General features: G+C 46.5%; 64 protein-coding genes (1 of these 64 only partly in view). 43 read left to right on the forward strand and 21 right to left on the reverse strand.

Annotated features, from left to right (window positions below):
- Window positions 1-23 precede the first annotated feature (23 nt).
- From ACE3MQ_RS08880 to ACE3MQ_RS08975, 20 genes are all read left to right on the forward strand, one after another.
- On the forward strand, window positions 24-800 hold the full coding sequence (locus tag ACE3MQ_RS08880; RefSeq protein WP_379392246.1) for a SpoIIIAH-like family protein: 777 nt from the start codon (window positions 24-26) through the stop codon (window positions 798-800).
- 167 nt (window positions 801-967) lie between these two features.
- Window positions 968-1,465: an acetyl-CoA carboxylase biotin carboxyl carrier protein gene (gene accB / locus ACE3MQ_RS08885; protein WP_379392247.1), complete on the forward strand. Its 498-nt coding sequence runs from the start codon at window positions 968-970 to the stop codon at window positions 1,463-1,465.
- A 64-nt stretch (window positions 1,466-1,529) separates the two neighbouring features.
- Complete coding sequence (gene accC / locus ACE3MQ_RS08890) at window positions 1,530-2,873, forward strand: acetyl-CoA carboxylase biotin carboxylase subunit (protein ID WP_379392248.1); 1,344 nt, start codon at window positions 1,530-1,532, stop codon at window positions 2,871-2,873.
- Between the two features lie 113 nt (window positions 2,874-2,986).
- Window positions 2,987-3,394 carry an Asp23/Gls24 family envelope stress response protein gene (locus ACE3MQ_RS08895; RefSeq protein WP_379392249.1) on the forward strand — a complete coding sequence of 136 codons (408 nt, stop codon included), beginning with the start codon at window positions 2,987-2,989 and terminating at the stop codon, window positions 3,392-3,394.
- Window positions 3,395-3,463: 69 nt separating this feature from the next.
- Entirely contained in the window at window positions 3,464-4,003 is a 540-nt protein-coding gene (gene amaP / locus ACE3MQ_RS08900) for an alkaline shock response membrane anchor protein AmaP (RefSeq protein ID WP_379392250.1), read from the forward strand.
- 14 nt (window positions 4,004-4,017) lie between these two features.
- Window positions 4,018-4,251: a DUF2273 domain-containing protein gene (locus ACE3MQ_RS08905; protein WP_379392251.1), complete on the forward strand. Its 234-nt coding sequence runs from the start codon at window positions 4,018-4,020 to the stop codon at window positions 4,249-4,251.
- 188 nt (window positions 4,252-4,439) lie between these two features.
- Window positions 4,440-4,889 carry a transcription antitermination factor NusB gene (nusB, locus tag ACE3MQ_RS08910; protein ID WP_379392252.1) on the forward strand — a complete coding sequence of 150 codons (450 nt, stop codon included), beginning with the start codon at window positions 4,440-4,442 and terminating at the stop codon, window positions 4,887-4,889.
- 30 nt (window positions 4,890-4,919) lie between these two features.
- Window positions 4,920-5,777, forward strand: a complete 858-nt coding sequence (gene folD, locus ACE3MQ_RS08915; protein WP_379392253.1) for a bifunctional methylenetetrahydrofolate dehydrogenase/methenyltetrahydrofolate cyclohydrolase FolD — start codon at window positions 4,920-4,922, stop codon at window positions 5,775-5,777.
- 30 nt (window positions 5,778-5,807) lie between these two features.
- The gene (gene xseA, locus ACE3MQ_RS08920; protein ID WP_379392254.1) at window positions 5,808-7,169 is read left to right on the forward strand and encodes an exodeoxyribonuclease VII large subunit; all 1,362 of its coding nucleotides are present in this window, start codon (window positions 5,808-5,810) and stop codon (window positions 7,167-7,169) included.
- Window positions 7,159-7,443, forward strand: coding sequence for an exodeoxyribonuclease VII small subunit (xseB, locus tag ACE3MQ_RS08925; RefSeq protein ID WP_379392255.1), 285 nt, complete (start codon window positions 7,159-7,161; stop codon window positions 7,441-7,443). The genes xseA and xseB overlap by 11 nt, the downstream gene beginning before the upstream one ends.
- Entirely contained in the window at window positions 7,436-8,338 is a 903-nt protein-coding gene (locus ACE3MQ_RS08930; RefSeq protein ID WP_379392256.1) for a polyprenyl synthetase family protein, read from the forward strand. Before xseB ends, ACE3MQ_RS08930 begins: the two co-directional genes overlap by 8 nt.
- Before the next feature lie 120 nt (window positions 8,339-8,458).
- Window positions 8,459-10,360, forward strand: a complete 1,902-nt coding sequence (gene dxs, locus ACE3MQ_RS08935; protein ID WP_379392257.1) for a 1-deoxy-D-xylulose-5-phosphate synthase — start codon at window positions 8,459-8,461, stop codon at window positions 10,358-10,360.
- A 23-nt stretch (window positions 10,361-10,383) separates the two neighbouring features.
- Window positions 10,384-11,244 carry a TlyA family RNA methyltransferase gene (locus tag ACE3MQ_RS08940; protein WP_379392258.1) on the forward strand — a complete coding sequence of 287 codons (861 nt, stop codon included), beginning with the start codon at window positions 10,384-10,386 and terminating at the stop codon, window positions 11,242-11,244.
- 188 nt (window positions 11,245-11,432) lie between these two features.
- Window positions 11,433-11,939: a protein kinase family protein gene (locus ACE3MQ_RS08945; RefSeq protein WP_379392259.1), complete on the forward strand. Its 507-nt coding sequence runs from the start codon at window positions 11,433-11,435 to the stop codon at window positions 11,937-11,939.
- Window positions 11,936-12,385: a transcriptional regulator AhrC/ArgR gene (ahrC, locus tag ACE3MQ_RS08950; protein WP_379392260.1), complete on the forward strand. Its 450-nt coding sequence runs from the start codon at window positions 11,936-11,938 to the stop codon at window positions 12,383-12,385. The genes ACE3MQ_RS08945 and ahrC overlap by 4 nt, the downstream gene beginning before the upstream one ends.
- 52 nt (window positions 12,386-12,437) lie before the next feature.
- Window positions 12,438-14,162: a DNA repair protein RecN gene (recN, locus tag ACE3MQ_RS08955; RefSeq protein WP_379392261.1), complete on the forward strand. Its 1,725-nt coding sequence runs from the start codon at window positions 12,438-12,440 to the stop codon at window positions 14,160-14,162.
- Window positions 14,163-14,276: 114 nt separating this feature from the next.
- Complete coding sequence (gene spoIVB / locus ACE3MQ_RS08960) at window positions 14,277-15,605, forward strand: SpoIVB peptidase (protein WP_379392262.1); 1,329 nt, start codon at window positions 14,277-14,279, stop codon at window positions 15,603-15,605.
- A gap of 439 nt (window positions 15,606-16,044) precedes the next feature.
- On the forward strand, window positions 16,045-16,851 hold the full coding sequence (gene spo0A / locus ACE3MQ_RS08965; protein ID WP_379392263.1) for a sporulation transcription factor Spo0A: 807 nt from the start codon (window positions 16,045-16,047) through the stop codon (window positions 16,849-16,851).
- A 523-nt stretch (window positions 16,852-17,374) separates the two neighbouring features.
- Window positions 17,375-17,683: an ArsR/SmtB family transcription factor gene (locus tag ACE3MQ_RS08970; RefSeq protein ID WP_379392264.1), complete on the forward strand. Its 309-nt coding sequence runs from the start codon at window positions 17,375-17,377 to the stop codon at window positions 17,681-17,683.
- 134 nt (window positions 17,684-17,817) lie between these two features.
- Window positions 17,818-18,441, forward strand: coding sequence for a methyltransferase family protein (locus tag ACE3MQ_RS08975; protein WP_379392265.1), 624 nt, complete (start codon window positions 17,818-17,820; stop codon window positions 18,439-18,441).
- Between the two features lie 7 nt (window positions 18,442-18,448).
- Here the strand turns inward: ACE3MQ_RS08975 and ACE3MQ_RS08980 are convergent, their stop codons facing one another.
- Entirely contained in the window at window positions 18,449-19,099 is a 651-nt protein-coding gene (locus ACE3MQ_RS08980; protein WP_379392266.1) for an FMN-dependent NADH-azoreductase, read from the reverse strand.
- A gap of 163 nt (window positions 19,100-19,262) precedes the next feature.
- Between ACE3MQ_RS08980 and ACE3MQ_RS08985 the strand changes: the two genes are divergently transcribed.
- A complete protein-coding gene (locus ACE3MQ_RS08985; protein WP_379392267.1) occupies window positions 19,263-19,472 on the forward strand; it encodes a hypothetical protein in 210 nt (69 codons plus the stop codon).
- Between the two features lie 95 nt (window positions 19,473-19,567).
- Here the strand turns inward: ACE3MQ_RS08985 and ACE3MQ_RS08990 are convergent, their stop codons facing one another.
- Window positions 19,568-19,855: a DUF2627 domain-containing protein gene (locus tag ACE3MQ_RS08990; protein ID WP_379392268.1), complete on the reverse strand. Its 288-nt coding sequence runs from the start codon at window positions 19,853-19,855 to the stop codon at window positions 19,568-19,570.
- Window positions 19,856-20,037: 182 nt separating this feature from the next.
- On the opposite strand from ACE3MQ_RS08990, the gene lpdA reads away from it, so the two are divergent.
- The 5 genes from lpdA to lipB all read left to right on the forward strand — a co-directional run bounded on the left by lpdA (window position 20,038) and on the right by lipB (window position 25,774).
- Window positions 20,038-21,459: a dihydrolipoyl dehydrogenase gene (lpdA, locus tag ACE3MQ_RS08995; protein ID WP_379392269.1), complete on the forward strand. Its 1,422-nt coding sequence runs from the start codon at window positions 20,038-20,040 to the stop codon at window positions 21,457-21,459.
- A gap of 171 nt (window positions 21,460-21,630) precedes the next feature.
- Window positions 21,631-22,656, forward strand: a complete 1,026-nt coding sequence (locus tag ACE3MQ_RS09000) for a thiamine pyrophosphate-dependent dehydrogenase E1 component subunit alpha (protein ID WP_379392270.1) — start codon at window positions 21,631-21,633, stop codon at window positions 22,654-22,656.
- 2 nt (window positions 22,657-22,658) lie between these two features.
- The gene (locus ACE3MQ_RS09005) at window positions 22,659-23,645 is read left to right on the forward strand and encodes an alpha-ketoacid dehydrogenase subunit beta (RefSeq protein ID WP_379392271.1); all 987 of its coding nucleotides are present in this window, start codon (window positions 22,659-22,661) and stop codon (window positions 23,643-23,645) included.
- A gap of 17 nt (window positions 23,646-23,662) precedes the next feature.
- A complete protein-coding gene (locus tag ACE3MQ_RS09010) occupies window positions 23,663-25,042 on the forward strand; it encodes a dihydrolipoamide acetyltransferase family protein (RefSeq protein WP_379392272.1) in 1,380 nt (459 codons plus the stop codon).
- A 33-nt stretch (window positions 25,043-25,075) separates the two neighbouring features.
- The gene (gene lipB, locus ACE3MQ_RS09015; protein WP_379392473.1) at window positions 25,076-25,774 is read left to right on the forward strand and encodes a lipoyl(octanoyl) transferase LipB; all 699 of its coding nucleotides are present in this window, start codon (window positions 25,076-25,078) and stop codon (window positions 25,772-25,774) included.
- 6 nt (window positions 25,775-25,780) lie between these two features.
- Here lipB and prli42 read toward each other — a convergent pair whose 3' ends face one another.
- Entirely contained in the window at window positions 25,781-25,882 is a 102-nt protein-coding gene (gene prli42, locus ACE3MQ_RS09020; protein WP_379392273.1) for a stressosome-associated protein Prli42, read from the reverse strand.
- A gap of 77 nt (window positions 25,883-25,959) precedes the next feature.
- Here prli42 and ACE3MQ_RS09025 point away from each other — a divergent pair, with 77 nt between their 5' ends.
- Window positions 25,960-27,087, forward strand: a complete 1,128-nt coding sequence (locus ACE3MQ_RS09025; protein WP_379392274.1) for a M20/M25/M40 family metallo-hydrolase — start codon at window positions 25,960-25,962, stop codon at window positions 27,085-27,087.
- A gap of 84 nt (window positions 27,088-27,171) precedes the next feature.
- Here the strand turns inward: ACE3MQ_RS09025 and ACE3MQ_RS09030 are convergent, their stop codons facing one another.
- Together ACE3MQ_RS09030 and mciZ are read right to left on the reverse strand one after the other, a co-directional pair.
- Window positions 27,172-28,149, reverse strand: coding sequence for a hypothetical protein (locus ACE3MQ_RS09030; protein ID WP_379392275.1), 978 nt, complete (start codon window positions 28,147-28,149; stop codon window positions 27,172-27,174).
- Window positions 28,136-28,306, reverse strand: a complete 171-nt coding sequence (mciZ, locus tag ACE3MQ_RS09035) for a Z-ring formation inhibitor MciZ (protein ID WP_379392276.1) — start codon at window positions 28,304-28,306, stop codon at window positions 28,136-28,138. Before mciZ ends, ACE3MQ_RS09030 begins: the two co-directional genes overlap by 14 nt.
- Window positions 28,307-28,400: 94 nt before the next feature.
- Between mciZ and ACE3MQ_RS09040 the strand changes: the two genes are divergently transcribed.
- The 16 genes from ACE3MQ_RS09040 (at window position 28,401) to ACE3MQ_RS09115 (ending at window position 41,788) form a co-directional block, all read left to right on the forward strand.
- Window positions 28,401-28,970 (forward strand): NUDIX domain-containing protein, encoded by a 570-nt coding sequence (locus tag ACE3MQ_RS09040; RefSeq protein WP_379392277.1) that lies wholly within the window; start codon window positions 28,401-28,403, stop codon window positions 28,968-28,970.
- Window positions 28,967-30,259, forward strand: coding sequence for an endonuclease Q family protein (locus ACE3MQ_RS09045; protein ID WP_379392278.1), 1,293 nt, complete (start codon window positions 28,967-28,969; stop codon window positions 30,257-30,259). Before ACE3MQ_RS09040 ends, ACE3MQ_RS09045 begins: the two co-directional genes overlap by 4 nt.
- A gap of 101 nt (window positions 30,260-30,360) precedes the next feature.
- A complete protein-coding gene (gene spoIIM, locus ACE3MQ_RS09050) occupies window positions 30,361-31,002 on the forward strand; it encodes a stage II sporulation protein M (protein ID WP_379392279.1) in 642 nt (213 codons plus the stop codon).
- 98 nt (window positions 31,003-31,100) lie between these two features.
- On the forward strand, window positions 31,101-31,577 hold the full coding sequence (gene fur, locus ACE3MQ_RS09055) for a ferric iron uptake transcriptional regulator (RefSeq protein ID WP_379392280.1): 477 nt from the start codon (window positions 31,101-31,103) through the stop codon (window positions 31,575-31,577).
- 162 nt (window positions 31,578-31,739) lie between these two features.
- Window positions 31,740-31,976 carry a DUF4227 family protein gene (locus tag ACE3MQ_RS09060; RefSeq protein WP_379392281.1) on the forward strand — a complete coding sequence of 79 codons (237 nt, stop codon included), beginning with the start codon at window positions 31,740-31,742 and terminating at the stop codon, window positions 31,974-31,976.
- 24 nt (window positions 31,977-32,000) lie between these two features.
- Window positions 32,001-32,915, forward strand: a complete 915-nt coding sequence (gene xerD, locus ACE3MQ_RS09065; protein ID WP_379392282.1) for a site-specific tyrosine recombinase XerD — start codon at window positions 32,001-32,003, stop codon at window positions 32,913-32,915.
- Between the two features lie 48 nt (window positions 32,916-32,963).
- On the forward strand, window positions 32,964-33,791 hold the full coding sequence (locus tag ACE3MQ_RS09070) for a purine-nucleoside phosphorylase (protein WP_379392283.1): 828 nt from the start codon (window positions 32,964-32,966) through the stop codon (window positions 33,789-33,791).
- A 160-nt stretch (window positions 33,792-33,951) separates the two neighbouring features.
- A complete protein-coding gene (locus ACE3MQ_RS09075; protein WP_379392284.1) occupies window positions 33,952-35,139 on the forward strand; it encodes a D-alanyl-D-alanine carboxypeptidase family protein in 1,188 nt (395 codons plus the stop codon).
- Between the two features lie 89 nt (window positions 35,140-35,228).
- The gene (gene spoIIAA / locus ACE3MQ_RS09080) at window positions 35,229-35,582 is read left to right on the forward strand and encodes an anti-sigma F factor antagonist (RefSeq protein WP_379392285.1); all 354 of its coding nucleotides are present in this window, start codon (window positions 35,229-35,231) and stop codon (window positions 35,580-35,582) included.
- Window positions 35,579-36,031: an anti-sigma F factor gene (spoIIAB, locus tag ACE3MQ_RS09085; protein WP_379392286.1), complete on the forward strand. Its 453-nt coding sequence runs from the start codon at window positions 35,579-35,581 to the stop codon at window positions 36,029-36,031. The genes spoIIAA and spoIIAB overlap by 4 nt, the downstream gene beginning before the upstream one ends.
- Before the next feature lie 11 nt (window positions 36,032-36,042).
- Window positions 36,043-36,798, forward strand: a complete 756-nt coding sequence (gene sigF / locus ACE3MQ_RS09090) for an RNA polymerase sporulation sigma factor SigF (RefSeq protein ID WP_379392287.1) — start codon at window positions 36,043-36,045, stop codon at window positions 36,796-36,798.
- Between the two features lie 196 nt (window positions 36,799-36,994).
- Window positions 36,995-37,636: a stage V sporulation protein AA gene (locus ACE3MQ_RS09095; protein ID WP_379392288.1), complete on the forward strand. Its 642-nt coding sequence runs from the start codon at window positions 36,995-36,997 to the stop codon at window positions 37,634-37,636.
- On the forward strand, window positions 37,633-38,061 hold the full coding sequence (locus ACE3MQ_RS09100; protein WP_379392289.1) for a stage V sporulation protein AB: 429 nt from the start codon (window positions 37,633-37,635) through the stop codon (window positions 38,059-38,061). Before ACE3MQ_RS09095 ends, ACE3MQ_RS09100 begins: the two co-directional genes overlap by 4 nt.
- 37 nt (window positions 38,062-38,098) lie before the next feature.
- Window positions 38,099-39,739 carry a spore germination protein gene (locus ACE3MQ_RS09105; RefSeq protein WP_379392290.1) on the forward strand — a complete coding sequence of 547 codons (1,641 nt, stop codon included), beginning with the start codon at window positions 38,099-38,101 and terminating at the stop codon, window positions 39,737-39,739.
- A gap of 109 nt (window positions 39,740-39,848) precedes the next feature.
- Window positions 39,849-41,180: a diaminopimelate decarboxylase gene (lysA, locus tag ACE3MQ_RS09110; RefSeq protein ID WP_379392291.1), complete on the forward strand. Its 1,332-nt coding sequence runs from the start codon at window positions 39,849-39,851 to the stop codon at window positions 41,178-41,180.
- Between the two features lie 170 nt (window positions 41,181-41,350).
- Window positions 41,351-41,788, forward strand: a complete 438-nt coding sequence (locus tag ACE3MQ_RS09115) for a peptidylprolyl isomerase (RefSeq protein ID WP_379392292.1) — start codon at window positions 41,351-41,353, stop codon at window positions 41,786-41,788.
- A 368-nt stretch (window positions 41,789-42,156) separates the two neighbouring features.
- On the opposite strand, the gene tlp is transcribed toward ACE3MQ_RS09115, so the two are convergent.
- The 16 genes from tlp to ACE3MQ_RS09195 all read right to left on the reverse strand — a co-directional run.
- Entirely contained in the window at window positions 42,157-42,378 is a 222-nt protein-coding gene (gene tlp, locus ACE3MQ_RS09120) for a small acid-soluble spore protein Tlp (protein ID WP_379392293.1), read from the reverse strand.
- 148 nt (window positions 42,379-42,526) lie between these two features.
- Window positions 42,527-43,399 (reverse strand): peptidoglycan recognition protein family protein, encoded by an 873-nt coding sequence (locus ACE3MQ_RS09125; RefSeq protein ID WP_379392294.1) that lies wholly within the window; start codon window positions 43,397-43,399, stop codon window positions 42,527-42,529.
- 36 nt (window positions 43,400-43,435) lie between these two features.
- Complete coding sequence (locus ACE3MQ_RS09130) at window positions 43,436-43,900, reverse strand: phage holin family protein (RefSeq protein ID WP_379392295.1); 465 nt, start codon at window positions 43,898-43,900, stop codon at window positions 43,436-43,438.
- Window positions 43,901-43,968: 68 nt separating this feature from the next.
- Window positions 43,969-45,789 (reverse strand): DNRLRE domain-containing protein, encoded by a 1,821-nt coding sequence (locus ACE3MQ_RS09135; protein WP_379392296.1) that lies wholly within the window; start codon window positions 45,787-45,789, stop codon window positions 43,969-43,971.
- 33 nt (window positions 45,790-45,822) lie between these two features.
- Window positions 45,823-47,856, reverse strand: a complete 2,034-nt coding sequence (locus ACE3MQ_RS09140) for a discoidin domain-containing protein (protein ID WP_379392297.1) — start codon at window positions 47,854-47,856, stop codon at window positions 45,823-45,825.
- Between the two features lie 50 nt (window positions 47,857-47,906).
- Window positions 47,907-48,617, reverse strand: coding sequence for a hypothetical protein (locus ACE3MQ_RS09145; RefSeq protein ID WP_379392298.1), 711 nt, complete (start codon window positions 48,615-48,617; stop codon window positions 47,907-47,909).
- Between the two features lie 152 nt (window positions 48,618-48,769).
- Window positions 48,770-49,693 (reverse strand): LamG domain-containing protein, encoded by a 924-nt coding sequence (locus ACE3MQ_RS09150; RefSeq protein WP_379392299.1) that lies wholly within the window; start codon window positions 49,691-49,693, stop codon window positions 48,770-48,772.
- A 66-nt stretch (window positions 49,694-49,759) separates the two neighbouring features.
- Complete coding sequence (locus ACE3MQ_RS09155; protein WP_379392300.1) at window positions 49,760-51,994, reverse strand: hypothetical protein; 2,235 nt, start codon at window positions 51,992-51,994, stop codon at window positions 49,760-49,762.
- Window positions 51,995-51,997: 3 nt separating this feature from the next.
- The gene (locus ACE3MQ_RS09160) at window positions 51,998-52,681 is read right to left on the reverse strand and encodes a hypothetical protein (RefSeq protein WP_379392301.1); all 684 of its coding nucleotides are present in this window, start codon (window positions 52,679-52,681) and stop codon (window positions 51,998-52,000) included.
- A 4-nt stretch (window positions 52,682-52,685) separates the two neighbouring features.
- Window positions 52,686-53,258, reverse strand: a complete 573-nt coding sequence (locus ACE3MQ_RS09165; protein ID WP_379392302.1) for a hypothetical protein — start codon at window positions 53,256-53,258, stop codon at window positions 52,686-52,688.
- Window positions 53,259-53,272: 14 nt separating this feature from the next.
- Window positions 53,273-53,626: a hypothetical protein gene (locus tag ACE3MQ_RS09170; protein ID WP_379392303.1), complete on the reverse strand. Its 354-nt coding sequence runs from the start codon at window positions 53,624-53,626 to the stop codon at window positions 53,273-53,275.
- 26 nt (window positions 53,627-53,652) lie between these two features.
- Complete coding sequence (locus tag ACE3MQ_RS09175; RefSeq protein WP_379392304.1) at window positions 53,653-54,267, reverse strand: hypothetical protein; 615 nt, start codon at window positions 54,265-54,267, stop codon at window positions 53,653-53,655.
- Window positions 54,268-54,361: 94 nt separating this feature from the next.
- Window positions 54,362-54,904 carry a hypothetical protein gene (locus ACE3MQ_RS09180; RefSeq protein ID WP_379392305.1) on the reverse strand — a complete coding sequence of 181 codons (543 nt, stop codon included), beginning with the start codon at window positions 54,902-54,904 and terminating at the stop codon, window positions 54,362-54,364.
- Window positions 54,905-54,924: 20 nt separating this feature from the next.
- Window positions 54,925-56,079: a hypothetical protein gene (locus tag ACE3MQ_RS09185; protein WP_379392306.1), complete on the reverse strand. Its 1,155-nt coding sequence runs from the start codon at window positions 56,077-56,079 to the stop codon at window positions 54,925-54,927.
- Between the two features lie 19 nt (window positions 56,080-56,098).
- Window positions 56,099-56,734 carry a hypothetical protein gene (locus ACE3MQ_RS09190; RefSeq protein ID WP_379392307.1) on the reverse strand — a complete coding sequence of 212 codons (636 nt, stop codon included), beginning with the start codon at window positions 56,732-56,734 and terminating at the stop codon, window positions 56,099-56,101.
- Between the two features lie 10 nt (window positions 56,735-56,744).
- Window positions 56,745-57,282, reverse strand: the 3' portion of a protein-coding gene (locus ACE3MQ_RS09195) for a hypothetical protein (RefSeq protein ID WP_379392308.1). The gene runs 101 nt beyond the window's last position; 538 of the gene's 639 nt are visible here — the last part of the coding sequence; its start codon lies beyond the right edge, outside the window — the gene reads right to left on this strand; its stop codon occupies window positions 56,745-56,747.

Here is a 57,282-nt window from a genome sequence, read left to right on the forward strand (position 1 = left end):
AATGATTCTAGGAGGAATATGTAATGAAATCGAAAAGACAGACAATTTGGCTCGTCTCCATGCTCAGCTTAATGGTTGTTCTCTCCGCTTATTATTTGTTTACTGAGGATTCTGCAACGAATAAGCCGAAAACAGCCGACGGGAAACAGGTTACGACGATGGAGCAAACCACATCTCAAACCGTGCTTGAAGGCAGCGCTTTATCCGATGACGATATTATCGTTTCCGAGGTTACGGTCGAGGATGAGGCTGTGCAGGACATGTTAATTTCCGAAGAGCAGGCTGACCCGAATGATAAAGGGGCAGACGTCACTAAGAACGAGCCGGCAAAGAATGAGGAAGCTGCCGAAAACGCAAAGAAAAACGATCAGCCGGAGGCGACAGATCATGCTTCAGAGAGTGTGAAGGATGAAGACGTGCTGAAAAAGCTGGAAACAGAGGGAACCTTAACGAGAGATTCCTTGACAGCGTATCAGATGGATCGAGCCGAGCAAAACACTAAAAAGCAGGAGCAGCTCCTCCAAACGATGAGTGATGATAAGAAAACCTTGGATGAAGCAGCTATGGCGCAGCAGCAGCTTGATGCTTTGGAAGAAAAGGAAGCTAAAATTACTGATATCGAAGAGCGTTTGCAGCAGCAGTATGCCAATGCCGTAGTAACGGAAGATAATGACAGCTACAGGGTAGTTGTCATCAGCGAGAAGCTGCAGGTAGAAGAAGCCGTGGACATCGTCGATTTGGTGATCAAGGAGCTTGGCGTGTCCCAGGATAAGGTAAAAGTTCAGTATGTATCTCAATAATATTTCGGGGTTCCAGTCCCATTAAGTTTATTCATTTTTAGAATGAAGCTGGAGAGTCCAAGAGGATCTTGGACTCTTTCCATTTTGATCGATTGTGATATAATACATAAAGTTATGATGCGAAAAGGCCCGAGCTTTGCGAAAAAGCTGAAGGAGTGAAGGAAATTATGTTCAAATTGAATGAAATCAAAGAGCTTATCGAACTATTGGACAAGACCTCTGTTCATGAGCTTGAAATCGAAAACGAAGGTACTAGATTATGTATTCGTAAGCCAGGCAAAAGCGAGCTTGTGCACGTTCAGCCAATGATTGCATCGAGTGCGCCTCAGACTTTGGCGCCGCTGCAAGCCGCACCGGTTGCTGCGGACAATAATCAAGCCGACGCTGCCGGACAGAGTGCAGAAAACGCAGCTGCCGACGCTAACCTACATAAGATTGTGTCCCCGATGGTTGGAATATTCTATAGAGCTTCTTCCCCGGATGCAAACCCTTATGTCAATGTAGGGGACAAGGTAGGCATGAAGACGACCGTCTGTATTATCGAAGCAATGAAGCTGATGAACGAGCTGGAGGCAGAAGTCAAGGGCGAGATTGTGGATATTCTCGTAGAGAACGGGCAGCTCGTAGAATACGGACAGCCTCTCTTTTTGGTGAAGCCGGAATAAGCTACGGTTGAAAGAGGCCTTGGTTAAAGGTCTTATCTAGCTTTCCAAGGAGGATGGGAGATCAGTGAAATTTCAGAAAATATTGATTGCGAACCGCGGTGAAATTGCTGTACGAATTATTCGTGCCTGCCGAGAGCTCGGCATTTCGACCGTGGCCGTATATTCGGAAGCGGACAAGGACTCGCTTCATGTCCGTCTTGCGGATGAAGCCTATTGCATTGGACCGACATTGTCCAAAGACAGCTATTTGAATTTTACCAATTTGATGAGCATAGCGACGCTTACAGAGTGCGACGCAATTCATCCGGGATACGGCTTCCTGGCCGAAAATGCCGATTTCGCAGAAATATGCGATTCCTGCAATATTACCTTTATCGGTCCTTCTCCGGAAGCCATTACGAAAATGGGCGATAAGTCTGTAGCCAAGCAAACGATGAAGAGCGCCAACGTACCTGTAATACCAGGCTCTGACGGCTTGGTTGAAGATTTGGATGAAGCGGTTATAATCGCTCGCGACATCGGTTATCCCGTCATTATTAAGGCTACTGCGGGCGGCGGCGGCAAGGGGATTCGCCTTGCAGAGGACGAGTCCTCGCTTATTCAGCAAATTACGATGGCACAGCAAGAAGCGCAGAAGGCTTTTGGCAATGCCGGCGTTTATTTAGAGAAATATTTGACGGGCATGAAGCACGTTGAAATTCAGATTATCGCAGACAAGCATGGCAATGTCGTTCACCTAGGGGAACGGGACTGCTCCGTTCAGCGCAGACGCCAGAAACTGGTGGAAGAGGCCCCATGCCCTGTGCTTTCTCCAGAGAAGCGTCAGGAAATGGGCGAAGCGGCAGTGCGTGCCGCCCTGGCAGTTAATTATTCCGGAGCGGGGACGTTAGAGTTTCTGCTAGGCCCTGACGGCCAATTTTATTTCATGGAGATGAATACGCGCATTCAGGTAGAGCATCCTGTTACCGAAATGATTACCGGGATCGATCTGATTCAGGAAATGATCTCCGTTGCCGAGGGCAATCCGCTCTCATTCAAGCAGGAGGATGTCATCCTTACCGGCTGGTCTATCGAGTGCCGGATCAATGCCGAGGATCCGTCGCGCAATTTCATGCCATCTCCGGGCAAGATCGGCTTCTATCTCGCTCCGGGCGGACCGGGTGTCCGCGTGGACAGCGCAGCTTATCCGGGATATATGATATCTCCGCACTATGATTCCATGATTGCCAAGCTGATCGTTTGGGCTGCCACTCGTGAGGAAGCGATTGCAAAAATGAAGCGCGCCTTGGCCGAGTTCGCGATTGAGGGTATTCATACGACCATCCCGTTTCATCAGAAGCTGCTGGATCATCCCGTGTTTATTCGAGGCGATTTCGACATTAAATTTTTGGAAGAAAATGAGATTTAGATTTCGCAGACAGTTTGTCATAATGATCCTGAAATGATATAGTATTTATAATAAGTGGCCAGCCTCTTTGTCATGAGGTTTTGTCAAACTTATTGAGAGGTGGATGAATAGTAATGAGTACATTACCTACTGAATTTGAACGTACGGATATTGGTGAAATCCAAATTGCTCCCGAGGTTATTGAGGTAATCGCCGGCCTTGCTACAGTTGAAGTAAAGGGAGTTGCAGGCATGAGCGGCGGCTTCGCCGGCGGCATCGTTGAGCTGCTTGGGAGGAAGAATCTGTCCAAGGGCGTTAAGGTTGAAGTCGGCCAGCGGGAGGCAGCTGTTGACGTATCCGTAATCGTGGAATACGGCAATCGTTTGCCGGAGGTAGCTACGGAAATCCAACGCAACGTGAAGCGTTCTATCGAAACGATGACCGGACTGACCGTGGTAGAGGTTAACGTACATATTCACGACGTCATTTTTAAGGCAGCGGAGAGAAGTGAAGAGACGGAACTGAACCATAGGGTGAAATAATGATCCAGCTTAAAACCCCCGACGATCACCGTCAGGGGGTTACTATAATTTAAGGAGGCTCTATCCGTCGTGCCAAAAATTTTGGACAGACTTCTGCTGTTTATTTACAGCTTAAGTATCGGAATACTATCCGTGATCGCCATCCTCCTGGTGACGAATGCCGTGCCTGTCAATCTGAAGCAATTCAATCAGAACTCGTGGATTATCGCTGCCATCATCGTGGCTGGCGTGCTGTTTCTGCTCAGTATTCGCTTTTTCTACATTTCGATCAAGCGAGATCGCGGTTCGCTTCCATCCATCGATCAGCGAACGGATTACGGTGATATCCAGATCTCGGTGGAGACGATTGAGAATTTATCCTACAAGGCAGCGTCCCGGGTGCGAGGCATTCGCGACGTGAAGACCCGTATCCGCATTATGGACTCGGGCCTAGAGATCATGGTTCGCGCTTTGGTCGACGGTGAGACTTCCATTCCGGAGCTGACGGAGGAAGTGCAGAAGCAGGTACATGATCATGTAGAGGATATCACGGGCATCCCCGTATCTTATGTTTCGGTGTATATTGCTAACCTTGTACAGTCTCCTGCCATCAAAAGCCGGGTTGAATAGGGGTGAAGCTCCCGATGAATTGGAAGCAATTATGGGAGGGTTATAAGGGACGCTTGCTGGGAACGGCGGCAGCGGTATTATTCATTCCCATTTATCTGTTTTTCGGATTTTGGAACATGTTATTTTGTGCGCTTCTCTTATATGTCGGTTATACGATCGGCAAATATAAGGATCTTGACCAAGGCCCGCTCATTCCGTGGAGAGAGCTGATGGACTGGTTGAATGCGCGCTGGCGCCCTTTTAAATGATTCCTGTGATATGCTGTCCTCCGGAAAAAGAGCTATTTTTTCTTCTTGCCCATTTTTGTGGAGAGAGCATGTCACGGGTTTTTTTTGTTTGAAATTTTGACTGGGTGTAATAGAACTCGAGCATTTTGGTTCATCATTTAGAGTAGGGAAGTATAATCGTTGTCTTATGGAGGTTAAGGAGGAAGCAGATGAAACGGAGACTGGCACGAGAAATTGCGATACAGAGCCTGTACCAAATGGAAATGAACGAGGTTGACGCGGAGGAAGCCGTATCGATGCTCATGGCGGAGGCGGCCGGCGAGAACGAAAGCGAAGTCGAAGTAACCGAAGTCAACAAGACGACATCCTTCGTATTGGAGCTCGTACGTGGCACATGGGAGCATAAAGCGGCAATTGACGAAATGCTGGCCGATTACTTGAAAAACTGGCAGGTTAGCCGTTTGTCCAAGGTGGACAGGCAGGTGCTGAGATTAGCGGTATACGAAATGGTATTCCGGAATGATGTGCCTGGCAAAGTAGCCGTAAACGAAGCGATTGAGCTGGCCAAGCATTTTGGCGTGGAGGAGTCCGGGAAATTCGTCAACGGAGTACTCGGAAAAATGATTCATGATTTGGAGAAATTGAAAACCCAAAAATAAGTTCAAAATAATAATCAAGGGGAGAAGTCAATGTCAGCATCAATCATTAATGGAAAACAGGTATCTGAAGAAATTAGAGCCAGTCTTCGCCAAGAAGTGGAGCAGCTCGCCGGCAAGGGCTTTACCCCGGGCTTGGCCGTTGTCCTCGTGGGAGAGGACCCGGCTTCCCAAGTTTATGTGCGTAATAAGGAGAAGGCCTGCCATGATCTGGGTTACTATTCCGAGGTTCACCGCTTGCCTGCTGCCACAACGCAAGAAGAGCTGCTTGCGCTCGTGGATAAGCTGAATCGGCAAAGCAATATTCATGGCATTCTCGTGCAGCTTCCGCTGCCAGGCCATATCGAGGAGAAAGCGGTCATCGATGCGATTGCGGTGGAGAAGGACGTGGACGGCTTCCACCCGGTCAATGTCGGCAATCTGGTCATCGGCGATGACAGCCTGCTTCCTTGTACGCCTGCCGGCGTCATCGAGTTAATCAAGCGCACCGGCATTGAAATGTCCGGGAAGCATGCCGTGGTCATTGGCCGGAGCAATATCGTCGGCAAGCCGGTATCCCTGCTGCTGCAGCGCGAGAATGCGACAGTAACGATGTGCCATTCCCGCACGGCGAATATGAAGGAACTGACGAAGCAAGCCGATATTCTTGTGGTCGCGATTGGCCGCGCAAACTTTGTGGATGCCTCTTATGTAAAGCCGGGGGCGGTTGTGATTGATGTAGGGATGAATCGCCTAGATAACGGCAAGCTCGCGGGAGATGTTGATTTCGAAAGCGTGAAGGAAGTTTCCGGTCCGATTACGCCGGTTCCTGGCGGTGTTGGCCCGATGACGATTACGATGCTGATGCAAAATACGCTGATCGCAGCCAAACGGCTTCAGGGCCTGGCCTAAGCCGAAACGAAAAAGGGGGAATGAAGCCCCATGGAACAGAAAATATATACAATCAAGGAATTGAATCGTTATATTCGCATGAAGATGGAGTCGGATACGCTGCTTTCAGAGGTATGGATTCGCGGAGAGATATCCAACTTTACGCATCATTCCAGCGGACATATGTATTTTACGCTGAAGGATAAGGACAGCCGGATTAAGAGTATTATGTTCGCATCGCACAATCAGCGGCTGCCGTTTATTCCAAAGGAGGGTACCCGTGTCATTGCCCGGGGCAATGTGTCTGTGTACGAGCGGGATGGGCAGTATCAGTTCTATGCGACACAAATGCAGCCCGATGGAATTGGCAGCCTTTACTTGGCCTTTGAACAGCTGAAGCAGAAGCTGGAAGCCGAAGGGCTGTTCGCGCCCCAGCGGAAGCGGCCGCTGCCTGCGTTTCCGCGCGTGATCGGCGTCATTACGTCCCCGACCGGTGCAGCCGTCCGGGACATTCTGACGACGCTCGCAAGGCGCTATCCGCAGGCGGAGGTCGTGCTGCACCCGGTATTGGTGCAGGGCAAAGGCGCTGCGCCGTCCATCGTCAAGGCGATCCGGACGATGAACGCGCTCGGCGAGGCCGACGTGCTGATCGTCGGCCGCGGCGGCGGCTCGCTCGAGGAGCTGTGGGCGTTCAACGAAGAGGCGGTCGCGCGCAGCATCTACGACTCGGCGATCCCCGTCATCTCGGCCGTCGGCCACGAGACGGACTTTACGATCGCCGATTTCGTCGCTGACCTGCGGGCCGCCACGCCCACTGCCGCCGCCGAGCTCGCCGTGCCGCACGCCGCCGAGCTGCGCGAGCAGCTGCGCCAGCGCGAAAGAGTGCTGCAGCAGGGCTTGCAGCACCAGCTCCGCCAGGCGCAGGAGCGCTTGCGCCGCCTGGCGGCATCGCCGGCGCTGCGGCAGCCGCGGCGCAGCCTGCTCCAGCACGCGGAGCGGCTGGACATGCTGCAGGCGCGGCTTGTGCGGCGCATGCGGGCGCAGGCGGAGCTGACGGGCGGGGCGCATGCCCGCCTGCATCAGCGCCTGCTGCGCTACCATCCGCAGGATACGCTGGCGCTGACGAAGCGGCGCCACGAGGATGCGGAGCGGCTGCTTCGCTCGGCGATGAACGGCATATTGAAGGAGAAAAGTCAGAAGCTGTCCTATGGCATAAGGCAGCTGGATGCCCTCAGCCCATTGAAGGTAATGGCTAGAGGCTACAGTCTTGTATATGACGAGAAGGGGCGACGCTTAGTCAAGTCGCTGAATGACGTAGAGCCTGGAGACTTGGTCAGGGTCAAGCTGGCCGATGGTGAGCTGGATTGCCAAGTTTGGGGCATGAGGGGAGAAGGTGACGATCATGGAGACTGAGAAGCAGAATCTAAAGGAGCTTGCGGAACGGAATTACAGCTTTGAGGAAGCGATGAACGAGCTGGAGAATATCGTGTCCCAACTGGAGCATGGAGACGTGCCGTTGGAGAAGGCGATTGATTTGTTCCAGAAAGGCATGCAATTATCGCAATTATGCGGCAGCAAATTATCTCAGGTTGAACGAAAAATTGAAATGATCATGGAAGCCGATGGAGAAATCGTGAAGAAGCCCTTCGATCCACTGATCGAAGAGAGTGGTGATTCGGTTGGATAAGCAGGAGATCACGCCATATATCGAGGAAATATCGGCTCTTGTAACCTCTCAGCTGCAGCAGACGGTTCCGGCTACCTGGGATATTCCTGCGCATTTGAGAGAGGCCATGAGCTATTCTCTTATGGCTGGCGGCAAGCGCCTTCGGCCGCTGCTGGTCATCGCTGCGGCAGAGGCGCTTCAGGGCCGCCGCGAGGCGGCGCTGCCCGTCGCCTGTGCCGTAGAGATGGTACATACATATTCTCTGATTCATGATGACCTCCCGGCCATGGATGATGACGATTATCGTCGCGGCAAGCCTACGAATCACAAAGTATTCGGGGAAGCCATGGCGATATTAGCGGGCGATGCACTGCTGACCCATGCGTTTTACAGTGTTGTCCAAGCCAGCAGACATCATGGTGTTCCTGCAGAAGCTGCCTTGGCTATTGTAGAGGAGCTGTCGCTGTTTGCTGGACCTTCCGGCATGGTTGGCGGACAGGTCGCCGATATGGAAGGAGAGCAGGGTCTCACCAATCTTGACCAGCTTCGTTACATCCATGAGCATAAGACGGGGGATTTGATCGTCTTTTGCCTTAAGGCCGGCGGGCGCATAGCTTCGGCAACAACAGAGCAGCTCCAGGCCTTGGAGACTTTTGGACGGGCTATTGGGCTCGCTTTTCAAATTCAGGATGATATTCTTGACCTCGTTGGAGACGAAAGCAAGCTGGGCAAAAAAACGCAAAGCGATGTCAAGCAGCAGAAGGTTACGTATCCTTACTTCATCGGTTTGGAAGAGTCGCGGGCTGAAGTAGACCGTTTGACCAAGCAGGCGAAGGAAGCGGTTTCAGGTGGTGTGATTCCTCAGCCGGAGTGTCTAATAGGAATCGCAAATTATTTAATGAACCGGGATCGTTAAAAAACGATGGAGAAGCCGCGTAAAACAAGGATAACTTCGACAAAAGCTATTCATATGCTATAATTAGTGTCATTATATTAGCAACATGAGAAATCCAATGAAGGAAGCGGGGAATTCGCTTTGCTGCTCTCTCAAATTAATGAGCCCAACGATCTGAAACAATATTCAATCGAACAATTGACGCCACTAGCTGCTGAGATCCGTCAGTTTCTTATTGAGAAGCTGTCCGCAACAGGAGGACATCTTGCGTCCAATTTGGGTGTGGTGGAGCTGACAATCGCGCTGCATTATTGCTATAACAGTCCGAGGGACAAATTTATTTTTGACGTCGGTCATCAAGCGTATGTCCATAAAATATTAACCGGGCGCATGGATCGGTTTGATACATTGCGTAAGCATAATGGCTTGTGCGGATTTGTGAAGCGCTGCGAAAGCGAGCATGATGTATGGGAAGCTGGTCACAGCAGTACATCGCTCTCGGCAGCTATGGGCATGGCCTTGGCCAGGGATTTAAAGGGCGAGGACAATAAAGTTGTCGCCATTATCGGCGATGGTGCCTTGACGGGCGGCATGGCTTTTGAAGCCTTGAATCATATCGGCCATGAACAGAAGGATTTAATGGTTATTCTGAATGACAATGAAATGTCGATTGCGCCTAACGTAGGTGCGATGCATAATTATTTGACGAAAATCAGATCCGATAAAAATTATTTGCGCGCCAAAGATGAAGTAGAGCAATTGCTCAAGAAAATTCCGGCCATCGGCGGCAAGCTGGCCAAAACGGCGGAGCGGCTGAAGGATAGCTTGAAATATATGATGGTATCCGGCGTCCTTTTTGAGGAGCTAGGTTTTACGTACCTTGGCCCGGTTGACGGCCATGACCTCGGAGGATTAATCGAAGCGTTTACTCAGGCTAACAATGTGAGCGGCCCAGTGCTGGTTCATGTGCTGACGACAAAAGGAAAAGGCTATACGCCTGCGGAAGAGGATTCTCACAAGTGGCACGGGATTACGCCGTATAAAATCGAGTCTGGCCAGGTGCTTAAAGCGGTAGGCAATCCAATGTATACCGAGGTATTCGGCAAGACGTTAATCGAACTGGCGGAGCAGGATGAACGTATTGTTGCGGTAACCCCGGCCATGCCTGGAGGTTCCGGGCTGGTAAAGTTCGGTGAACGTTTCCCGGATCGGATGATCGATGTAGGCATTGCTGAACAGCATGCGGCTACGATGTGCGCGGCGCTGGCGATGGAGGGAATGAAGCCGGTTTTTGCGGTGTATTCCACATTTATGCAGCGAGCATACGATCAGATCGTCCATGATATATGCCGCCATAACGCGAACGTTATGTTCGCTATTGACCGTGCCGGCTTTGTAGGCGCGGACGGAGAGACGCATCAAGGGGTTTATGACATCGCCTTTATGCGCCACATTCCTAATATCGTGCTTATGATGCCGAAGGATGAGAATGAGCTGCGCCATATGATGAAGACGGCGCTTGAATATAATGATGGCCCGATCGCCTATCGTTACCCTAGAGTCAACGTTCCCGGCGTTCCGCTTGATGAACAGCTTGTGCCTATACCGATCGGAAGCTGGGAGAAGATTCGTGAGGGGGATCAAGTGGCCATTCTCGCTGCAGGCCCTATGGTTCAGGTTGCCGAAGAAGCGGCGGAGACGCTAAAGCGGGAAGGCGTTAATGTGGCAGTGGTAAACGCCCGCTTCCTTAAACCGTTAGATCATAAAATGCTGGTTAGCCTGGCGGGAACGAAACTGATTGTACTTGAAGAAGCTTCGCAGGCCGGCAGCTTGGGAAGCGCGGTGCTGGAGTTCTACACCGAGCAGGGATTGGCCGGCGTAGATGTGTCCTTAATGGGCATTCCTGATCGGTTCATCGAGCATGGCAGCATTAAAGAGCAGCTCCAGGAGGTTGGATTGACTGCAGAAAATGTTGTCCAGCACATTCAACAGTATCGGGCAGAGCATCAGTTTACATTTGGCAAAAAAGTCAAACCATCATAACGAGACGAAGTCAGGAGAATGTTATGGCTGTTTCGAAGGAACGCATAGATGTCCTGCTGGTCGAGCAAGGATATTTCGACAGCAGGGAAAAGGCCAAAACCGCGATCATGGCGGGACTCGTATTCGGGAATCAGGAGCGGATCGAGAAGGCAGGAACCAAAGTACCGAGAGACACAAAACTGACAGTCAAAGGGGCTCTCCACCCGTATGTAAGCCGGGGCGGATTGAAGCTGGAGAAAGCCTTGAAGCAGTTCCAGATCGACATGAAGGAAAGGGTTATGCTCGATATCGGCTCTTCTACCGGCGGATTTACAGATTGCGCTCTTCAGCATGGCGCGAGCTATGTATATGCGATCGATGTGGGCTATAACCAGTTGGATTGGTCGCTGCGAAACGATGAACGCGTTAATGTGAAAGAGCGAACCAATTTTAGATACATGACGCCTGAAGATTTGGACGGCCCAAGCCCCGACTTTGCCAGCATCGACGTATCATTTATATCGCTGCGCATTATTTTGCCGCCACTCGTTGCCCTGCTGAACAAGCCCGCGGATATCGTTGCCTTGATCAAGCCGCAATTCGAAGCGGGACGTGAAAAGGTCGGGAAATCCGGGGTCGTACGCGATGCCAAGGTTCATCAGGAGGTATTGGAGACTGTGCTTGGTTTTGCGAGGGAGCTGGGATACATTTTGCAGGGACTCACTTTCTCCCCGATTACGGGCGGGGAAGGCAATATCGAGTTTTTGGCGCACTTAAGGCTCTTATTTCCAGAAGAAGAGGAAATGGGCCCTGATACAGAAGCATTGCAGCATATTCGCGAAACATCACTGCGCGTTGTGCAGGAAGCGAAGGATACATTTACGACAAAAAGCCCATCCTATTGATGGGTTTTTTGTTGGTTTCTATCTATAGATTTTTTCTTATGCATTTATTCATTAAGATCTTGCATATAGAACGGATGTTCGCTTATAATGGTTCCATACGAATAAATATGTAACGATACTTAACAATATCCACTTTGAAACAGGAGGTTATTCGAAAAACGTCGAATTATTCATCTGAGGTGATTTCGATGAGTGAATATACCGATGGTTTTCTCATGGTGGTCATTACGGGAATTGTGCTATTGCTGCTGTATCGGGGATTTAAAATATGGCTGCGCAAACCTTTCACCCTAGGCTCAGGCGTCGGCTTTGAGTTTAATGAGAACATTCAAGGGCATCCTGCCGTTGATTTGCTGGAGTCAGCAGGCTATGAGATTGTCAGCGATAAGCTGAAGGTTCCGCTAGCCTTTCGAGTGGATGCTCAAGTGCTTCACAGCCGGTTATACATCGATTATGTCGCGAAGAAGCATGGAGAATACTATTTGGTGAGGAGAACCAGGGAACGTCAGCCTATGGAATGGACAGGCGCCGGACTCCGCAGGGATATCCTCCCGTACTTGCTTTTGTATCCTGATTGTGCAGGGGTACTTTATATCGATACCGAGCTGGGGATCATCAAAGAAATCACCTTAAGCACGGATTTGGATGATGCCGAAGAGGCATCGCATATTACGGATATATGGAGGACAAGATGAAGGGTCAACGGCATATTAAGATCAGGGAAATTATTTCCGGCTATGAGATTGAAACTCAGGATGAGCTGGTCGAAGCGCTGCGTCAAGCAGGATTCCAGGTGACTCAGGCCACGGTATCTCGCGATATTAAGGAGCTTATGCTAATCAAGGTGCCCACGGACGATGGGAAGTATAAATATTCAATGCCTACGGCACAGCGTTATAATCCGGTGCAGAAGCTGCAGCGGGCGCTTGTGGACAGCTTCGTGCATATCGACCACACCGGCAATTTGGTTGTGATGAAATGCTTGCCGGGAACAGCTAATTCGGTGGCGGTTTTGCTCGATAATATGGAATGGCCCGATTTACTCGGTACGATTTGCGGTGATGATACGATTTTGCTGATTTGCCGCAATGAAGAGTACAGCCATTACGTCATCGATCAAATTATGGCGTTTATTTCATAGTTTTATTGACTTCGTTGTCGTTCGTTACTATTGGCGAAGGGAGTGCCGTTATTTGCTGGTTCATTTATCCATTCGTAATTTAGCCGTTGTTGAAGCGGTTGATGTCACGTTTGACCGGGGATTTCATGTATTGACCGGTGAGACTGGGGCAGGTAAATCGATTATTATTGATGCGCTTGGACTTATATCCGGGGGCCGGGGCTCGGCTGATTTGATCCGCTACGGCTGCGACAAGGCGGAGATGGAAGCGGCTTTTGATCTAAGCGATCATCATCCCGTATGGGCCATTCTGACTAAGCTGGGCATTAGCGCGGATTCTGGAGAAACGCTAATTATTCGGCGCGAAATCAGCGCCCAAGGCAAGAGTTCAGCCCGGATTAATGGTCAAATGGTCAACCTGTCCATGCTTCGTGAGGTGGGTGAGGGCTTGATCAATCTACATGGTCAGCATGAGCATCAGACGCTGCTTCATCCGGAGCGGCATTTGAAGCTGCTCGATGCCTTCGGCTCCGAGGAGCTTGCAGCTGTTAAGGCTAAGTATCAGGAAGCCTTCTCGGCATTTCAACGGGTCGATAGAGAGTGGAGAGAATTGCAAAGCACAAGTCAGCAGGCACTTCAAATGCTTGATTTATATCGTTTTCAGCTGGAAGAGATCGCGGCAGCCGCCCTAAAGCCCGGCGAGGATGAATTACTTTCGGAAGAAAAGGTCAAGCTATCCCATAGTGAGAAAATGATGGACTCCGTATCCGGTGCTTATGACTTGCTCTATGGACCTCAAGGACTAGAAGCAATTGCAAAGGCGGTATCTCGGCTGGAGGATGTGTCCAGTTATGATCCGAAGGGGATTGCGCCTTTGTTAGAGCAGCTGCAATCGGCCTATTATTTGCTCGAGGATGCCTCTTTTGGACTTCGCGATTATCGGGATAACATTGAGTTTAATCCGAATCGGCTGGAGGAGGTTGAAGATCGTTTGGATCTAATCTCCACATTGCGGCGTAAATATGGGGACGATGTGAAAGGCATTCTTCAATATTATGAGCAAATTTCTCGCGATACGGAGACGCTTGAGAATAAGGATGAACGATTAGAGAAGCTGTCTGAACAGAGGGAAGAGCTGCTTCAAGCAGCGCTGAAGGAAGCGGCAGCGCTAAGTACGGTACGTCAGCAGAAGGCTGCCCAGCTTGCGCAGCAAATCGAAGGCGAGCTTAAGGATTTGCAAATGGGCCGAACCTCGATTGAAGTTAAGCTGGAACGAACATTCGATGCGCAAGGCGTGGAGTGGGGGGGCAGTCGGGTACGTCTTAGTAAACATGGGATGGATAACGCGGAATTCCTGATTTCACCCAACCCTGGGGAACCGCTTCGCTCCTTGAGCAAAATTGCCTCCGGCGGGGAATTGTCCCGGATCATGCTCGCTTTGAAGAGCATATTTGCTCGTCATGACGAGGTTCCTGTGTTGATTTTCGATGAGGTCGATACGGGTGTTAGCGGGCGGGCGGCACAATCCATTGCCGAGAAGCTGTATCGTCTATCCAGTACGTGCCAAGTGTTTTCGATTACCCATTTGCCGCAGGTCGCTTGCATGGCGGATCAGCAATATTTGATCGAGAAGGTCGTGGCAGATGGACGTACGATGACCAGGGTGGAGCATTTAGAGGAAGACGGACGAATTAATGAACTGGCCCGTATGCTCGGAGGTGTGGAAATTACCGACCGAACGCGCCATCATGCTCAGGAAATGCTTAAACTGGCACAGGCCCAAAAGGGTTCGATTTAACGACCGGAACAATGATTGACAGTAATAAAAGACCACGCCCGGGGTATCTTAAAGGTACGCAATTGGCGACCACCTTTTCGTCAAGCGAAAGAAGCTAAGGGAGCGTGACAGCCATTGAACCCGAACCTCAGGAATAGATTTCTCGGTCTTTTACTTGCCTTCTTCTTTTGTTTTCTTGGCACGTCTGCCGTTGAAGGTCATTCGCCGATGCTGCCGGATGAACTGCGTATGTTTCAAGGCCAGGGTGCACAGATCGATTTGGCCATACCGGTACAAGCCGAGGTTAGCGTTGACCGACCGGATGTTGTGATGCTGAACGATCAGCCTAATTCCTCAATGAAGGTATCCCTCGGCTCACCGCTTAAGCTATCCCCGCTTAGCAGCGGTGAAGCAAAGCTCCGCATGAAGCTTTTTGGGCAAATTCCTCTCAAGACAGTTAAAGTGAATGTAATACCCGACTTAAAGGTTATACCGGGGGGACAAACGATCGGAGTTAAAGTAAAATCCGATGGAATCCTCGTTGTGGGTCATCATCTTGTGAATACGGAAAAGGCCAAAATGTCGCCCGGCGAGGCGTCCGGCATCCAGCCGGGAGATCTTATAACCCATTTGAACGGTTCCCGTCTTAAGGATGTCCATGAGGTGGCATCTTTGGTAGAACAAGCGGGCAAAAAGAATCAGCCCCTTAATGTCGTTTACAAAAGAAATAATCGTGAATTCACCACTTCATTAAACCCTGCCTTTGACAAGCAGGATAAAGCATGGAGACTCGGTTTGTACATTCGCGATTCAGCAGCGGGAGTCGGTACATTAACGTTCTACGCACCTAATCAAGGCGTCTATGGAGCACTTGGGCATGTCATAACCGACATGAATACGCAAACGCCAATCGTTGTAGGCAGTGGACAAATTCTTCAGTCCAGCGTGACATCCATTTCCAAGAGCGAGAGCGGTGAACCGGGAGAGAAGCGGGCTCATTTTGTCAAGGAAGGGAAAACTCTTGGAACGATTGAGCGCAATACGCATTTCGGCATTTTCGGTAAGATGTCGGAAAATCCGGATCACAGCGTATATAAAACACCGATCCCAGTTGCTTTTTCCGAGGAGGTCAAGGAGGGTCCCGCGGAAATATTGACGGTTGTGGAAGGCCAGCAGGTGGAACGATTCAAGGTGGAAATCGCTCATGTATCCAAGCAGACCGTGCCGCAGACCAAAGGCTTAGTCATACGCATTACCGATCCAAGGCTGGTTGAAAAGACCGGAGGCATTGTTCAAGGGATGAGCGGGAGCCCAATTATACAGAACGGCAAATTGATCGGGGCGGTAACCCATGTATTTGTCAACGATCCGAGATCAGGCTACGGATGCTTCATTGAATGGATGCTGCAGGATGCCGGAATCTTGAAAGGGAACACGACATCAACCAATCTTAAGGCGAGCTAGCGCCTTAAGATTGGTTTTTTGTTTTACCTTGATTCAATGTATTAGTTCCGCAGCAGAACTTGGATATACTTAAACTCCTCATTATGAAGATTTTTAATCAAATTCTAATATTAGCACTGCTAAGATGTGATTTAGTTTCTGTGGAACTTTGGCACTTGCTTCATCAAGATTTAAATTATATGCTTGTTGGGAAGCAAGAGCGATTTCACCATAACACTTAACAATGCTGTAGTGTCGCGTAATTACGACATAATGAAGTCAAGGCTTGTCGAATGGAAACGAATTACATCACTATTTGTAAGCAACAATCAATTATATATCAAATTATTAAAAAAATAAATAAAAATAATTTTCGACAGAAGGAATTTACTTTTGAGTGTCGAATCCTTATCCTGGAAGAAGGATTAAGGAAACTCATAACACAAGGAGGAAGTCGTCAGTGCAAAAAATTGAAGTGTTGTTGGCGGATGATAATCGGGAATTCACGAATTTGCTTGCAGAGTACATTTCTGAGCAGGATGATATGGTTGTTTCAGGTATCGCCTATAACGGCGAGGAAGTTTTGGAGATGATTGAACATGCTTCTAAAGTTCCAGATGTTCTGATCCTGGATATCATTATGCCGCACTTGGATGGATTGGGTGTGCTGGAACGTTTACGCGATATAAATGTATCTCCACAGCCAAAGATCATTATGCTGACTGCTTTCGGACAAGAGAATATTACACAGCGTGCGGTTCAGCTTGGAGCATCGTATTATATTCTAAAGCCGTTTGATATGGAAGTGCTGGCCAATCGAATCCGGCAGCTTGTTGGAGTTCAAAGCATATCCTCCAGCAGTTCACCATCTTCATCCTTTTCGAAGTCGAATGTAGTACCGCTTGGCAAAGGCAAAAATCTGGATGCGAATATTACTTCCATCATTCACGAAATCGGTGTACCTGCCCATATAAAAGGGTACCAATACTTGCGAGAAGCTATCACCATGGTATACAACAATATTGAAATTTTAGGAGCGATCACCAAAACGTTATATCCAGCCATCGCAGAGAAGTTCAAGACGACTCCGTCACGCGTTGAGCGAGCGATTCGCCATGCCATTGAGGTTGCTTGGACGCGCGGCAATATCGATAGTATAAGTCATTTGTTTGGTTACACGATCAACATCAGTAAATCCAAGCCAACGAATAGCGAGTTTATCGCCATGGTGGCCGACAAGCTGAGAATTGAGCATAAGGTTAGCTGAAAGCTTGATCAGATCCGGAAAAATGATGTTGACTAGATTCTCAATATTTTATCGGACAGTGCTCGGAGGCTCCGATAAACTATTGGGGCGCTATGCCGTTAAATATTTCGGTTTCACTTCTTCCTTCTCAAATCAAACTTAACGGATATTTAGCGTAACAATTTAATCCCAGCCCGCACAAATAACATTCATATTTTTCCTACCGCCCATCTTCTCGGCTATGCTGAGAGGTGGGCGGTATTCATTTTTATATCCGGATGAATAAGGGGTACAAGCTCGTCGGATTATTTCCGCCCAAAACCCAAAAAACTCCAGATACAAGGTATCTGGAGAAGAGAAGTAAAAAAGGTTATGAAGAACGATGTCTTCATTCTAATTGTATGATTTGAATAATGCAAATTCAAGAAGAATTTGTTGGAAATCCACAGATGGCACCAGGAACAGATTGACAGATGGCATAATATCATTATAATCTAAATATATGAACATATGCTCATATATAGATTGCGGAGGTGATGAACCGATGGATAAAAATCAACATTCTGTCTTAAGAGCAGATATTATAGACAAGGTATCAACGATTTTTAAGGCGTTATCCGATCCGACGCGAATTCGTATTCTTTATTTGTTGTCGGAAGAGGAATGCGCGGTCTCGTATATTGCGGAAAACTTAGAGCTATCACAGTCTGCAGTTTCGCATCAGCTCAGTTTACTGAGAAATTTACGACTCGTGAAGTATAGGAGAGAGGGCAGCACGTTATTTTACACCTGCGATGATGAACACGTTATTTCTTTGCTGAAGCAAGCGATAAGTCATGCTGACTGCAAGTAAGGGCATATTCACATATTTGAACGATGGAATAGGGGATAGAGATTCGTTTAAGCTGCTGCCTCGTCGAACAAAGAGGAGTAGGCCAAAGGATACTCGACTTACTTTTTCTGACGTGAAAAAAGGAGCTGATTTTTATGCAAATTGTTAATCTGGCGAGTTTAAGCTTATTTCTCATTTTTCTGACGAGTTATCTCATGAAATTATGGATGCTCCGAACCAAGGGACAGATTCGAGCAAATGTGCTTGGAAAATCGGGAAAACCGCTGCAAGTCCGCATTGTGGAATCAGGAGTCAAGCTGGCAACGCTGATTTGGGGCGGATTATGGTTTGCATTGAGCTGCTTTGGCGATGCCTGGCTCAAAGCTGCTTCGATTCCGTTAGGAGAGGGTACATTGGCCATTTCGGTAACCGCTGCCGGAGTGCTGGTAACGGCATTGGGCTTGGTGTTCTTTATCATTGCCATGCTCCATATGAGGACATCCTGGAGGGTTGGGATCGACAAAGCCACCTCAACGGAGCTAGTCATGAACGGTATATACCGATACAGTCGAAATCCCGCTTTTGTTGGATTTGATCTCATGTTCATCGGCTTGTTTCTTACCTATTTGAATTACGTAACTTTAATCGTCTGCCTTATGAACATCATTTTTCTGCACCTGCTGATTCGCCAGGAAGAACGGCATTTGGAAAGTGTATTCGGGGATATGTACTGCAAATACATGAGACATACCCCCAGATATATCGGCCTCATCAGGTAAGATCGGCTTAGCCCCCGAATTTATCGAAATTGAAATGAGCAGCGGCTTGAAGCGCTTCGTTGATGGCTTTATCGATAATTTCGCCCTCCATATGCGGAGCCGAATCGATACCTTCCACGTAGACCGTAGGCAGCACTTTAACTCCTAAAAAGGCCAGAAGTCCTTTTATGAACGGATCGGCGTAAGCGTTTTGTACACCATCCGAATAGACGCCGCCGGTTCCATGGAAATGGATCCCCAGCTTATTGCTAAGGAGGCCTTCAGCACCGTGCTCGGTATAATGAAATGTCTTGCCTGCCACGGCTACCGTATCCAAATACGCCTTAAGCATGGGAGGTACGCCCAGGTTCCAAAGCGGAGAGGCGATTACATACTTATCGGCATCTATAAATTGCTGGGTTAAGGCATCGAATTTGCCGAGCTTGTCCTGCAGCTGTTCATCGAACTGGTCGAAGGGCGTCCCGTTACGAAGCTGTCCCCAGGCGTTAAGCAAGGACGCATCGATCAGGGGGATATCCATGTTATACAAATCCAGTTCTATTACGCGATCCTCCGGGTATAAACGCTTGCACTCCTCTAGGAAGGCTCTGGCCACGCGAGTACTTCGCGATTGCGGCTCCGGCAGCGGGCTTGACTTGATAAAAAGTATAGTTGACATCAGATTCCACCTCTTTTGGTATCATTGGATTGATTATCTTCATCCTATCATACCTTCAATCGAGATGGAATGAAGCCCTAACTCATCCGTTTATGATACAATAATTGGAGCGAACTGCAGCACAGTCCATATTTGTTACGGATGTAATAAGAGGAGCAGGAAAATGAACAATATATCGTTAGATAAGGAAAAATATAAGACATTATTGAATGATTCAACGTTATCGGAGCAGCATCGAGCGCTAATCGAAGAGTTGTTGGAGACGGCTGGACAATTGTCGGCTGAAAATATGAGACTGCGGCGAACGCTGCTTCGAGTATCTTCCAATGGCCCAAGAATGTCCAGCAAGCTGAAGGATGCGCTATATGAATAGTTGAATCTTTCATAACAAACAAACCCTCTTGGGCTTGGCTAAAGGCCTGGCTCAAGAGGGTTTGTTATTTAAAGACAGTGTTCCATACATGAGTACTAAGATGTGGGAGTTTCTGTCTTCTTCTTAATGCGCGGGCCCAGATAATTGCGTTTATGATCCCGAAAATAAATCCAACCACCCAAAAAGCCGATCCCTGCCACGAATAAAACGAGGCCGAAACCGAAATCAAGCCAGTCGAAGCGAATATGGGTTAAAGAATCGTCTCCGTGTCTGGACATATATAGAAATAAAGCATCCTTCATTTTAAGGAAGCCGATCATGGCAGCAATACCGGGTATAACAAGAATAATAATCGCGATAAAACGGGATATCATTAATTTCATGGGCTTGTGTATTTCCTTTCCTTGTAGATTACCATCATCAGTCATGATCACTTTACGTTAATCATACCTTCTTCTTAGACGACTGTCTATTTCGTTCTTTATTTGTAAAGTGATTAAAACGAGGTACAATAGGAAACGAGAAGTGAGTGTGGCAATTTTTCGGGATAGGTGGAGATCAATATATGACGATTACATGTGATGTAGCGGTGTTAGGTGGAGGAACTGGAGGGTATGTAGCAGCGATTCGCGCGGCTCAGCTCGGCAAGCAGGTAGTCATTATCGAGCAGGACAAGCTTGGGGGGACATGCCTGCACCGGGGCTGCATTCCAAGCAAGGCGCTGCTGCGCAGTGCAGAGCTGTATGCACATATGAAGGACAGCGCAAGTTACGGAATCGAGACTCAGGGTTTATCTCTTGTTTTTCCAAAGGTGCAGGAGAGAAAGCAGGGCATCGTGGATCAGCTTCATAACGGAGTTCAATACTTGATGCGTAAACATAAAATCGAGGTCATCCATGGAAAAGGCAGGGTGATCGGTCCTTCGATCTTCTCTCCAAAGAGTGGTGCGGTCGCAGTTGAACTGCATGATGGGGAAATGGAGACGATCGTGCCGACGAACCTGATTATCGCAACCGGGTCAAGGCCTCGAGTTCTTCCAGGTCTTGAGCCGGACGGCAAGCACGTGCTGAGCAGCGACGAGGCATTGCTGCTGGAAGAACTGCCGGCTTCTATAATTATAGTTGGCGGCGGTGTAATCGGCGTTGAATGGGCTTCCCTGCTCCATGATTTCGGTGTCAAGGTAACGGTAGTCGAGGCCGCCTCGCAGCTTCTTCCGAATGAGGATGAAGAGGTTGCGCGTGAGCTGCAGAAGCAGCTGCAGCGCCGTGGAATAGAAATAATAACCGGATACCAGGTACAGCCGGATACATTGAATAAGGACGAAGCAGGTATCGTCATTACAGCAAAACAAGGCGAAGATACGCTGCAATTGCAAGCAGACAAGCTGCTGCTATCGATTGGGCGTCAAGCGAATATCGAGAACATTGGCTTGGAGAATACGGATATTGCCTTGCAGCAAGGATTTATCCGCGTGAATGATGTGATGCAAACGACAGAGCCTCATATCTATGCGATCGGCGATTGCATCGGGGGGCTGCAGTTGGCTCATGCCGCAAGCCACGAAGGTTTGGTTGCCGTGCATCATCTGGCAGGGGAACCGCCCCACGGCTACAATGTCCGGCATGTGCCTCGCTGCGTATATACCCGCCCTGAGGTTGCTTCCGTTGGATTGACGGAGAAGGAAGCGAAGGAAAAGAACATTGACGTAAAAATAGGGAAAGTACCTTTCTCGGCGATTGGCAAGGCCCTTGTTCACGGCGATAAGGAAGGATTTGTGAAGGTGATCGCTGATCGGAATAGCAACGATATTGTAGGCGTGCATATGATCGGCGCTCATGTAACTGAGCTGATTGGACAAGCAGCGCTGGCTCAAGTGCTGGATGCGACGCCATGGGAGATAGGGCAGACTGTCTTCGCTCATCCTTCGCTTTCCGAAATCTTGGGGGAAGCCTCGTTAGCCGTTGATGGCAAAGCGATCGGGATATAAAAAGTATCCGGATAAGTCACATAATCCACACAAACGTTGCAAAGAACATTTTCTTTTTGCGAGAAAAGGGATTATAATAAGGTTAACCCAAGTCTTAGTACCAGGTTTTAAGATAAGAGCAAACATATGCAATAAACGACTACTGGGTTCTAATCGAAGGAGGTAACTCCCATGAACGCAAAAATATCAATGAAGACACAGCCCAAGCATGAGCAAGTCGGATTGACGGATGCTGAAGTAGTGGACATGTACAAATATATGCTGCTCGCGCGCAAGTTCGACGAGCGTAATTTGCTGCTGCAGCGGGCGGGCAAAATTAATTTCCACGTTTCCGGCATCGGACAGGAGGCGGCTCAGGTTGCCGCAGCCTTTGCCCTAGATCGCCAGCAGGATTATTTCCTGCCGTATTACCGCGACTATGGCTTTGTTCTGTCCGTGGGAATGACGCTTGAGGAATTAATGCTGTCCGCATTCGCCAAAGCGGATGATCCGAATAGCGGCGGCCGGCAAATGCCCGGCCATTTCGGCAGCAAACGATTGCGGATCGTCACGGGCTCCAGCCCGGTGACCACCCAGGTGCCTCACGCTGTCGGCTTTGCGCTTGCCGCAAAAATGAAGAAGAAGGATTTCGTATCCTTCGTTACTTTTGGGGAAGGCTCGAGTAATCAGGGAGATTTCCACGAAGGCTTGAACTTTGCCGGCGTGCAGAAGCTGCCGGTCATTTTCATGTGTGAAAATAATCAGTACGCCATCTCGGTTCCGGTGAAAAAGCAGCTCGGAGGTAGAGTCAGCGACCGGGCGCAGGGCTATGGCTTCCCCGGTATTCGCGTGGACGGCAATGATGCTTTGGAGGTCTATCGCGTCGTGAAGGAAGCCCGTGAACGGGCTGTTCGCGGCGAAGGGCCGACGCTGATTGAAGCGATGATGTACCGTCTTTCCCCTCATTCCACGTCCGATAACGACCTCGTATACCGTACAAAGGAAGAGGTTGAGGAGAACTGGAAGAAGGATGGCCTACCGAAGATGAAGAGCTATCTTATCGAAAACGGACTCTGGACTGAAGAGCAGGATGAAGCGCTGGCAAAGGACATCCAGCAGCAGCTGAAGGAAGCGATTGAGCGGGCCGAGAATGCGCCGTTTCCTAAGCCAGAAGATACGCTGCTGCATGTATACGCGGATAGCGAAGGGGAGGGGTAATCATGGCGGTGATGGAATATATCGACGCGATTCGTCTTGCGATGAAGGAAGAAATGGAGCTTGACGACAACGTGTTCGTACTAGGCGAGGACGTTGGAGTAAAAGGCGGAGTGTTCACGACGACGAAAGGGCTTCAGGAGCAATTTGGCGAGCTGCGCGTGCTGGACACGCCCCTGTCTGAATCCGCAATTGCCGGCGTAGCCATCGGTGCGGCGATGTACGGAATGAAGCCGATTGCTGAAATGCAATATTCCGATTTTATGCTGCCGGCAACGAATCAAATTATTAGTGAAGCAGCTAAAATCCGCTATCGCTCCAATAACGACTGGAATTGCCCGGTCGTGATCCGCGCTCCGATTGGCGGCGGGATATTCGGGGGGCTGTATCATTCCCAATGCACCGAATCGATATTTTTCGGAACGCCGGGGCTTAAAATTGTAGCTCCCTACTCGGCATACGACGCCAAGGGTCTGCTTAAAGCCGCGGTTCGCGATCCCGACCCCGTGCTGTTTTTTGAGAATAAGAAATGCTATAAGCTGATCAAGGAAGACGTGCCTGAGGACGACTACATCGTTCCGCTCGGTAAAGCGAATGTGCTCCGGGAAGGGACGGACATTACCGTGATCGGTTACAGCTTGCCGCTGCACTTTGCCATGCAGGCCGCAGAGGAGCTTGCAGCAGAGCAAGGCATCAGCGCCCACATCCTGGATTTACGTACGCTGCAGCCGCTCGACCGTGAAGCTGTAATTGAAGCGGCACGCAAAACCGGGAAAGTGTTAATCGTGCATGAAGATAATAAGACCGGCGGAGTTGGCGCAGAGGTGTCGGCCATCATTGCGGAGGAATGTCTGTTTGAGCTGGATGCGCCCATCGCGCGCCTGTGCGGGCCAGACGTTCCGGCGATGCCGATCAGCCCGCCGATGGAGAAGTTCTTTATGCTCAGTAAAGATAAGGTCAAGGAAGCAATGCTTCAATTGGCTCTGTATTAATGGGAGTGAGGGACGATATGTCATCTAAAAAAACATTGCAGGATGTCGTGATGCCACAGCTTGCGGAATCGCTCGTATCGGCGACGATCGGCAAGTGGCTGAAGAAGCCGGGAGATTCCGTAGAGCAGTATGAGCCGATCTGCGAGGTTATTACCGATAAGGTGAATGCCGAAATTCCGTCCACACTGGACGGGGTCATGGGAGAATTATTGGCAGAAGAAGGCCAGGAGATTGAAGTAGGTGCCGTGATTTGCCGAATCGAAACGACCAGCAGCGAAGGGGCTGACGCGGCAGTGTCCTCTAGTGCTGCTTCAACCGCTACTGCGGGCGAGTCCGCTGCAGCAGCGGGCGGGGCGCCCGGCGATCAAACGCAGCGGAGTCGATATTCCCCTGCCGTCCAGACGTTAGCGCAGGAGCACGGGCTGGATCTAACGGCCATTACCGGCAGCGGACTTGGTGGCCGCATTACCCGCAAGGACGTGCTGAATTATTTGGAGAGCAACAAAGGAGCAGCCGTGCAGAAGGGTTACCCAGCAGCCTCTCCCGCACAGCCATCTCCTGTGTCTCAACCGGTGCCAACGGCAGCATCATCGACGCCGGATGATCTAAGTCGGGCAGCGGCAGAGCGGGTGCGCAACTCAGGTCTGCATCTATCGGAAACTCCGAAGATACCAACGATTGAAGTCGAGGGCGGCGATCTTTCAGAATATTTCATCGATGTGACGCCGATACGTAACACGATTGCTACGCGCATGCGGCAAAGCGTATCGGAAATTCCTCACGGCTGGATGATGATCGAGGTCGACGTGACCAATTTAGTGCAGCTCCGCAATAAGCTCAAGGACGAATTCAGGCAAAGAGAAGGCGTGAACCTGACTTATCTTGCCTTCTTGCTCAAAGCGGTTGTCGGCGCGATTAAGGATTATCCGATCATGAACTCGGTGTGGGCAGTCGATAAAATTATCGTGAAGCGCGATATCAACATTTCGCTTGCTGTCGGTACAGAGGATTCTGTCATGACGCCGGTCATTAAAAAGGCGGATCAGAAAAATATCGCCGGACTGGCCAGAGAGATTGAAGATTTGGCTACGAGGGTGAGAGCAGGCAAGCTGAAGCTGGATGATATGCAGGGCGGAACTTTTACGGTCAATAATACGGGCTCCTTCGGCTCCATTCTGACACAGCCGATCATCAATTACCCGCAAGCGGCGATTCTAACCTTTGAGTCGATCGTGAAGAAGCCTGTCGTCATTAACGATATGATCGCGGTACGCTCCATGGCTAATTTGTGTCTGTCCTTGGATCATCGTATACTGGATGGAGTGATTTGCGGCAGATTCATGCAGCGTGTCAAAGACAATATGGAGAGCTATTCTTTAGATACACAAGTTTACTGATTATATAAGGTCTTCATGAATCCGAGAAAGGCGATGAACCGTATGACGAACTCCTTGGATGTCAGATATTTCCCGATGATGGAATACGGAGAGGCCTGGGATAGGCAAAAAGAGATCGTGAAGGCCATTGACGAAGGACAGCAGCAGGGGCACCTGCTGCTTCTTCAGCATCCGCCAACGTATACGATCGGCTCCTCACGTCATCCGGAGCATCTGCTGTTAAGTCCCGAGCAGCTGAAGGAACGAGGGATTTCATTGTTTGAAATCGATCGCGGAGGAGATATTACCTACCATGGGCCTGGGCAGCTCGTGGGCTATCCGCTGCTCTGGCTCGATGGGAACAAAGGGATAGATCTGCACGGATATTTAAGAGAAATCGAGCAGGTTATTATAAATTACTTGGCCGGGTACGGCATTTCGGGCTCGCGTAAACCGGGTTATACCGGGGTGTGGGTAGGGGATGCCAAAATTGCCGCGATCGGCGTTAAATTCAATAAATGCCGCCGGAGAAAAGGATTTATAACCAGCCATGGCTTTGCATTCAACATTAAATCCGGGATTCAGGAAGATGGCTTCCGAGGCATCATCCCCTGCGGCATTCAAGAATACGGCGTGACTTCTTTGGAGGATATGACCGGGCTTGATTTTTCAGTAGAACAGGTCGCTCGTGAGATCGTACCTTATTTCAATGAAGTGTTTCAATTTACTCTCCTTACAGAGTACTGGGAATAACTGGTGCTAGCGAATGAGCAGCGGCTCTAAAAACGCAAGCAGCATAGAACCGACCATAGCGAATAGCATAAGGTATACGACGACTTTGAACCATTTTTTTTGCATCATCAATAAAAAGCTCCTTTAACAAGTACTTGACCTACATTCTTTAATATTAGCGCAAAAGAGAAAGCGAGGAAAGTCCAGTGATCAATAAGGACAGAATCATCGCCCAATTCATGCAATTAGTGCAAATTGACAGCGAGACGAAGGACGAACGGAAAATTGCGGATTATCTGAAAGCCAAGTTCGCGGGGCTTGGGGTGGATGTTGTGGAAGATGATTCACAGCAGAGAACCGGACATGGGGCGGGCAATTTAATCGCGACCTTGCGAGCAAAGCCAGGTGTTCAGGCCGAGCCATTCCTGTTCACATGCCATATGGATACCGTTGCACCGGGCAAGGGAATTAAGCCTGTTATCGGGGAGAATGGATGGATCCGCAGCGATGGGACGACAATCCTCGGTGCGGATGATAAGGCTGGCTTAGCAGCTCTGCTGGAGATCATTCAGATCCTGCAAGAGCAGCGGCTTCCTCACGGACAAATCCAGTTTGTCATTACCGCTGGGGAGGAATCGGGGCTTCTGGGCGCGCGGGCCATGGATCGCAGTCTTATTGACGCTAGCTTTGGCTTCGCGATAGATTCCAATGGAGAAGTGGGCTCAATTTGTGTCGGGGCACCGACGCAAGCGCGAATCGAGATCGAAATTTTCGGTAAATCGGCGCATGCCGGCGTTAACCCAGAGGATGGAATCAGCGCAATTCAAGTGGCCGGCAAGGCAATTGCCCGGATGAAGCTGGGGCGCATCGATGAAGAAACGACGGCGAACATTGGCAAATTTGAAGGCGGCGGACCGACGAATGTCGTTACGGATTATGCGAAGCTCTATGCCGAAGCGCGCAGTCTATCGCAGGAGAAAGTAGATAAGCAGCTGGCGCTGATGAAGGACGCCGTAGATACGGCCTGCCGTGATTTTGGAGCCAGAGGAGAATTTAGAAGCGATATCATCTATCCCGGGTTTCATCTCGGGGAGCAGGACGCCGTCGTTCAACTGGCCCAAGAAGCAGCAAGCAAGCTGGGTCTCTCCGGACGAACGTTTACCTCCGGCGGAGGCAGTGATGCGAATATTATCAATGGATTCGGCGTACCTACGGTAAACCTTGCCGTTGGATATGAAGAGATACACACGACGCAGGAGCGTATTAAGAGCGAGGACATCGTGAAATTGGCCGAATATGCTCTAGAAATCGTTGCACAAACCGTGAAATCATAATTGAAGCAATGTAACGGAGCAACTTCTTTGTCATAGGTGTCCGGATAACTGTATTTTAGGTTGTCCGAGGCACCTTTTTACTGTTCAATTCAGACGATCCGATCTATGATGCCGCATATTCCTTTGTTGGGCAGGACTCCAAACTGTATGCCAATTTGAATCATGAACAATGAGCAGGGTTTGCTGAATTTTGTACAGATATTTGTCAATTTTGCACTTCTCTTGCTCCGAGGGATGATACAGCTCAATGCGTCTGAACAAGTTGTTCATCGTTTCATGCAAATAACAGGATGCTGCGCCAAAACGAGCATGGGCCATTTCAGGGGCTTGCTTGCTCAGTATTTCAAAAATGCGGGACGCTTCCGCATAGCATTCTTCATCATGCAGCAGCTCGGCTGAAATAAAGGCGATTTGCTGGAATATACTCTGCGATCCTAACGAGAGAGGGTCAGGAAGGCGGGAGAGATGCTGCTTTGCTGCAGCGATGTATCCTTCCCGATAAAGTGCCTCAATGAGTAGACCATGCATATAATCATCGCCTGAGGAAGCCAGCTTAGAGGCTAAATCAGGCAGACCAAGCTTAACGGCTTGATCGATCAATCCGGACAAGCGGGAGAAGGGAATGTCTTCTGTCAGGCTCTCTTGGATTTGGAGTTGGCAAACTTCAGATAGCTGGTGCATCTTTTCGATGAATTCAGCATCGTCCTGTGTCCTATTGTTCAGGCATTCACCGATATAGGATAAAGCTTGTCCGACGGCGCCGGTACGTATTAATGCCTCGGCATATAACAGCTGCACAGGCTTGCTGCGCAGGAGCTGGGGGGAGAATAGGGCTAAGGCGCTATTGTAAGCCCCAAGCTGATATAAGACGGCGATGAGCAGACTATTGCCGTCAGGGAGCTTATCCTGTTCGATGAGATTCCGCAGCTTCGCCGTGATTTCTTCGTCACTTCGCTGAGAACGATACAGCTCCAGTCCGATTTGCAGCAGCTGCTGCTCGGGATGCGAAGGCAGCAATTTCAATGGCTCCGTGATCGATTCGGATAGCTCATTCATATTCACGGTCGATCACCTTCGTCTTCAAATTAAGCCGAGCTTCAATCAAATCCTTGACCATGCCAGTCGGGCCGGATTGCTTCTGCCATTGGTGAAGCAGAATGCGAATTTGCCAGGCCTTGCCCTGAGCGCGAAGAGAATTGTCCGAGAAATAGCTCTTCATCAGCGATGCCCCTTCCTTTGTTCGGGTTTGGTATAATAACACCATATGTTCAAAATGGACAAGTTATGATTGTTAATCATTAGGGAGGATTTTTATGACGCTATCAAACGATAAATTAAAAGAAACAACCGTTTCAACGGAGCATGTTTTTACGGGGAAGGTCATATCCTTGCAGATCGATACTGTGCAGCTTCCCGACGGTAGCCAAGGCAAACGGGAAATCGTAAAGCACCCGGGTGCTGTAGCCGTTTTGGCCGTTCGTAACGGACGCTTGCTGCTTGTTGACCAGTATCGTCAAGCATTGGGGCGTTGTGAGCTGGAGATACCGGCCGGCAAGCTGGAGCAGGGCGAGGATCCTCTGGAGGCGGCTAGACGGGAGCTGGAGGAGGAGACGGGTTACCGCTGCAGCAAGCTGTCTCTGCTACATTCTTTTTATACCTCGCCAGGATTTGCGGACGAGATCATCCATTTATATTTGGCCGAGAATTTAGCCGAGGGTGAAGCTTCGCCGGATGAGGATGAATTTCTGGAAATCATTGAAGCGACCTTCGACGAGACGCAGCAGTATATTGCGGAAGGCCGAATTTCGGATGCGAAGACGATTTTGGCCGCTTATATATGGCAGCAAAGGCTATCAGTTCACAGTGGAAGCCAAGGTGCATGAGCATGACCGGCAGCGATAAGACCATGAAAGCAAGCGCAGATACAGACACAGACACCATCGCAAACAACAGTGTACATGCCCGTTCAGATACCAGCACAAAATTAAACCCATTGGGCACGTGTTATGCTGATCTTCATGTCCATATCGGGCGAACGAACGCAGGAAATCCCGTTAAAATCAGCGGCAGCCGGAATCTGACCTTCGGCAATATCGCAAGGGAAGCCGAGGAACGCAAAGGGATTTCCCTAGTCGGGATCATTGATTGCCATTCTCCGGGCGTACAACAGGATATTGATGATTATCTCCAGGCCGGCGAGATGAAGGAACTTCAGGATGGCGGCATTGCTTACGGAGGAACCACAATTCTGCTCGGGAGTGAGCTTGAAATCCGTGAGGCGGGAATGGGGCCGGCCCATTTGCTGGTTTTTTATCCCGATTTAGAGGCGATGAAATCCTTCACAAAATGGCTGGATAAGAATATGAAAAACGTGCATTTAAGCTCGCAGCGCGTTTACGCCCCCGCTCGTGAGCTGCAGCAGGAGGTTTACAGCCGAGGCGGAATGGTCATTCCGGCGCATATTTTTACCCCCCATCGCAGCATTTACGGCAGCTGTGCGCCGCGAATGGAGCAGGTGCTGAATCCCGAGCTGATTAGCGCGGTTGAATTGGGACTGAGTGCGGACAGCGAGATGGCAGGTTTGATTAGTGAGCTGGATCGGTATACGATTTTGACGAATTCGGATGCCCATTCTTTAGGAAAAATCGGCAGGGAGTACAATGAGCTGCGGATTGCGAAGCCGAATTACCGGGAATTCGAGATGGCGCTTGGCATGAAGGAAGGAAGAGGGGTTGCCGCGAATTACGGCCTGAATCCGCGCCTTGGCAAATATCACCGGACATTTTGCGGCGGATGCAATTATATTATCGATGAGGCGGACGCCGCTGTTGAACGCTGTCCGTATTGCGGCTCAACGAAGCTTGTTCGCGGCGTCCAGGATCGAATCCGTTCGATTGCGGATCGGACCGAGCCGGCAGTTCCTGCGCATCGTCCGCCGTATCATTATCAGGTGCCGCTGGAGTTCATTCCGGGTCTGGGCCCCGCCAAATTTGAAGCTTTGCTGCGGGTGTTCGGAACGGAAATGAATATTTTGCACCGGGTTTCCGAGCAGGAGCTGGCCGAAGTGGTCGGCAGCGAGCTGGCCGAGCGTATTTGCGCGGCACGTGCCGGTCGGCTCGCCTTAACATCAGGCGGCGGCGGAACATACGGCAAGGTCGATAAATCGAATTGATTTAGCAAATAGAGCATAAGGGGGCAGGCTTGTTCATATTTTTTACTTAAGAGGTTACTGCTCTAGGTAAACCATGTGAACGTTGAAAGGAGTACGCCCGCATGCTTCGACCTTTTCGTTATGCTCTGAAGGATCAAACCCCTGTATATGTGTTTGTATCGGTGCTTTTTCTGATGGGTGTTGTGTTCGGTGCACTGATGGTCAATGCTCTTACATTCGAGCAGCAGCAGGATTTGTCCCGCTATTTAGGCAATTTCTTCATATCCGTTAATGAGGGGGGAGCCGACTTTCACCCGGTGACCTTATGGGAAGTTGCCATCCTCCATTTGAAATGGCTAGGATTGATTTGGATTTTAGGCTTATCCGTGATCGGACTTCCGGGTATCCTTATTTTGGATTTCCTGAAAGGCGTTCTGATCGGCTTTACCGTCGGCTGCCTGGTCGGCCAATTTACCTGGAAAGGGCTGCTGTTTGCACTCGTTTCCGTCGCCCCGCATAATCTGCTCATTATTCCGGTTCTGCTGATTAGCAGCGTGGCTGCCATCGGTTTTTCGCTGAATATTATAAGAAGCCGGGTGCTAATGAGCCGCAGCGGCAGCGCTGCGCGCCCCTTTCTGACCTATACGGGGCTGACTATGGTACTAGGTGTGGTGATAATGGCCGCCTCCTCGTTCGAGACCTGGGTTACCCCGGTCATGATGGGCTGGGTTACCCCGATGCTCGAATCCAGCCTAGGACTCTAGCAAAATGTTTGACTTTGTTGATTAACTCCCCCTATAATGAAAGAAGTGATTGTAGAGATATTAGATCAATGAGCGGCAATTCCTGGGGGAGGGAGAACATGGAAGCAAAGATCGACAAAATCAAGCAGCAGTTACAATCCCAGGGTTATAAATTAACGCCCCAACGGGAAGCCACAGTACGGATACTGCTCGAGAACGAAGACGATCATCTTAGTGCGGAAGATGTTTTCATGCTCGTCAAAGATATAGCTCCTGAAATCGGTCTAGCGACCGTTTACCGTACTTTGGAGTTGCTGAGCGAACTGCATGTCGTGGAGAAAATCAATTTTGGCGATGGCGTAGCCCGCTACGATCTGAGAACCGACACGAGCAAACATCATCATCATCACCTCATTTGCGTACAATGCGGGGCGATGGATGAAATCCGCGAGGATTGGCTTGGGCCATTGGAAGAAAGACTGGAGGAAGAGTTTAACTTTACCGTACTCGATCACCGTCTTGATTTCCACGGGATTTGTTATCGCTGCAAAGACAAGAACGACAATAATCCCGATTCCGGCAATAAGAAATCTTAAGTCCGCATTTAAAGCCCCGCACGGCCTCCGCGCTGTGAGGGGCTTTTTTAATCAATTCACATAATCCCTGCGTCTCCCCTATATACTAATGATAAGCGCCTGTCCGACCAGCAAAGGTTGGAAGGAACGCAAGAACGGGTAAAGAAAGAGGGAGAGGGATTTATGGTCATCTCACTTCGGAAGTGGCTGCGCAGCGTGAAGTATATAGTGATATTTGTGGCGCTGGCTTATTTGCTGTACAAGATGATGGGCGTGTTTGGCGATTATTTTCTTTCGGCGGATAAATATCGTAGTCCTGATGGCTCTGCCGTAAAGGCATTCCAGGCCGATGCAAGCAGTGGTTCGGGATTTGAATATATGGCGGATCGTTTGAAGCTGTTTTATTGGTACGGAGAATAAGAATGAAATGGGGGGCCCAAAAGCTTGGAACAGTATGTTACCCCATTTATGGGTTACTTAGCCGATCACAAAAGGTTAAGCGCAGCAACACTGGAATGCTATCAAAGAGATGTGGAGCAATTCATCGATTATTTGCAGGGGCGGGAAATCACAGAGCCCGGACAAATAACCAAGGCGGGCGTGAAGCTGTATTTTTCCGCGCTAGGGAAGGCGGGCAAGGCCCCGGCCACGATCGCGAGATCCTCGGTATCCTTGCGGGCTTTTTTTCAATATTTGCAGGGGGAAAGGCTCCTGGAACAGGACTCGGGTGACTGGATTGATTCGCCAAAAATCGATAAGCCCTCTCCGCAAGTCTTGACCGTGGAAGAGGTCGATTTGCTGCTGGACATGCCTAAGCCATCCCATGCATCCGGGCTGCGGGACAAAGCCATGCTGGAGCTTCTCTACGCTACGGGAATTCGCGTTTCCGAGTTAATTGCCCTGAATGTCCAGGATGTGGATACCTCGATGAGGTATGTCAGATGCTCCGGGGGAAAGGAGCGAATTATTCCGATGGGTGCCGTGACGGCGGATTGGATTCATAAATACTTGGCGGAGAGTCGCCAGCTCTTATTGGGTCAATCTGCTGCAGAGGTTCTGTTCCCGAACGCCAGGGGAGAACGCCTCACCCGCCAAGGCTTCTGGAAAATCGTAAAGAAATATGGCAAGGAGGCGGGAATCGACGCAGACATTACTCCGCATACGCTCCGTCATTCCTTTGCTGTGCATTTGCTTGAAGGCGGTGCGGACGTGAAATCGGTGCAGGAAATGTTAGGACATGCCGACATGGTTACCGTGCAAATGTACTTAAGCAAAACGAAGCCCAATTTGAAATCCGTTTATGAGGCATTTCATCCCCGGGCTCAATCACAGCTGCCAAAATCATCCGCAGCAGAGTAAATTCTCGCTGAGGCAATCAAGATGAATGATGTAAAGGAGATCGATACAATGACAACGACATTAACGCAAGGAATGATTCAGGAAGCAGCGGACTATATCCGCTCCAAATCGAACGTAACGCCGAAGATCGGATTGATTCTCGGCTCGGGACTTGGCGTGTTGGCAGAGCATATTGAGGATGCCTCCAGCATTGCGTACCAAGATATCCCGTATTTTCCCCAGTCCACGGTTGAGGGGCATGCAGGCGAGCTGCTGATCGGCACCGTGCAAGGAACGCCTGTAGTTCTAATGAAGGGCCGCTTCCATATGTATGAAGGCTACGGGCCGGAGCTAACGGCGTTTCCGGTGCGCGTCATGAAGGCACTCGGCGTAACGAAGCTGCTCGTAACGAATGCGGCAGGGGGAATCAACACTTCCTACAAGCCGGGCGATTTAATGCTGATTTCGGATCATATGAACATGACGGGCCGAAATCCGTTGGCAGGGCCGAATGATCCGGAGCTTGGCGCCCGTTTCCCGGACATGTCGGAGGCATACAGCCGCAAGCTTCGCGAGATTGCGAAGCAGACAGCTCAGGATAAGGACATCCCGCTGCAGGAGGGCGTATATGTCGGACTGTTGGGGCCTTCTTATGAAACACCGGCCGAAATCCGTATGTTCCGAACTTTGGGAGCCGATGCCGTGGGTATGTCTACGGTATCCGAGGTAATCGTGGCCAGACATGCCGGTATTGAGGTGCTAGGTATATCCTGCATCAGCAATATGGCTGCCGGGATTCTTGACCAACCGCTGTCGCATGAGGAAGTCATCGAGACGACGGATCGGGTTCGCGAGAAGTTCCTTCATCTTGTATTGGGAATTATCCCTAAGCTTTAATCCTATAACCTTTAGGCCACAAGCGGCGTTTCCAGTTGATCTGCTTAGATCGCTGGAAGCGCCGTTTTTTTGCTTTGAGAGGAATATGTTGGCTTTATTTCGCCGATACTAGGTTAGCAGAATCCAATATTTTGTAAAATCCGATGAAGGGGGACTAATCTTGAGCAAGCGGCTGTTAATTTGGAGCATCGCAGTACTGCTTATCTTCTCAGCTTGGCCGGCGGCTGTATTTTCCGCTCCTGGCGAGGCGAATGAGGAAGGGGATGCTCTGCTAGCGGATAATGCCAATTCAGCGATATTGATGGATGCAGACACGGGAACGATCATTTACGAGAAAAAGAGCCATGAAAAGCTGCCACCGGCCAGCATAACGAAAATTATGACGATGCTGCTAACGATGGAGGCGATCGATAAAGGCACCTTGAAGCTGACGGACAAAGTGACAACGAGCGAATATGCGGCATCCATGGGCGGTTCGCAAATCTTTTTGGAGCCTGGAGAGCAAATGACCGTAGATGAACTGCTCAAAGGCATTGCCATGGCATCGGGCAACGACGCTTCCGTGGCGATCGCCGAGAAAATCGCGGGCTCGGAGAAGGCCTTCGTAAAATTAATGAATCAGCGGGCAGCTGAACTGGGCATGAAGGATACGCTATTCAAGAATTGCAACGGGCTGCCGGTGGAGAACCATTACAGCTCTGCCCATGACATCGCGATCATGAGCCGGGAGCTGCTAAAGTATCCGGAGGTAACGGAATATACCGGTGCTTATCAGGATTATTTGCGGCAAAATACGCAAAAGCCATTTTGGCTTGTTAATACGAATAAGCTGGTTCGATTTTATAACGGCGCAGACGGCTTGAAGACCGGATATACGTCGGAGGCCAAATTTTGCTTGGCGGCTACCGCGCAAAGAGACGGCCTGCGGCTGATTGCTGTCGTGCTAGGGGAACCGAACACGAAGATCCGGAATAGCGAGGTGTCCGCGATGTTCGATTACGGCTTTTCCCAATATGCCCTGCTGCCGATTTATAAAGCGGGTGAAGTGATCGGGAAGGTAAAAATCCAGAAGGGACAGTCTCCGCTGCTGGAGCTGTCAGCAGCACGCCAATTGAATGTGCTCGTCAATAAGGGTGCTACCCCGGGCAGCATTACGCATAAGCTGGAGGTGCCCGAGAAGCTGGCTGCTCCAATCAAGAAGGGCCAAAGCATCGGAAAGCTGATCGTCTATCAGGAGGGTAAGGCGATTACGGAGTTCGAGTTGAAATCGCCAACGGATATCGATAAAGCAGGCTGGTGGACGATGTTCAAGCGTACGGCCTCACACCTCTTTTTTGTAGATTCATAGGGTTTTTCTTCTAGTTTTGTCAGGGGGAAGGAATTCCGTGCAGGCTTAGCGAATTGTTGTGTTCATGTCAGGGAGGAGAGTGAACAGACGTGAATTTACATGTGGAAATGGTAAGACACCGCGAAACGCTCATCGTGCGTTTAAGCGGAGAGTTGGATCACCATACGGCGGATGATGTCCGTATGAGAATGGATGAAGAAATTGCACGAGGGGATTGCCGCCATCTTGTGCTCAGCCTGAAGTCCTTGCAGTTCATGGACAGCTCTGGTCTTGGTGTCATTTTGGGAAGATATAAGCTGATCAAGCATAAAGGCGGCAAAATGGTGCTGTGCGACGTCAATCGCTCGGTTTATCGGCTGTTCGAAATGTCGGGGCTCTTTAAGATTATGAGCATTGTCGAGAATGAGAGCGCTGCGCTCTCTGAATTGGAGGTCGCATTATGAACCAAGCCGCCAGCAATTTTATGTCGCTGCAATTTGCTGCAAGGTCGGAGAATGAATCTTTTGCCAGAGTGACAGTTGCGGCATTCGTCTCGCAGCTTGATCCTACTATGGATGAAATTACGGATCTTAAGACCGTCGTGTCTGAAGCCGTAACGAACTGCATTATTCACGGATACGACAGCGATCCGGAAGGAATTGTCACGATATCCGCCCATATTGAAGGGGACACGGTTACTTTAGTGATTGAGGACAAGGGACAAGGAATAGAAGATGTAGAGCTTGCGAAGCAGCCTCTCTACACGTCCAAGCCGGAACTTGAGCGATCGGGCATGGGCTTTACAATCATGGAGAATTTTATGGATGAGTTCGACGTCGCGAGTGAAATGGGCGGCGGCACGTCCATTCGGATGAAGAAGAGGATTGTATCCAAGAAAGCTTTATACAATTAGGGGTTGGATCTATGGATGCTGATGTGAAGCAAACCTCAAGAGAGTTTTTGGATGATGCCGAAGTGAAGCGGTTGATCGCTCTGAGCCAATCCGGGGATCACGGTGCCCGCGACCGGCTTGTGAACTGCAACATACGGCTCGTCTGGTCGGTAGTGCAGCGGTTTATGAATCGGGGATATGAACCCGAGGATCTGTTCCAAATCGGCTGTATCGGCTTGCTGAAATCAGTGGATAAATTCGATCTCAGCTATGACGTCAAATTTTCCACGTATGCTGTCCCGATGATTATCGGGGAAATCCAGCGTTTTCTGCGGGATGATGGGACGCTCAAGGTCAGCCGCTCGCTGAAAGAGATGGCGAACAAGGTTCGCAAGAAGAAGGATGAATTATCGAAGGTGCTCAATCGGCTGCCTACGGTCAAGGAGGTCGCCGATGAGCTCGGGTTGACGCCGGAGGATGTTGTATTCGCCCAAGAGGCCAATAAACCGCCTACCTCGATCCATGAGACGGTATTTGAGAATGATGGCGATCCGATTACGCTGATGGATCAAATTGCGGATGAGTCGCAGGATCGCTGGTTCGATAAGCTGGCGCTTCATGAAGCCATTCATGGCCTGTCCGATCGGGAGCGATTGATCGTGTATTTGCGATATTACCGCGATCAGACGCAGTCTGAGGTAGCCAACCGGCTTGGTATTTCCCAGGTTCAAGTATCCAGGCTGGAGAAAAAAATACTGCAAAACATCCGTGACCAGATTGCGCAATAATATACGGGTGTTCGTTAGTGCAGTAAGCTTTTATGCAAGAACGGCTTCGGCTAAATCCCGAGAGCCGTTTTTTGCTATATATAAGGCAGATAAGGAAGGTTGCTGCTGCAGTTACCGGGGCTTTTCGTTAATAACGAGTAAACCATCTCTCCGCTTGGCATACTATGGACAATTCGTCCTGGAAAGAGGTGTTGGGATGAAACAGAACCCCGCTACGATATATTTGCAGCTGCGCAAGCATGTCAAGCTTCCTATAGGCCAAGCTGTGCGAATTCGCGATGTAGCCCGTGTTCTAACGGATTCGAAGCTTGAGCCAAGGCTCCTGGATGTAGTGATCAAGAAGCCGCGGGAGCAGGACGGCAATTTGCTTCTTATCGATATGCTTCAGATCATAGCACGCATACAAGAACGTATCCCGGACATGCAGATAGAGTATATCGGCGAGCCGCAGGTGCTGGTTGAAATGGTCAGTACGGCAAAGAAGCCGCTGTTTCTATTGTTTATTGTCGTTTGGCTGCTCTTGTTCTTTGGCTCTGCGCTGACGATCATGAATTTCCATGCTGATGTGAGTATGGAGGCAGTTCAAGTCCGGATCGTGGAGATGATCACCGGCGAGCGCGATGAGCATCCGTACTTGTTCCAAGGAGCCTATTCCATTGGCATCGGGCTCGGAATGGTGGTTTTTTTTAATCATTTGTTTAAGAAAAAATGGAATGAAGAGCCCACTCCGCTTGAGGTTGAAATGTATTTATATCAGGAAAATTTGAATCAATTCGTCATTTCCGAGGAATATAAGAAGATGCATAAAGCGGCGGGACGGGGGGAGAAGAACCCTTGATCTCACCTTGGTCAGCGGCGATTTTTATTTTTCTGGGATTGGCCGGCGGCATAGCGGTCGGAGGCGGAATTATCGCTCTCTTCATCGTGCTTGACGTCATTCCGAGGCTGGCGCAAGTGACCGGATCCTATGATAAGGTGCATTGGTATGAAGGCGCGATGGTCAGCGGAGCGTTTATCGGGACGGTAGCAGATTTCTACCAGTGGCATATCCACGGCCCATGGCTCATCAGCGGCTTCATTGGCTTGCTGAACGGCGTATTTGTCGGCCTGCTTGCCGCGGCACTGACAGAGGTGCTAAATGTTCTGCCGATTCTCGCGAAGAGGCTTCGGATGCAGCATTATTTGTTCGGGCTGCTTCTCGCCATGGTATTCGGAAAAGTAGCCGGCTCATTGTTTGAATTTTTTGTTTATAACCATAGGTAGAGGACAAATCGTTGCAAAGCAAGCAAGGAGGTAAAGCATGACGGATCGGGAGCACAACGGGTTTTCTCATGAGCCGCAGCATCCGCCTGAATTTATTCCTTATCTGGAAGAGGATTCTGTTGAGGAAGCTGACGGCACGGACGATGAGCTGCGGAATCGAAAGATCGAGCGTGAGCGTTCAGATACGGTAGAGGAGTCAGTCGTTTATTGGCAGCAAAGCAACAGCATTAGCGAGGATTTGGATACGACGCGGAAAACGCTGGAGGAGGTTGTTGGCCTCGGCAAGAGCTTTGACGTTGATTTTCGGGAAATGGCGTTTGGGGATGTACGGACGGGATTGTTTTTCGTCAGCGGCTTTGCAAAGGAGGATATATTGCAGGAAATTCTTAAACGGCTGACATATCTGTCGCCTGACAATATAACTTCCGATGCACTGCATGCTTTTTTTGATCTGTATATACCGCATTTTCAGGTCAAGAAAATCGATAAGCTCAGCGACGTCATCACGATGGTACTCAGCGGGATGAGTGCTTTATTCATTGAAGGCGCGAACGAGGCCTTAGTAATGGATACCCGTTCCTATCCGGTTCGCAACCCTGAGGAGCCCTCGCTGGAACGCGTCGTAAGAGGGGCGAGGGACGGCTTCACAGAAACGCTGCTCACGAACGTTACCCTCGTCCGTCGGCGGCTTCGTGATCCTGGTTTAACCTTTGAAATGCATAAGGTGGGTCGCAGAACAAAAACCGATGTTTGTATCGCTTATATCGATGATATCGTGGATAAAACCCAGGTCGACTCCCTGCGTGAAAAGATTACCTCGATCAATATTGATGGAATCCCGCTCGCGGACAAGCAATTGGAGGAAGCGATCGTACGAAAAGGCTGGAATCCGTATCCACTCGTTCGGTATTCGGAGCGGCCGGATGTCGTTGCTTCGCATATATTGGAAGGAAGAGTTGCGCTGTTTAGCGATACATCGCCCAGCGTCATTATTTTGCCGACGACGTTCTTTGATTTATGCCAGCATGCAGAAGAGAACAGGCAGACGGCATTTATGGGCACCTATCTGCGCTGGGTACGATTTATCGGCATATTTGCCTCGTTGTTTCTGCTTCCGCTATGGCTGCTATTGGTTATCCATCCGGAGCTTAAGCCGGCTTCATTGGCGTTTATTGGCCCACAGGCCGAGGCTAAAATTCCGCTGATCGCACAGTTCCTTCTTATTGAATTTGGGGTCGATTTGCTCAGAATGGCTGCGGTACATACACCGACCCCTCTTGCTTCGGCTATGGGCTTGATCGCTGCAATATTGATTGGGGATATCGCCGTCAAAACAGGCCTGTTCGTCAATGAGGTGGTGCTGTATATGGCCGTTGCTGCTATCGGGATGTTTGCTACGCCGAGCTATGAGCTGGGGCTCGCCAATCGGGCTATTCGGTTGGGCTTGCTTGTCGCCGTAGCGATCTTCGGCGGATCGGGATTTGTAGTAGGAGTGACGGCCTTTATTATATGGCTAACGCTAAGACGCTCCTATAACTCCTCTTATCTGTGGCCGTTTATTCCGTTTAATGCAAAGGCGATGGCCGCAATTCTTTTCCGCTTGCCCGTCATGACCTCCAAGCAAAGGCCTTCCTTCAACAAGGCCAGGGATCGTACGCGAATGCCGCGGCAGGAGTAGACAAACAGGTTGTCCGACAAAAAATACAAATGATATTCGTAAAAATCCATTTTTCAGTTCACCTAATGTTTGCTATACTGGTGTAAAAATTGAAAGTGGAGAGTGCTAAATGTATTTACATGGTACTAGCAACATTAATGCCAAAGGGCATCTCGAAATCGGCGGCTGCGATACGGTCGATTTGAAGCAGCAGTATGGTACACCGCTCTACATCGTTGATGAAGCACTTGTACGGCAAAGATGCCGCGAATATATGGATGCATTCAAGCAATCGGGCCTTACGTTCCAGGTGGCCTATGCGAGTAAAGCTTTCTGTGTAATGGCCATGTGCAGAGTCGTGGAGGAAGAGGGCTTGTCGCTGGACGTCGTTTCCGAAGGGGAATTGTACACGGCTCTGCAGGCTGGATTTCCGGCCGAGCGTATTCATTTCCATGGCAACAACAAGACGTTGGATGAGCTGGAAATGGCTATTTCTGCAGGGATCGGCTGCTTCGTCGCAGATAATTTCACCGAGCTGCATATGCTTCAGGCGATTGCTGCTGAGAAGGGTGTTGCCGTGAACGTTCTCCTGCGCGTTACCCCAGGGGTTGAAGCTCATACGCATGAGTTCATTTCCACGGGACAGACCGATTCGAAATTCGGTTTTGATATCGGAAATGGCTCGGCAGAGGCAGCGGTTGAGCTGGCAGCCTCCAGCTTGAATCTTCGTTTGCTCGGATTGCATTCCCATATCGGCTCGCAAATTTTTGAGGTAGAGGGCTTCGAGCTGGCCGTAGAGCGTGTAGCTGATTTTGCTGCAGGCATCAAGGAGAAGCTTGGCGTTGTTTTCAAGGTCATTAACCTGGGCGGCGGCTTTGGTATTCGTTACACCGGAGAAGATGAGCCGCTGCATGTGTCTCAGTATGTTAAATCGATTACGGATGCGGTCAAGAAGCACTTTGCGGAAGTCTATGCGCAAATCCCAGAAATCTGGGTAGAGCCAGGCCGCAGCATTATCGGCGATGCCGGTACAACGCTATATACCATCGGTTCAACGAAGGATATTCCAGGGGTACGTAAATATGTCGCTGTTGATGGCGGGATGACCGATAATCCGCGTCCGGCGCTTTATGACTCCAAGTATGAGGCGATGCTGGCGAACCGTGGAAATGACGCGAATGAAGAGACAGTATCGATTGCCGGTAAATGCTGCGAAAGCGGAGATATGCTCATTTGGGATCTGGAGCTGCCTCAAGTGAACCAAGGAGATCTGCTCGCTGTATCCTGCACGGGGGCTTACAACTACGCGATGGCCAGCAATTATAATCGCATTCGCCGTCCGGCCGTCGTGTTCGTAAAGGATGGAGTCAGCGACGTTGTCGTTAAGCGTGAGACGTTGCAGGACATCATCTCCTGCGATGTCATTCCCGAGCGTATTTCGAAGCAGCCGTCATATAAATAAGGCCGCGTAATGACGATTTAAATACAGTAACAGCAGTCTTAAAAGGCTGCAGGGATGTTGGAATAGCTCCGCCGCCAGAAATGGTGGCGGGCTTTTTTTGCTCATCGCCCGATTTCATAGTAAACTGTAAGAGGTTTGTCTTATGAGAATAAAGAAGGAAGTGATCCGATATGAAAAAAGGTAAAATCGTACTGGAAAACGGCGGAGTGGTAGAAATTCAATTTTTACCGGAAGAGGCGCCAGGCACTGTAGCAAACTTCGAGAAGCTGGCTAACTCCGGCTTCTATAATGGACTTTCGTTCCACCGCGTTATCCCTGGCTTTGTAGCTCAAGGCGGATGCCCGAACGGAAGCGGAACCGGCGGCCCTGGCTACACGATCAAATGTGAAACAGCCACGAACACGACCAAGCACGAGCGTGGAGTGCTCTCTATGGCGCATGCGGGCAAGGATACAGGCGGCAGCCAGTTCTTTATCGTATACGAGCCACAGCCGCATTTGAACGGCGTACACACGGTGTTTGGGAAAGTGACGTCCGGTATGGAGCTGGTGGATCAAGTGCGCCCTGGCGACAAGATGAAGGAAGTTACTGTCTGGGACGAAGCTTAAGTTTAAGTAAAAGTACTGTTACACAGAGAAATGGCATCGATCGAGGATCGGTGTCATTTTTTTGTTTTCAAGGTCTGACTCGATGAGCGATTTTACAGTCGAAAGATTCCTGAAGAATTTGAAACGCGGGCTTCTGAGTTGCTGAATAGAGAACTTACACTTGTGCAAGAGGGGGAGAAATCTTGAATGAGGCGCAAAGCTGGTTCAGAAGGACGTGCAGGCTGTTTTGGATCAGATGATCAAGGAGAGGGAAGATACACGGGGGAATAATTGATGTGTGCATATCCGGGGAAAATAGAGAGAGAACGTTGGATGCTTGTTCTCGTTCTCTCTTATTGCTTTTATGCTTATGGTGCTCAAGATACGGATTATTCCGCGTCAGCGGCTTCGTCCTTAACCTCTTCACGGAAGCCTTGAATACTGTTAAGGCGACGTTTGTTTTTAGCTTCGATTTGGGCTTTCTCTTCACCGCTGATTTCATCGGCATGTTCGCTCAAATAATCCTGTCCCTCGCGGAAGTTTTCGATGGTATCCTCGATAGCATCCTGTAATCTTTCCACATTATCGGAACGATCGTCCGGTTTGGCCACAATTATTACCTCCTTATAAGCATGTTGAGTTGTTATTTTTCCACTAATTTATGATTTTATGCAAATGGAGGGAGGTATGGGGGAGGTGGAGCCATTACAGATCTGACGATAGGAGAGGAGAGCCAAAAACCATGATTTAGGTTAATCCTTAGAACAATCCTGCACGAAATAGTACAGTGATAATGTCATAAAAGTCCTTGCTTCGTCCATTTATCGTATTCAAAACGGGATTTCCGTTCTTATCCTTCATTTTACTTAATGCGTCAATGGCCGGCTGGGCGTAATCGGGAATGTCTTGCATGATGGATTTTCTATTTAAACTAGCGACTTGTTCCTTAAGTTCTTCAAAAGCCTTTTTCTCATTTGCTGTCATTGGCTGATCCACCGTTTCATTTTTTAGTCGTTCGAGTTCTTGCTTAATGGCAGGAATAAAGCCTTTATTTGCTGTGGCTACAGTATTGCCTTGGCCCCAGATGTTTGTCCCTGGACAAGTTTTGGATGATTTGCCTGGCGTATAATCGGATAATCGGATGCCTGAGCTTGTAAACCACGCATGATAAACAATATGGCTGGTATTTACGGGTATAGATAGTTTTTCACATAAACAGGCATACACATGCACGATGGATTGCTGTTGTTCATTCGTCATCACGTCATTATTTTTATCAAAATTTCCTATGATCTCTATGCAGATCGAGCCATGGTTCTGGTTAGTAATGCCCGCCGGTGTTTGGTTCAAATCTCTGTCTAACGAAATGGCGACTCTGCCGTCTTCCATAATGGTCATGTTCTGACCCGTAGCTCTCCATTTATTGGTGTAGACATGGTAATTGCGCATTCCTTCAAGACAAGTAAAAGGGTCTTGCTGCGCGACCCCGTTTTTCATTTTGCGAGTTGCGTAATTTGGAGAAGCAGTATGATGCACTTGCAGCTTGTTTATGCTTCTAGTAATTTTTTGTTTCTGCAGCCAGTCTCGGAATTCCGAGCGGTTCATCAACAGAAAATGGCCTTGCTGCTTCATGATTTTCTCCTTTGTGAGTCAATTTCATATCTAAAGCTAATGATTCTTTTCTTTCCCTTTAAGGATGGCTATTTTCTCTCGAATGATCTCTGGGAAGGGGAGCTCCAGTCTCCCGTAATTCTCGGCCAGAGAAATAATCTCATTGGCATACCAGAAATAAATGCTCCCGATCATTACGGCATTCGTGTTCATCGCAATGTCCACATGATGCGCGATCAGCACTGCTAGCAGCATCAAGCCTTTCTTGATAAGGCCCCAGAATGATGCGGCGCTTGCGATGCCCCGGCCTTCTTTAAGGCTGGCGAGGATGCCTGTAATGTAGTCGGAACCCATTAGGATAATAAGTAATGTCATTGCTGGACTCCAACCCCCATATGTTTGAGCAATCATGCTCCCGATAACGCCAAAAATGCCATAGAATCCGACTTCTTTAGCTGTTAGCGGCTTGAGATAGGTGAATATTAAATCTTTAATCTCTAGCAATTTTAAATATAACGCCATTTTGTTTGCTCTCCTCATTTAGAAAAATAAAAGGAACGCCCTTTAGAAGGGCATTCCTTTAAATAGTGTTACATGATGTATACATAGTTACTATTACCTTTTCCTTTAACAGAAATGAAGCTATCTAAATCGCTAACATCTCTTTTCCTGATCATCGCAACAACTGGCATATCTTCGATTCCCTCAGCACGAGGACTCAAGAATCCAGCTAAATCAGGCTGACTAATGACAATTTCTGCCTCAGTTTCTTCGATCTGCTTAACAATAAGCACTGCTTCAAGCTCATCTATATTTCTAATATCAATAACTGACTCTAGATATTCCCTTTCTTTAACTTCTATGAAAGCGTCTGTCTCACTCGTATGCTTGATGGAAATGAAGGAGTTGAGATCAGGTCGAGAAGCCTTAATAAAACTATCTAGGTCTTCGTAGTAAGGCACTTCTAAGGAACTATCAAGATCATCATCATTTTGGACTCTTATTGTTATTTCAGCATGGAGATCTTGTCTAGATACTGTAAGAAAAGATTCTAAAATGGTTTCCTGCTCCGTAACAACAGTAAATTCAGCTTCAAGGTCTTCAAAACGTCTTGTGTAATCAGAAACTTCTAGAGCTGCACCTAAGTCTCTTTGATTGACCGTAATAATGCTTTCAAGTGTTGATTTTTCCTTGCGTGAGACGATCATTTCACCCGGTAAGGAAATATTAGGATCAACTGTAATTACTGCTGCCAAATCAGGTTGACTTGTTCTGATTTCAGATATTAGCTCGGTTACTTGATTGCTGTGTCTAACGGTTATTGCAGATTCTAATTCATCATATTTACGTATTCCTACGGTCAGAGAGGAATCGATTTCTCTCTTACTTACAGTTATTACTGCATCTCGATCCTCATCCAGAGGATCTTCTTTTTGATGAACATAAATAGAAGATTCAAGCCACTCTAATCCAACATCACTCTTAACAGTGATCATTCCAGTTATATCTTTATGACCCTTACCTATGATGAATAGTTCAGACTCCATTTCGGAGCGTCCAATAGAGTAAACTTGAGACGTGATGTAATCAACGATTAGCAGAGGTGAAAGTTCTGACTCCTTAGTAAAAAAGCTAAGAGATTCCCCGTCAGAAGTTCTGATAATGAATCCAAAGTTATCCAAGGATTTATCTTGCCATCTTAACGCGATATCAAGAACATCAAACTCAACATATCTCTCTTTTGTGTTAATCACATATTGATCTTTTAATAGCTCAACAGAGTATGGCTGGTTTGCATAGGTAATACCCATCTCTCGCCATATTGTATCTGGTTGATGTAATTCAAGATTGCTGCCACTAGGCAGGTTGATATAATATAATCTTAGCTTTGCGCCCTCAAGATACTTTAAATCTGGAATGGAGTTGCTGAAATCAGCAAATTGTATAAAAGAGCTAAATTGCTCCTCACTGCTCCTACCAGTCAGCATACTTCTGGCGTCGCCATAGTTGATGGTTTGCAAATCAGAACGGCTTCTTGTCGTCGAGTCTGCAATTGGAGGCAATTTCACTTGCACTCTAGGCGCTTCAAGAAGCTCAAACTTCCCGAACATTCGATTATGTGGTCTGACCTCAATTGTTGATTCTATAAAATCTGCTGCTATGGCTAGAATCTCTGCATCCACATCATCATTGCCGCGATACTTGATATCTAGAGTAGCATCTAAATTCAGTTCATGCTTCGTTCTAATGGATATTAGTGAGTTTAGATCACTGCCCATTGGTTTTTTAATTAAAATGGTTGACTCTAAATCTTCATCAGCAGAGCGATAAAGAATAAAGCTGCCTCCCATTCGGTTAGACAGCCTGCTTTTTACTGTAATCTCACTGCTTATGTCAAATACTTCATCCAAAGTTTCACTTCCCATCTCATTGTATTGAGATAATTATACGGTGTCTGCCTTTGCTCTAATTTCAAACGTGCCATTTGGTGCAGGTGGAGCCAACAGTTCCGTTACAATTCTTACATAAAACTCGAACTCTTCATCCTCATTAAAAAATCTGTTGAACAAAAGAGGATCTTCAGCAATAAACGGAAAATTAGAGCGTGACATCTCTATGGTCACACCCTCGGGCAGTTTCTCTTTAACTACTTCAAGCAACAAATTCTGTACACGGTAGCCGATCTGGTTCTTTACAATCACCTTTTGCTCTAATGTGGTTTGCCCAGCAATAATGACTCCAAAGTCAAGATACTTTAATATCTCGCCAAAAGAATTGGATAAATAATTTTTATTTTCATCCATGAACATAATGCCAGAGTATGTGCCAATAAAGGTGGTTTCCCAATAATCTTGCTGACCCCAAGCATCCTGGAAGTCTATTCTTAAGGTGTTATATACACCAAATAAAATATCTCGATCTGAAATATTTATATTTATTGCTTGCGGGGAATTCATTAATGGCGTGTAATGTCCGCTTGAAGGATAATAAGGGTTGCCATTCAAAGATACCTTATATTGCACCTTACCTAAATCATCATCAGATAGCTCGCCACTTAACTTGTTACCTGCAAACTCAACTTGAATTGTAGCGGCTGTATTGAGTATGTAAAAAGCAACATCGCTAAACTTGATTGTTCCTGTAGGAGATGTAACGTCTGCTTTAGTGTTATGTAAAAAAGTGTGCCCATCAGCAAGGTGGATATTATCAGCAATTAAATAACCAATTCGGATTTTATCGCCCTTGCCTTTAAAGGATGCTTCTTGTAGCTTTGATACATCATGTGGCGACATACCATGTGAAATGATTGCATCTTTATTCGTATGGTCGATAGTTAACCATTTTCCATATTTATTGGACTCCCATGTTCGTCCACCGTCAAAAGACATGATAACTCTTAGTTTTCCTACAGAATCATTTGAATTTTCCTCTAGGATAAGAGATAGCAGTTTACCAAAAATCTCTTGTTCACTGGACGGAAGTACAACTTGCTCAAACGGAACTCCCTCAACATGAAGCAGGGGAGGGGCATCTGAATCGCTCCAGGTTACCACCTCAAAATCTCCATCCAATTCATCGAGAGGGGAGTAGTTGGCGTTGATCTCCAGTTCGGCAGAAGTCTTGTTTGGGTCGTCAGTGTAATAGAGAACATCGACTTCATCACCCAATTCGTCGTAGAGAGTGAATGGTTCTGTTTCTAAGGTGATTCTTGATTCTGTTTGGTTTGGATTGTCGGTGTATTCGATAATCTTGATGGTTTGACCTGCGAATTCGTCTTCGAGAGTAAATGGTTCAGTTTCAATAGTGAATTGGGCTTCGGTTTTGTTTGGATCGTCTGTCCAGTGGCACAATTCAATATCACCTGAGAGTTCAGCCCATGCTGATTCTGGAATAATTGAGGCATCGTCCATACCCTCTGTGAGAAATAACTGATCGGTTAGAGTATTAGAGAGAGATACCCAGCCGTTGTTATATTTTTTGTATTCATTGTTGTGGTGGATTAGTGTTTTATTGTCATAGACTAACTCCATCATTTCAATATAAGTTATTTGAATAGGATAACTTGTTCCGCCTGCTGCTGCTGTTATACTAATTCTGTAATAAGTATATGGGGTAACATTTTGGAATTCAAACTCTTTCTTAACATTCTTTTCCCATGTACTTTCGTTAATTTGAGAATCTAAAACCGTCCAATCTGAACCATCATTTGAGCCCCTAAAACTCCATGATTTCGGAGCATTCCTAGGATCAGAAGGAGTAATTGTATATTTACGTATTATTTTTTCATTATCAAATTTATATTGTATCCACCCAGTATTACTAGAGTTACTTTGCCAATAAGAATTGTTACTATTAATAAAAGCATGCCAAGGATATCTATTCCATGTGGTATTATAGCTGCTGGCACTGACAATACCGCTAGGTGTAGTATTTGAAGTCATACGTGGTATCACCGTTGTTTCTCCTACGTGAGCCAAATAATTTCACTCCTTTCTCAGTTTCCATTTAAAACAATCATTTTATTTTTCTATTTAATAGATATACTTTTTATTTGTGTTTTTAATGGCTCAATCTTCTGTTTAAAAATTTTACCAGTATCAAGTGACTCATTTTCATTAACAGAATAACTCGATTTATTTATCATAGAGCTCAAATCGATCGCTGTTCCTATATCAATGCCATAGTTAAAAAAATTATCTTCTGAAACGTTTTCTAAATGTACTATTTCATTACTGTTTTTAATAGAGAATAATTTTTTTTCATTCATGCCCCATAATAGAAATTTATTATCATAAATTATTTCCATCATGCCCATAAAGACTATGCCAACATAACCATCCCCATTGTTTTTAGAAACGTTAATTCGATACATCAAAAAGTATTCATCATTTTGAAATTCGTATTTATTTGTCACTCCAGCATACCATGTAGTTTCATTGATCCTTTCGTCAAGAATTGCCCAAGTTGTTCCATCATTACTTCCTTCAAAGGTCCACGTTTGAGGTGATCTACGCACTGTATCGGATGGTAGTATAGTATATTGATTAATTTTTTGTTTTTTAGTAAATGTATATTGTAGCCAACCAGTGTTTTGACCGACTTTTGTCAACCATTGTATCCCTTTTGTTGAAAAGGCTTGCCAAGCGGGATAAGAAGAGTAGTTACTGCTGGCACTAGCAACTCCGCTTGGTGCGTTGTTTGAAGTCATATCTGGTATTAAAGTATCGCTATACCTCAATTCATATTCCCCCCATTGAAAAGTGAAGTCTTTTTTCAGATACAATTTGATTTATTATTTTCTCCAAAAATCTATGTCATGTTCCCGAAACTCCCAATTTCGTTTTTCAATTACATATTTAATACTCTCGATTTTTGATGGTTATATTAATTTTAGTTTCTGTATTCCAATACAATCTTATCTACCCTTCGCTCACTCAAATCAACTGTATGCTCGAATGTTTTTCCTGAGCCTAGTGTAGTAGCTGTATCTACAATGTTTGTCATTTTATTTAAAATTGGAAATTCAATTGGTAAATTCATACCAAAATCAATAAAACGTTGCTCGTCTGCCGATGCTGTTGATGGTAGATTAATTAATCCATTGTTTAGTGAGTATATTTTATTGTTTGATGAAAGCAATGCGTTTTTGGGAATTGGGTCAATGACTTCATTGTATATCTCAAGTTCATCTAGATAACCATTGAAAAATCTCGGCGTGGTATCATCTACGAGTTTCCCAAGAGTTAAGTTGTAACTCCCTATAGTATCATTAGGATAGACAGATTCTGATGTTAGTCTCGGCTCTACCATATTGTCAATGTATAATTTTACACCGCCAATATTTGTGGTTCCATCCCAAGTAAATAAAACATCATGCCACTCATCTCCAAATGGAAAGGGAGTTTTTAAATTTAACCCCCATGCATTTGCTTTTTTTATACAGGAAAAAAACACTAATCCTCCATCCATAGTAATCCAGCATCGTATTCCAAAATGATTTGTCTGACTGTAAGCATTGGCTAATATTTCATAATTATTTTTAGTTGGAATAGACAAACACTTAACTTTAAATCTTATAGATACTGGTCCCGTAGGAATAACCTTTTGATTGAACAGCACATAACTATTTGTTCCATTAAACTTAAGACTATTTCCCTCTCCATTCCATCCTAAGCTTCTTTCTATTCCTGAAGTCTTTCCTAGAGTATCGCCTTTTAAATCAATTACGTCTCCACTCAATCCATCCATTTTATACCAGGCAACCCCATGCCTATCCATTAGTTTCTTAGTATATAAAGGATTATGTAAAATCATATTTCACCATCCCATCTTTTAAAATTGGTATTTTAAACACAAAAAGAAGTAGTCAAATTTAATTAACTACTTCACATTAATACTATTGATTTCTATGAACTTTTTTAAATTGATCTTTTCTTTAAACAACTTTCCATTGCCCAAAGATTGTCCTGATGGAGTGTTATCATCTATTGGAATTGTGAATGTCGTTGGATGGCGATCTAATATAGATAAGTCAGGCATTCCTTCTTTTATAAAAGTGTCTTTGGAGGGCGATGTTGTCGAGATGGTTTGCCAATCTGAATTGTATTTTTTATATTCATTTTTTAATTTTATAAAAGACTTATATTGAAGCGGAAATGTAATTACAATTACTGGACGAAAACCTACATTTGCTATTGAACTAGAAGTTCCTGCGCCCCAGTATGTTAAGGAGCTTCTACCTCGAATTACTCTTTGTGCCGAATTTGTTGGACTACTTGTTGTTGTCCATATGTTGACTCCGCCGTTCCAATTCCATACATTATTATCTCCTGCTGTAATAGTATCGTTTAGATTCGAATTTGCAATATATTTATCCCATTCGTTATCATTATCACTGGATGAGATACCGCCAGATAATAAGCGCATCAATATTTGAGGGTTTTCAGTTAAGGATTCCTCATAAGGTGAAAACTCCTTTGGCGGCGCATACCTAAAAGGAGAAGCACCAAAATTATAGGTAGCCTCAGTTCCCCACTTAGATGCATAGAAAGGATACCATTCTACTCCTGCTTCAATATTTTTTTCCTCAGACAAAACTCCATTTACATAAAAACTAATCTTATTGTCGTCTAAATTAACAGCTACGCCAACAATATTATTTAATGTATTATTGATTAGTAAGTGACATTTATTAACTGACGCAAGAAATTGATTTACATTGTCTCCATTTTGGGAATTTGAAATTACTGATTCCCTATCCATAATCCCAATAAAAGTTCTAGCCCCAGATTGTCTTGTATCATAACTTGTTGCAACTGCTTCATAATACCACTTTCCTTTTGTAACTCCCATATTCACACGGGTAGCAACATAACCACCAGTTGTTACATTAGAATCCTTTAACGTTAAACCCAATGACTTTATCTGTTTATTTGCACCGCCATCTTCGCCAAAAACAATTTTAGGTAAAGTATTTCCATTAACTACACCTGTATTGTTCAATGAATCCCAAGAAACACTATGCTGAATATTGCGATCTGCTATTAATTTCTTTTGTCCGTTCCAATCTTCCACCATAAGGAAGTAAAAATCTCCATTTGGAGTCGCAGTACTTTCAACTGGAATGGAGTCAGATGTTTCTTGTCCTAAACCGCTAAATACTCCAACTTGACCAGAGTTTGCTTGGTAATGGCAGCGTATTCGCTTCCCAACATCCAGGTCTTTAATATAAGTAACTTCATCTGGATGGAATAAGCGACCATTAGAGTCAATGTCAATAGCATCTATGCCTACATAATCTGTGTCTGTTGCTTCGATTGTAATATTATGAATTTCATCGTTTAAATTAGTCTTCTCAAATACAAGTATTTGAACATTATTTTCATTTGTAGCGACAGTTCCTTTCTCTGAGTAGTTCTCAATAACTCCATCAATTGTAATCTTTACTTGCTGAGATCGATTTAATACCTTAGAATCAATCAATCTAATTTTTGTACCTTTAAATGTAAAGCTAAATTTACTGCCCAAAGTATTGCTCGCTTTCAGAGAACCACCATAATAAGCGAATAGATTTTCAGTATAAGTATCCCAAGAACCTTCATATTTTATAGCAGGATCGGTATCATCATATCTTTTCCACCCAATTTCGGGCTGTTGAAGTTTATCTCCTACAGAAAACGGGGCTGCCATAATTGCTCCATTTTCATCAATATCAATAGCATCAAGTGTAAGCGAAGTAGCACTTGATGGGGTGTCTCCAGCCTTAATAATACATGTATGTTCTCCATTTTCTAAATCCAGTTTTTCGAAAGTCAAACACTGTTGAATGCTTGTCGTAGTATAATCTGAAAAAGTATAATGGACTCCATCAATTATGATAGTATTGTTATTAAATCTATTGTTAAATGGTTTAGTTATAAGTCTCAATCTAGTTCCCGTAAATTTAAACTTGATACTGTTACCCCTTGATAATGAAGATATATGCCCACCAGAAGTTCCACTTTCCTCCCATCCACCCATTACACCAGAGATTGTGAAGTTGTTAGAATCTGTTGTTATCTCTATTCTCCTCCAGCCACTTTCTGGTGATGTTAATGGTTTCCCAACTGTAGCCATATATTACACCTCCTTATACTCAAATACGGGGCGGAATCCTCGAATTGAATCATTTATACTACTTGGAGAGAAAGACACCGTTGCTGTTTCACTGTGGGTATCTATTAATCCCCTCATTATTCTGTAAGTGTTATTCGCAGTTCCTGCACCTAGATTTGAAGTTAATCCATTAACTGGGGTCTCTTGGCACCAAGTATATGGAGAGGCGCTACTTCTTCTTATGTGAAATATATCATCTAAGGATTTCCCGCTTTGAATTTTCTTAGAGGGAAAATTTACGATGTAATTATCCCATTCATTGTTTAAAGGCCATGCTCCATATCCTCTATCAGATAATGACATATTTCCAAATTCATCAGCGTAAGCAACTCCACCTGTTAAAGACCTTCTTAAGCCTTGAGTAGTTCCATATATCGTTACAGCACCCTCAATACTCCTGTCTGAATTCAAAGTATCCCAAGATATACTATGTCTAGTGACACGATCAGAAACTAATAGACCCTTATCCACTTTTACAAAATAATAAAAGCCCATTCCATCAGAATTCCCTGTGACAGGAATTTCTGACAAACCATTAGTGCCTAATCTATGTCCATGCGTAGAATCATTGCTAACCGCAACATAATCACCAATCTTCATCTCTTCAATTGTTGTGCATAATTTACCCGTTGTAGCTGGGACAGCCATTAGATCACCCTCCCGAAACTCTAACTTTATTTATTTTATTAAAAGTATTTCTTGTTATTAATTTTGTGTATATTGAATCACTGGATGACAAAGTATCCATCTCATATTCATAGTTCCTTTTTAACTCCAAAACACCCTTATCACTATTTACAAATTCATTGCTATACTTTCCCACAACCGTAAAATCATCAATCGTAACAATTTCATCTGACATGGTGGATTTAATTTCAATTCTAACTTTTGCAAAATTGTTTTTAGGACTCTTAATTGTGCCATCTATATAATCGATTTCTTCCCAACTACTCCACACAGATCTGTCTTCGGAGGAAGATGTAAATATTTTATAGGTTGCACCATTAACTAATTCAGACGTTTTACTAATTCTTTTGAATGCCGTAATTTTGTCTTTTATGCTTATTGCTTCAGACTCCCAGTGACCAGATTCTGCATAGATGGCATTACCTTTATCAGAAATCTTCATAACTTTTAATTGCAAAAATCCATCTACATATTCCGTATCAACAAATGTACCCTTGCTTAAATCGAGCGGTAATCCAACCTCATGTGTCACAGCCATATTTACACCTGCTTTTAAATAGAGTTAAAGAATTCATCAAAAAATGTACCATTAATATCCTGAATTTCTAAGCCATCCGACAAACGGAAAACAATACAATTATATTTTACATCTTTGTGATTACCACCAAGATATACGTCAACAGGGAACTGGTTATACTCTAATTCACTCGCTATTACCTCAATGAGTTCAGATTTATTTAGTGTATACTCTGTTTCATATGTACCTGTTGGAATAGTCACTGTATAGATATTGCTGCTGGATTCGATATTCAGAGTGTTGTTTGAGGATGTGACTTCCACAGTTCCGCCAATGTCTTTATTTCCCCAAACTCTGTTATAGGTATCAACGTAAAAATCTTCTAGCATTTATGCACAATCCTTTCTAAACATATTTATGGTGTCCAATTAATAATTCCAGCCATGTTCGCTTTTAGCGGTGCTTCAATTTCACTTGCCACTAAGCCATTCATACGAACAATTAATTTCCCGCTCAAATCTTGACTCGAAGATATTTTAATTTGTAAATATGCTGGCTGATCGAGTGGTAAATGCAATATCGTTTGAAAGTGGATATCCACACCTGCCAACTCCATTGCTTTTTTATATCCAATAGCATGTGCCGTGATGTTGCTATGCAGGCGACCGCTGGAATTTTGCTTAGAAAAGATATTTGCGTCGGCAACCGCTTCTTTAAATTGGATAATATCATTGTATAAAAAGGTTCTTCCTGTTAATGGGTAGTCAACACCATTGGCAGTATAAGAAATCATGATTCGATCGCGATTAACGTTAAATATTCCATTCGCTACATCAAAATAGATTTGATTCCCGCAACCGATTAATCCAAACCTGATAAGTCTTTCTTTGTCTATGTCATAAAAACTATTCGTTTTTCTATTTTCCAGATCATATTCTGTTAAGTATGAACCATCAAAATACTCCGCCAACCAAATATATTTTTGGGATTGAACTGGAGATTTTACAAAGTGACTATTGCCTAAAATCATATTTAAGATTCCCCCATTGTATTGTGGTATTTAAAGAAATAAAAAAAGAGACAGGATTAACCCATCTCTTTACCTAAATTTATTATTTTTACTTTTAAACGTAACGATATGAGATGCGCAGCTTAAACTGTTGCTGTCCACTTCTTGCATCAAGTGGAACTTCAGCTTGCACACTGACAGTTACATAGTTGCCTGCTGCATCTACAGGGCTTCCATTATTTCTAACGCCTAAAATCTCTTTTGCTCCAGGAACGATGGGCGTTGGATAGCTCGCACCAGTATTATCTTTAGTGGTTTCTCCAGTGGTGCCAATAGGTTTTGAATAGTCTTTACCAATCCGGCTGGATTCATCATTTATATCTGTTTCATCAAGAGTGTCCACTTGTGCGTGAAACCAGTTATTTTTCACCACTTCCACTTCATTTCCCTGAGTGCTGCCATCACCACCAGTCATATCTCTTGTGGTAATCGTGCAATCCTCCATTGTAGATACATCGGTTGTGCCGCCTCTATTATTCCAAATGTTAAAAGTGTGTACGGGTGAAAGATCTCCAGCATCAATAACACCAAAGTTATAAGGTACATCAACGGGTTTGGCGTGTGTTGCGTCTAACCAAGTAATAACTGGAACTGACATTCTACATTTCTCCTTTAGCTCTAAATTTTTATGCGCATTGTAATTGTTGCGTTATTTATGCCAATGCCTAGATTGGTTACGTTTATCCGAAAAAAGTCTCCAGGCTCAACTTCATTACTAGTCAAGACTATACCCTTGTCGTCCATATGAGAGTCCGACTCGAAGCGCATTCGGCGCGAAGTGATCTCTGTCCAATTTATTAAGTTTCGAGACTTTTCGATAGATAGCTCAGTTCTTGTTTCTCCTGCTGAAATACAAAAGCCATCCACCGCCACAATTTCACCCTTAAAAGGAAAAGGGGTGAATGGCAGGTCTTGAATACCTTGTGCCAAATCAGCTAGGCAAAAGACGATGATTCGATCTTTTAACTCAACAGGAAATGATTTTAACTTCAAATGTTCTGCAACAGACATGAGTCCGTCTTTATGCTCAGTAACCACCTGAAGGTTTGATCCAAAGATATCTATCAACACCCAATGGTTTCCATCAAACCGATATCGTTTGCCATCTCGTGTGGTCTGAACAACCCAGCCAACAGAAGGGTGGGGGTAAGTAGTGTAAATATCCTGCTCACGATCAACGGGCTCTTTCCAAACCAACCTAGTTGTCTCATAAGCATCTAAAGCCAAGTCCCTTGCGAGATCCGCTTCTTGGGCGGCACGATTGGCGTTATCCGTAGCCTTCTGGGACTCATCAATCACAATCCTTGTTTCGGAAATTAAATCCTCAACGCGCTTAATTAGTGAAGTGTTTTCTTTTATTTTTATTTCTATTTCTTCTATGTAATCTTGCAATGTGATAACCACATCTGGGTTTCTTCTAACCAGGGCATAGATGCGCGAGGCTGGATACATGATCAATCCACGCCCTTTATATCTGCATAAGACGATTGTTCCTTCGTGTTTCGGGTGAAATTGAATGATTCCGATGGAGTAGTGAACAAGAAATTCATTCTCTTTCAGTTCTTTTCTTCGTTCATATATTTCCTGATCAATTTCTACCATGCCAGAAATCTGAACCCTATCTCGTAATGAGGGAATCTCGAAAAGAGTAATTATCCCATTAACTACAGGCAAGGAATCTGATCGATCCTTGTATGGATCATCATCCGTACCTTTTCTGAAAATGATGGTTAATGGGTCATTGTATTGTAGCTGTGTTACTAAATCTGGCAATATTCCACCTCCTCTCTAATCACAGCAATGTATATTGGTATCTAAATTTGATATCAGCATAGCCGTTTACACGAAGCACATTTTTCCCAGGAGGAAAGTTTAGATAGTTATCATTGAAATCTTTATATCTATAAGTAACTGCTAATGTAGTTTCAATGTCTTGATTTTCATTATCTACATAAACAGTTTCACCATCGAGAAGACCAGTGAATTTAAATTCCTCATTGCTGTGAGTGATATTTTGAATACTGAAATCACCATTTCCTAGTTTAGTAATCCAAATTTCTGGCTTGCAATTTAAATCACCTTTATTGTCAAAAACAAGCACAGGTTCGAAGAAAAAAGTGATTTTTTTAAATTTCGGTTTAATGCTATAAGAATTAGACTTCATAATGACTCGATACATAATGTATGTTCCATGTAACGGCGTATCTTCGTCAATTTCAGGAATTTGCCCCCCATTGGTGCAAGCTCGCCATTCCGTCCAGTTGACACCGTCAAAGCTTAGTCGAGTCTGTACTACAATTTGACTGCCATCAGGCGTTGGACTTTCCCAAGAAACTTTGCTTAAGGCTCCATCTGCTTGCAACGGAATTAAAATAGAAGGGGAGGTGTACATGCCTTGTAGATTTAAAAGAGATATCCATCTAGCCATAAATCATCACCTACTCTATTTTCCCGAATGGTCTGTACAGTGCTGCAACGCCAGATTCTTGCCATTTAGCTATTTTATAGCCATGCCAGACAGCGTTTTTATCATAAGTTGTTGCACCATCAACCAGACTCCATGCTGGCTCAATATCACCTGACTCACCAGCTTGAATACAAACGTAGAAGCGGCCGTTATCAATTGTCGGTAGAGCAATGTCGTTTACTTGATAAAGGTGGTTTGCATTCCAGGTATTCGCCCCTCTAGTATCTTGCACTTGCCCTTGGTCAGAAACGGGGAAGATGGGTTCGATTAAGCCAGAATATCCACTTTGAATACAAGTGTAATAATGGCCGTTATCATTTTTCGGAACGGTATGCGAGCCATTGGCATAATACTTTAACTTCTCCCAAATAGGAGCTGCTATTCCAGTCCGAATATTTACCCAGCCGATGTGTCCACCAATCGACAACTGATTAGCATACAATATATGTTTTGCAGGCCAGTCACCGGATAGGGGAGGGGAGTCGGCATAATCAGCAGAGATATCATCG

This window comes from Paenibacillus lentus, assembly GCF_042714055.1.
Lineage (GTDB): Bacteria > Bacillota > Bacilli > Paenibacillales > Paenibacillaceae > Fontibacillus > Fontibacillus lentus_A.

Excerpts from the sequence above, each read along its gene's own strand:
- ACE3MQ_RS08880 (WP_379392246.1), top strand. The coding sequence starts at position 24 with ATGAAATCGAAAAGACAGACAATTTGGCTCGTCTCCATGCTCAGCTTA.
- accB (WP_379392247.1), top strand. The coding sequence starts at position 968 with ATGTTCAAATTGAATGAAATCAAAGAGCTTATCGAACTATTGGACAAG.
- ACE3MQ_RS08895 (WP_379392249.1), top strand. The coding sequence starts at position 2,987 with ATGAGTACATTACCTACTGAATTTGAACGTACGGATATTGGTGAAATC.
- ACE3MQ_RS08905 (WP_379392251.1), top strand. The coding sequence starts at position 4,018 with ATGAATTGGAAGCAATTATGGGAGGGTTATAAGGGACGCTTGCTGGGA.
- nusB (WP_379392252.1), top strand. The coding sequence starts at position 4,440 with ATGAAACGGAGACTGGCACGAGAAATTGCGATACAGAGCCTGTACCAA.
- folD (WP_379392253.1), top strand. The coding sequence starts at position 4,920 with ATGTCAGCATCAATCATTAATGGAAAACAGGTATCTGAAGAAATTAGA.
- xseA (WP_379392254.1), top strand. The coding sequence starts at position 5,808 with ATGGAACAGAAAATATATACAATCAAGGAATTGAATCGTTATATTCGC.
- xseB (WP_379392255.1), top strand. The coding sequence starts at position 7,159 with ATGGAGACTGAGAAGCAGAATCTAAAGGAGCTTGCGGAACGGAATTAC.
- ACE3MQ_RS08940 (WP_379392258.1), top strand. The coding sequence starts at position 10,384 with ATGGCTGTTTCGAAGGAACGCATAGATGTCCTGCTGGTCGAGCAAGGA.
- ACE3MQ_RS08945 (WP_379392259.1), top strand. The coding sequence starts at position 11,433 with ATGAGTGAATATACCGATGGTTTTCTCATGGTGGTCATTACGGGAATT.
- ahrC (WP_379392260.1), top strand. The coding sequence starts at position 11,936 with ATGAAGGGTCAACGGCATATTAAGATCAGGGAAATTATTTCCGGCTAT.
- ACE3MQ_RS08970 (WP_379392264.1), top strand. The coding sequence starts at position 17,375 with ATGGATAAAAATCAACATTCTGTCTTAAGAGCAGATATTATAGACAAG.
- ACE3MQ_RS08975 (WP_379392265.1), top strand. The coding sequence starts at position 17,818 with ATGCAAATTGTTAATCTGGCGAGTTTAAGCTTATTTCTCATTTTTCTG.
- ACE3MQ_RS08980 (WP_379392266.1), bottom strand. The coding sequence starts at position 19,099 with ATGTCAACTATACTTTTTATCAAGTCAAGCCCGCTGCCGGAGCCGCAA.
- ACE3MQ_RS08985 (WP_379392267.1), top strand. The coding sequence starts at position 19,263 with ATGAACAATATATCGTTAGATAAGGAAAAATATAAGACATTATTGAAT.
- ACE3MQ_RS08990 (WP_379392268.1), bottom strand. The coding sequence starts at position 19,855 with ATGAAATTAATGATATCCCGTTTTATCGCGATTATTATTCTTGTTATA.
- lpdA (WP_379392269.1), top strand. The coding sequence starts at position 20,038 with ATGACGATTACATGTGATGTAGCGGTGTTAGGTGGAGGAACTGGAGGG.
- ACE3MQ_RS09000 (WP_379392270.1), top strand. The coding sequence starts at position 21,631 with ATGAACGCAAAAATATCAATGAAGACACAGCCCAAGCATGAGCAAGTC.
- ACE3MQ_RS09005 (WP_379392271.1), top strand. The coding sequence starts at position 22,659 with ATGGCGGTGATGGAATATATCGACGCGATTCGTCTTGCGATGAAGGAA.
- ACE3MQ_RS09010 (WP_379392272.1), top strand. The coding sequence starts at position 23,663 with ATGTCATCTAAAAAAACATTGCAGGATGTCGTGATGCCACAGCTTGCG.
- lipB (WP_379392473.1), top strand. The coding sequence starts at position 25,076 with ATGAACCGTATGACGAACTCCTTGGATGTCAGATATTTCCCGATGATG.
- prli42 (WP_379392273.1), bottom strand. The coding sequence starts at position 25,882 with ATGATGCAAAAAAAATGGTTCAAAGTCGTCGTATACCTTATGCTATTC.
- mciZ (WP_379392276.1), bottom strand. The coding sequence starts at position 28,306 with ATGAAGAGCTATTTCTCGGACAATTCTCTTCGCGCTCAGGGCAAGGCC.
- ACE3MQ_RS09040 (WP_379392277.1), top strand. The coding sequence starts at position 28,401 with ATGACGCTATCAAACGATAAATTAAAAGAAACAACCGTTTCAACGGAG.
- ACE3MQ_RS09045 (WP_379392278.1), top strand. The coding sequence starts at position 28,967 with ATGAGCATGACCGGCAGCGATAAGACCATGAAAGCAAGCGCAGATACA.
- spoIIM (WP_379392279.1), top strand. The coding sequence starts at position 30,361 with ATGCTTCGACCTTTTCGTTATGCTCTGAAGGATCAAACCCCTGTATAT.
- fur (WP_379392280.1), top strand. The coding sequence starts at position 31,101 with ATGGAAGCAAAGATCGACAAAATCAAGCAGCAGTTACAATCCCAGGGT.
- ACE3MQ_RS09060 (WP_379392281.1), top strand. The coding sequence starts at position 31,740 with ATGGTCATCTCACTTCGGAAGTGGCTGCGCAGCGTGAAGTATATAGTG.
- ACE3MQ_RS09070 (WP_379392283.1), top strand. The coding sequence starts at position 32,964 with ATGACAACGACATTAACGCAAGGAATGATTCAGGAAGCAGCGGACTAT.
- spoIIAB (WP_379392286.1), top strand. The coding sequence starts at position 35,579 with ATGAACCAAGCCGCCAGCAATTTTATGTCGCTGCAATTTGCTGCAAGG.
- sigF (WP_379392287.1), top strand. The coding sequence starts at position 36,043 with ATGGATGCTGATGTGAAGCAAACCTCAAGAGAGTTTTTGGATGATGCC.
- ACE3MQ_RS09095 (WP_379392288.1), top strand. The coding sequence starts at position 36,995 with ATGAAACAGAACCCCGCTACGATATATTTGCAGCTGCGCAAGCATGTC.
- ACE3MQ_RS09105 (WP_379392290.1), top strand. The coding sequence starts at position 38,099 with ATGACGGATCGGGAGCACAACGGGTTTTCTCATGAGCCGCAGCATCCG.
- lysA (WP_379392291.1), top strand. The coding sequence starts at position 39,849 with ATGTATTTACATGGTACTAGCAACATTAATGCCAAAGGGCATCTCGAA.
- ACE3MQ_RS09115 (WP_379392292.1), top strand. The coding sequence starts at position 41,351 with ATGAAAAAAGGTAAAATCGTACTGGAAAACGGCGGAGTGGTAGAAATT.
- ACE3MQ_RS09125 (WP_379392294.1), bottom strand. The coding sequence starts at position 43,399 with ATGAAGCAGCAAGGCCATTTTCTGTTGATGAACCGCTCGGAATTCCGA.
- ACE3MQ_RS09130 (WP_379392295.1), bottom strand. The coding sequence starts at position 43,900 with ATGGCGTTATATTTAAAATTGCTAGAGATTAAAGATTTAATATTCACC.
- ACE3MQ_RS09150 (WP_379392299.1), bottom strand. The coding sequence starts at position 49,693 with ATGATTTTACATAATCCTTTATATACTAAGAAACTAATGGATAGGCAT.
- ACE3MQ_RS09155 (WP_379392300.1), bottom strand. The coding sequence starts at position 51,994 with ATGGCTACAGTTGGGAAACCATTAACATCACCAGAAAGTGGCTGGAGG.
- ACE3MQ_RS09160 (WP_379392301.1), bottom strand. The coding sequence starts at position 52,681 with ATGGCTGTCCCAGCTACAACGGGTAAATTATGCACAACAATTGAAGAG.
- ACE3MQ_RS09165 (WP_379392302.1), bottom strand. The coding sequence starts at position 53,258 with ATGGCTGTGACACATGAGGTTGGATTACCGCTCGATTTAAGCAAGGGT.
- ACE3MQ_RS09170 (WP_379392303.1), bottom strand. The coding sequence starts at position 53,626 with ATGCTAGAAGATTTTTACGTTGATACCTATAACAGAGTTTGGGGAAAT.
- ACE3MQ_RS09175 (WP_379392304.1), bottom strand. The coding sequence starts at position 54,267 with ATGATTTTAGGCAATAGTCACTTTGTAAAATCTCCAGTTCAATCCCAA.
- ACE3MQ_RS09180 (WP_379392305.1), bottom strand. The coding sequence starts at position 54,904 with ATGTCAGTTCCAGTTATTACTTGGTTAGACGCAACACACGCCAAACCC.
- ACE3MQ_RS09190 (WP_379392307.1), bottom strand. The coding sequence starts at position 56,734 with ATGGCTAGATGGATATCTCTTTTAAATCTACAAGGCATGTACACCTCC.